54 protein-coding genes and 2 pseudogenes (2 of these 56 running past the window's edge) are annotated in these 56,234 nt (G+C 68.2%); 26 read left to right on the forward strand and 30 right to left on the reverse strand.

Features of this window, described 5'->3' with window-relative positions; all coding sequences use genetic code 11:
- Positions 1-783, forward strand: the 3' portion of a protein-coding gene (locus AWB94_RS00580) for a quinone oxidoreductase family protein (RefSeq protein ID WP_062655227.1). The gene continues 246 nt to the left of window position 1, outside the view; 783 of the gene's 1,029 nt are visible here — the last part of the coding sequence; its start codon lies beyond the left edge, outside the window; it ends in the stop codon at positions 781-783.
- Between the two features lie 54 nt (positions 784-837).
- Here the strand turns inward: AWB94_RS00580 and AWB94_RS00585 are convergent, their stop codons facing one another.
- Positions 838-1,971, reverse strand: coding sequence for an ROK family transcriptional regulator (locus AWB94_RS00585; protein WP_062655228.1), 1,134 nt, complete (start codon positions 1,969-1,971; stop codon positions 838-840).
- A gap of 79 nt (positions 1,972-2,050) precedes the next feature.
- Here AWB94_RS00585 and xylA point away from each other — a divergent pair, with 79 nt between their 5' ends.
- The 6 genes from xylA (at position 2,051) to AWB94_RS00615 (ending at position 7,760) form a co-directional block, all read left to right on the forward strand.
- Positions 2,051-3,274 carry a xylose isomerase gene (gene xylA, locus AWB94_RS00590; protein ID WP_062655229.1) on the forward strand — a complete coding sequence of 408 codons (1,224 nt, stop codon included), beginning with the start codon at positions 2,051-2,053 and terminating at the stop codon, positions 3,272-3,274.
- Between the two features lie 103 nt (positions 3,275-3,377).
- Complete coding sequence (locus tag AWB94_RS00595) at positions 3,378-4,463, forward strand: sugar ABC transporter substrate-binding protein (protein ID WP_062655295.1); 1,086 nt, start codon at positions 3,378-3,380, stop codon at positions 4,461-4,463.
- A 29-nt stretch (positions 4,464-4,492) separates the two neighbouring features.
- Positions 4,493-5,278: an ATP-binding cassette domain-containing protein gene (locus AWB94_RS00600; RefSeq protein WP_062655296.1), complete on the forward strand. Its 786-nt coding sequence runs from the start codon at positions 4,493-4,495 to the stop codon at positions 5,276-5,278.
- 10 nt (positions 5,279-5,288) lie between these two features.
- Positions 5,289-6,554, forward strand: coding sequence for a sugar ABC transporter permease (locus AWB94_RS00605; RefSeq protein WP_062655230.1), 1,266 nt, complete (start codon positions 5,289-5,291; stop codon positions 6,552-6,554).
- A gap of 101 nt (positions 6,555-6,655) precedes the next feature.
- Positions 6,656-7,159 (forward strand): hypothetical protein, encoded by a 504-nt coding sequence (locus AWB94_RS00610; protein ID WP_131805212.1) that lies wholly within the window; start codon positions 6,656-6,658, stop codon positions 7,157-7,159.
- Between the two features lie 7 nt (positions 7,160-7,166).
- A complete protein-coding gene (locus AWB94_RS00615) occupies positions 7,167-7,760 on the forward strand; it encodes an AAA family ATPase (RefSeq protein ID WP_234811554.1) in 594 nt (197 codons plus the stop codon).
- On the opposite strand, the gene AWB94_RS00620 is transcribed toward AWB94_RS00615, so the two are convergent.
- Positions 7,647-8,708, reverse strand: coding sequence for a sodium:calcium antiporter (locus AWB94_RS00620; protein WP_201029492.1), 1,062 nt, complete (start codon positions 8,706-8,708; stop codon positions 7,647-7,649). The two genes, AWB94_RS00615 and AWB94_RS00620, sit on opposite strands and share 114 nt — an antisense overlap.
- Before the next feature lie 171 nt (positions 8,709-8,879).
- On the opposite strand from AWB94_RS00620, the gene abc-f reads away from it, so the two are divergent.
- From abc-f to AWB94_RS00635, 3 genes are all read left to right on the forward strand, one after another.
- Positions 8,880-10,529: a ribosomal protection-like ABC-F family protein gene (abc-f, locus tag AWB94_RS00625; RefSeq protein WP_062655233.1), complete on the forward strand. Its 1,650-nt coding sequence runs from the start codon at positions 8,880-8,882 to the stop codon at positions 10,527-10,529.
- A gap of 114 nt (positions 10,530-10,643) precedes the next feature.
- A complete protein-coding gene (locus tag AWB94_RS00630; protein ID WP_109762007.1) occupies positions 10,644-11,090 on the forward strand; it encodes an MmpS family transport accessory protein in 447 nt (148 codons plus the stop codon).
- Entirely contained in the window at positions 11,087-13,984 is a 2,898-nt protein-coding gene (locus AWB94_RS00635) for an MMPL/RND family transporter (protein WP_062655235.1), read from the forward strand. The genes AWB94_RS00630 and AWB94_RS00635 overlap by 4 nt, the downstream gene beginning before the upstream one ends.
- On the opposite strand, the gene AWB94_RS00640 is transcribed toward AWB94_RS00635, so the two are convergent.
- From AWB94_RS00640 to AWB94_RS00655, 4 genes are all read right to left on the reverse strand, one after another.
- Positions 13,965-14,441, reverse strand: a complete 477-nt coding sequence (locus tag AWB94_RS00640) for a hypothetical protein (protein ID WP_109762009.1) — start codon at positions 14,439-14,441, stop codon at positions 13,965-13,967. The two genes, AWB94_RS00635 and AWB94_RS00640, sit on opposite strands and share 20 nt — an antisense overlap.
- An 82-nt stretch (positions 14,442-14,523) precedes the next feature.
- A complete protein-coding gene (locus AWB94_RS00645) occupies positions 14,524-15,546 on the reverse strand; it encodes a fused (3R)-hydroxyacyl-ACP dehydratase subunits HadA/HadB (RefSeq protein ID WP_062655236.1) in 1,023 nt (340 codons plus the stop codon).
- Positions 15,547-15,642: 96 nt separating this feature from the next.
- Positions 15,643-16,215 (reverse strand): TetR-like C-terminal domain-containing protein, encoded by a 573-nt coding sequence (locus tag AWB94_RS00650; RefSeq protein WP_084395015.1) that lies wholly within the window; start codon positions 16,213-16,215, stop codon positions 15,643-15,645.
- 296 nt (positions 16,216-16,511) lie between these two features.
- Positions 16,512-17,018, reverse strand: coding sequence for a hypothetical protein (locus tag AWB94_RS00655; protein WP_131805213.1), 507 nt, complete (start codon positions 17,016-17,018; stop codon positions 16,512-16,514).
- A gap of 139 nt (positions 17,019-17,157) precedes the next feature.
- Between AWB94_RS00655 and AWB94_RS00660 the strand changes: the two genes are divergently transcribed.
- On the forward strand, positions 17,158-18,858 hold the full coding sequence (locus AWB94_RS00660) for a metallophosphoesterase (protein WP_062655299.1): 1,701 nt from the start codon (positions 17,158-17,160) through the stop codon (positions 18,856-18,858).
- 193 nt (positions 18,859-19,051) lie between these two features.
- Complete coding sequence (locus tag AWB94_RS00665; RefSeq protein ID WP_084395016.1) at positions 19,052-20,164, forward strand: glycoside hydrolase family 6 protein; 1,113 nt, start codon at positions 19,052-19,054, stop codon at positions 20,162-20,164.
- Here the strand turns inward: AWB94_RS00665 and AWB94_RS00670 are convergent.
- From AWB94_RS00670 to AWB94_RS00725, 12 genes are all read right to left on the reverse strand, one after another.
- Complete coding sequence (locus AWB94_RS00670) at positions 20,161-21,291, reverse strand: cellulase family glycosylhydrolase (protein WP_062655238.1); 1,131 nt, start codon at positions 21,289-21,291, stop codon at positions 20,161-20,163. The genes AWB94_RS00665 and AWB94_RS00670 overlap by 4 nt on opposite strands.
- A gap of 506 nt (positions 21,292-21,797) precedes the next feature.
- A complete protein-coding gene (locus AWB94_RS00675; protein WP_062655239.1) occupies positions 21,798-22,031 on the reverse strand; it encodes a hypothetical protein in 234 nt (77 codons plus the stop codon).
- 51 nt (positions 22,032-22,082) lie between these two features.
- Positions 22,083-23,084, reverse strand: coding sequence for a DUF5914 domain-containing Rieske (2Fe-2S) protein (locus AWB94_RS00680; RefSeq protein ID WP_062655240.1), 1,002 nt, complete (start codon positions 23,082-23,084; stop codon positions 22,083-22,085).
- Positions 23,081-24,616: an FAD-dependent oxidoreductase gene (locus tag AWB94_RS00685; protein ID WP_062655241.1), complete on the reverse strand. Its 1,536-nt coding sequence runs from the start codon at positions 24,614-24,616 to the stop codon at positions 23,081-23,083. Before AWB94_RS00685 ends, AWB94_RS00680 begins: the two co-directional genes overlap by 4 nt.
- Positions 24,613-24,936 (reverse strand): lycopene cyclase domain-containing protein, encoded by a 324-nt coding sequence (locus tag AWB94_RS00690; protein ID WP_062655242.1) that lies wholly within the window; start codon positions 24,934-24,936, stop codon positions 24,613-24,615. The genes AWB94_RS00685 and AWB94_RS00690 overlap by 4 nt, the downstream gene beginning before the upstream one ends.
- Positions 24,933-25,283: a lycopene cyclase domain-containing protein gene (locus AWB94_RS00695; RefSeq protein ID WP_062655301.1), complete on the reverse strand. Its 351-nt coding sequence runs from the start codon at positions 25,281-25,283 to the stop codon at positions 24,933-24,935. Before AWB94_RS00695 ends, AWB94_RS00690 begins: the two co-directional genes overlap by 4 nt.
- The gene (locus AWB94_RS00700) at positions 25,280-26,224 is read right to left on the reverse strand and encodes a phytoene/squalene synthase family protein (RefSeq protein WP_062655302.1); all 945 of its coding nucleotides are present in this window, start codon (positions 26,222-26,224) and stop codon (positions 25,280-25,282) included. The genes AWB94_RS00695 and AWB94_RS00700 overlap by 4 nt, the downstream gene beginning before the upstream one ends.
- Positions 26,225-26,240: 16 nt before the next feature.
- Positions 26,241-27,761 carry a phytoene desaturase family protein gene (gene crtI / locus AWB94_RS00705; protein WP_062655243.1) on the reverse strand — a complete coding sequence of 507 codons (1,521 nt, stop codon included), beginning with the start codon at positions 27,759-27,761 and terminating at the stop codon, positions 26,241-26,243.
- Positions 27,761-28,861, reverse strand: coding sequence for a polyprenyl synthetase family protein (locus tag AWB94_RS00710; protein ID WP_062655244.1), 1,101 nt, complete (start codon positions 28,859-28,861; stop codon positions 27,761-27,763). Before AWB94_RS00710 ends, crtI begins: the two co-directional genes overlap by 1 nt.
- A gap of 209 nt (positions 28,862-29,070) precedes the next feature.
- Entirely contained in the window at positions 29,071-29,652 is a 582-nt protein-coding gene (idi, locus tag AWB94_RS00715) for an isopentenyl-diphosphate Delta-isomerase (protein ID WP_234811556.1), read from the reverse strand.
- Entirely contained in the window at positions 29,649-31,004 is a 1,356-nt protein-coding gene (locus tag AWB94_RS00720) for an APC family permease (protein WP_062655245.1), read from the reverse strand. The genes idi and AWB94_RS00720 overlap by 4 nt, the downstream gene beginning before the upstream one ends.
- Positions 31,001-31,474: an SRPBCC family protein gene (locus tag AWB94_RS00725; RefSeq protein WP_062655246.1), complete on the reverse strand. Its 474-nt coding sequence runs from the start codon at positions 31,472-31,474 to the stop codon at positions 31,001-31,003. The genes AWB94_RS00720 and AWB94_RS00725 overlap by 4 nt, the downstream gene beginning before the upstream one ends.
- Positions 31,475-31,628: 154 nt before the next feature.
- On the opposite strand from AWB94_RS00725, the gene AWB94_RS00730 reads away from it, so the two are divergent.
- Positions 31,629-32,312, forward strand: coding sequence for a GAF and ANTAR domain-containing protein (locus AWB94_RS00730; protein WP_062655247.1), 684 nt, complete (start codon positions 31,629-31,631; stop codon positions 32,310-32,312).
- 3 nt (positions 32,313-32,315) lie between these two features.
- Here AWB94_RS00730 and AWB94_RS00735 read toward each other — a convergent pair whose 3' ends face one another.
- Both AWB94_RS00735 and AWB94_RS00740 read right to left on the reverse strand, forming a co-directional pair.
- Positions 32,316-34,457 (reverse strand): MDR family MFS transporter, encoded by a 2,142-nt coding sequence (locus tag AWB94_RS00735; RefSeq protein WP_062655248.1) that lies wholly within the window; start codon positions 34,455-34,457, stop codon positions 32,316-32,318.
- Between the two features lie 110 nt (positions 34,458-34,567).
- Entirely contained in the window at positions 34,568-35,035 is a 468-nt protein-coding gene (locus AWB94_RS00740; RefSeq protein WP_062655249.1) for a hypothetical protein, read from the reverse strand.
- Positions 35,036-35,308: 273 nt separating this feature from the next.
- Here AWB94_RS00740 and AWB94_RS00745 point away from each other — a divergent pair, with 273 nt between their 5' ends.
- Positions 35,309-35,476, forward strand: a complete 168-nt coding sequence (locus tag AWB94_RS00745; RefSeq protein WP_109762020.1) for a hypothetical protein — start codon at positions 35,309-35,311, stop codon at positions 35,474-35,476.
- Between the two features lie 73 nt (positions 35,477-35,549).
- Entirely contained in the window at positions 35,550-36,038 is a 489-nt protein-coding gene (locus tag AWB94_RS00750) for a GNAT family N-acetyltransferase (protein ID WP_062655305.1), read from the forward strand.
- Here AWB94_RS00750 and AWB94_RS00755 read toward each other — a convergent pair.
- The 3 genes from AWB94_RS00755 to AWB94_RS00765 are packed head-to-tail and all read right to left on the reverse strand — an operon-like array spanning position 36,035 to position 38,601.
- Positions 36,035-36,592, reverse strand: a complete 558-nt coding sequence (locus tag AWB94_RS00755; protein ID WP_062655304.1) for a type 1 glutamine amidotransferase domain-containing protein — start codon at positions 36,590-36,592, stop codon at positions 36,035-36,037. The genes AWB94_RS00750 and AWB94_RS00755 overlap by 4 nt on opposite strands.
- Positions 36,593-36,605: 13 nt before the next feature.
- Complete coding sequence (locus AWB94_RS00760; protein WP_062655251.1) at positions 36,606-38,384, reverse strand: thiamine pyrophosphate-requiring protein; 1,779 nt, start codon at positions 38,382-38,384, stop codon at positions 36,606-36,608.
- Between the two features lie 16 nt (positions 38,385-38,400).
- Entirely contained in the window at positions 38,401-38,601 is a 201-nt protein-coding gene (locus tag AWB94_RS00765; RefSeq protein WP_234811557.1) for a DUF2795 domain-containing protein, read from the reverse strand.
- Between the two features lie 297 nt (positions 38,602-38,898).
- Between AWB94_RS00765 and AWB94_RS00770 the strand changes: the two genes are divergently transcribed.
- Entirely contained in the window at positions 38,899-40,332 is a 1,434-nt protein-coding gene (locus AWB94_RS00770; protein ID WP_062655253.1) for a phospholipase D-like domain-containing protein, read from the forward strand.
- A 10-nt stretch (positions 40,333-40,342) separates the two neighbouring features.
- On the opposite strand, the gene AWB94_RS00775 is transcribed toward AWB94_RS00770, so the two are convergent.
- On the reverse strand, positions 40,343-41,323 hold the full coding sequence (locus AWB94_RS00775) for an amidohydrolase family protein (RefSeq protein WP_062655254.1): 981 nt from the start codon (positions 41,321-41,323) through the stop codon (positions 40,343-40,345).
- A 123-nt stretch (positions 41,324-41,446) separates the two neighbouring features.
- On the opposite strand from AWB94_RS00775, the gene AWB94_RS34875 reads away from it, so the two are divergent.
- The 5 genes and pseudogenes from AWB94_RS34875 (at position 41,447) to AWB94_RS00790 (ending at position 44,460) form a co-directional block, all read left to right on the forward strand.
- The gene (locus AWB94_RS34875) at positions 41,447-41,614 is read left to right on the forward strand and encodes a hypothetical protein (RefSeq protein ID WP_165605277.1); all 168 of its coding nucleotides are present in this window, start codon (positions 41,447-41,449) and stop codon (positions 41,612-41,614) included.
- Positions 41,615-41,799: 185 nt separating this feature from the next.
- The gene (locus AWB94_RS00780) at positions 41,800-42,630 is read left to right on the forward strand and encodes an LLM class F420-dependent oxidoreductase (RefSeq protein WP_062655255.1); all 831 of its coding nucleotides are present in this window, start codon (positions 41,800-41,802) and stop codon (positions 42,628-42,630) included.
- A 49-nt stretch (positions 42,631-42,679) separates the two neighbouring features.
- Positions 42,680-43,054: a VOC family protein gene (locus AWB94_RS00785; protein ID WP_062655256.1), complete on the forward strand. Its 375-nt coding sequence runs from the start codon at positions 42,680-42,682 to the stop codon at positions 43,052-43,054.
- 90 nt (positions 43,055-43,144) lie between these two features.
- Positions 43,145-43,261: pseudogene (locus AWB94_RS36010) on the forward strand (YciI family protein); the annotation flags it as partial.
- Positions 43,262-43,328: 67 nt separating this feature from the next.
- A pseudogene (locus AWB94_RS00790) lies at positions 43,329-44,460 on the forward strand (RNA polymerase sigma factor).
- Here AWB94_RS00790 and AWB94_RS00795 read toward each other — a convergent pair.
- Positions 44,423-44,992: a TetR/AcrR family transcriptional regulator gene (locus AWB94_RS00795; protein WP_062655257.1), complete on the reverse strand. Its 570-nt coding sequence runs from the start codon at positions 44,990-44,992 to the stop codon at positions 44,423-44,425. The pseudogene AWB94_RS00790 and the gene AWB94_RS00795 sit on opposite strands and share 38 nt — an antisense overlap.
- 89 nt (positions 44,993-45,081) lie before the next feature.
- On the opposite strand from AWB94_RS00795, the gene AWB94_RS00800 reads away from it, so the two are divergent.
- Genes AWB94_RS00800 through AWB94_RS00810 form a run of 3 tightly spaced genes read left to right on the forward strand, consistent with a single transcriptional unit; the run spans position 45,082 to position 47,883 of the window.
- Entirely contained in the window at positions 45,082-46,113 is a 1,032-nt protein-coding gene (locus AWB94_RS00800) for an aldo/keto reductase (RefSeq protein ID WP_062655306.1), read from the forward strand.
- Between the two features lie 26 nt (positions 46,114-46,139).
- Positions 46,140-46,994 (forward strand): SDR family NAD(P)-dependent oxidoreductase, encoded by an 855-nt coding sequence (locus AWB94_RS00805; RefSeq protein WP_062655258.1) that lies wholly within the window; start codon positions 46,140-46,142, stop codon positions 46,992-46,994.
- 49 nt (positions 46,995-47,043) lie between these two features.
- Positions 47,044-47,883 (forward strand): SDR family oxidoreductase, encoded by an 840-nt coding sequence (locus tag AWB94_RS00810; protein WP_062655259.1) that lies wholly within the window; start codon positions 47,044-47,046, stop codon positions 47,881-47,883.
- Between the two features lies 1 nt (position 47,884).
- On the opposite strand, the gene AWB94_RS00815 is transcribed toward AWB94_RS00810, so the two are convergent.
- The 3 genes from AWB94_RS00815 to AWB94_RS00825 all read right to left on the reverse strand — a co-directional run bounded on the left by AWB94_RS00815 (position 47,885) and on the right by AWB94_RS00825 (position 52,049).
- The gene (locus AWB94_RS00815; protein WP_109762011.1) at positions 47,885-48,682 is read right to left on the reverse strand and encodes a glycoside hydrolase family 16 protein; all 798 of its coding nucleotides are present in this window, start codon (positions 48,680-48,682) and stop codon (positions 47,885-47,887) included.
- 31 nt (positions 48,683-48,713) lie between these two features.
- Entirely contained in the window at positions 48,714-50,705 is a 1,992-nt protein-coding gene (locus AWB94_RS00820; protein WP_062655261.1) for an MFS transporter, read from the reverse strand.
- A 318-nt stretch (positions 50,706-51,023) separates the two neighbouring features.
- Positions 51,024-52,049 (reverse strand): prenyltransferase/squalene oxidase repeat-containing protein, encoded by a 1,026-nt coding sequence (locus AWB94_RS00825; protein ID WP_062655262.1) that lies wholly within the window; start codon positions 52,047-52,049, stop codon positions 51,024-51,026.
- A 67-nt stretch (positions 52,050-52,116) separates the two neighbouring features.
- Here AWB94_RS00825 and AWB94_RS00830 point away from each other — a divergent pair, with 67 nt between their 5' ends.
- A complete protein-coding gene (locus AWB94_RS00830; protein WP_109762012.1) occupies positions 52,117-52,953 on the forward strand; it encodes a cutinase family protein in 837 nt (278 codons plus the stop codon).
- Here AWB94_RS00830 and helR read toward each other — a convergent pair.
- Together helR and AWB94_RS00840 are read right to left on the reverse strand one after the other, a co-directional pair.
- Positions 52,909-55,194 (reverse strand): RNA polymerase recycling motor ATPase HelR, encoded by a 2,286-nt coding sequence (gene helR, locus AWB94_RS00835; protein WP_201029494.1) that lies wholly within the window; start codon positions 55,192-55,194, stop codon positions 52,909-52,911. The genes AWB94_RS00830 and helR overlap by 45 nt on opposite strands.
- Before the next feature lie 114 nt (positions 55,195-55,308).
- Positions 55,309-55,866, reverse strand: coding sequence for a PadR family transcriptional regulator (locus tag AWB94_RS00840; RefSeq protein ID WP_062655263.1), 558 nt, complete (start codon positions 55,864-55,866; stop codon positions 55,309-55,311).
- Between the two features lie 58 nt (positions 55,867-55,924).
- Between AWB94_RS00840 and AWB94_RS00845 the strand changes: the two genes are divergently transcribed.
- Positions 55,925-56,234, forward strand: the 5' portion of a protein-coding gene (locus AWB94_RS00845; protein ID WP_062655264.1) for a nuclear transport factor 2 family protein. It continues 89 nt past the right edge of the window; the window shows 310 of its 399 coding nt (coding positions 1-310); its start codon is at positions 55,925-55,927; its stop codon lies beyond the right edge, outside the window.

A 56,234-nucleotide genomic window follows, 5' to 3' on the forward strand; every position in this document is an offset into this window, starting at 1 on the left:
AGCGCAGCAGTGGGCGACCGGGTATTCGGCTTCCTCTCGGGAGCGGAGCCGGCAGCATACGCACAGTACGTCGTCGCGGCGGCAGAAACGGTGCGTCCACTGCCCCCGGGGCTCGGGTACGCCGAGAGTACTGCGCTACTGGTTCAAGGGCTGACCGCCTATTTCTTGCTTCGTGACGGAGTTCGGCTCGCCTCCGGTGAGTCGGTGTTGATCCTTGCCGCGGCAGGTGGCTTGGGTTCGATGGCCGTGCAGCTCGCCAAGATTCGGGGCGCGCATCCGGTGATCGGTGCGGCCAGCTCGGCGGAGAAGCGAAAGATTGCGTGCGAAATCGGCGCCGACGCATGTGTCGACTACACGCAATCCAACTGGAGTAAAAAGGTGTTGGATGCCACCGGTGGCCGCGGCGTCGACGCCGCGCTGGTGAACGTCGGCGGAAGTGCGTTCACCCAGGCGGTCGCCTCGCTGGCGCCCTTCGGTCGGCTGAGCGCATACGGCGGCGCAGACAAAAGCACTCCGATCATCGATTTCACGGCCGAGTTCGCCGCTGGACGATTGTTCGGTAACCAAACACTGGGATTCTTCAGTCTCTATCCCTACCTGCACGGCGATCAGCACGAGGTCACGGCCGCGCTGGCCGAACTAGCCGACCATGTCGCCTCCGGACGACTCAGAATCCAGCTCGGAGTGCAACTACCCCTATCCCAGGCTGCGAAGGCACACCGGCTCGTCGAGGACCGGCGAACAACGGGCAAGTGCGTGCTGTTGCCGTGGGGCGAAGAGTAGTCCAACTGCGGACGCGGCCGAGCCGACGGACCTCGCCGAGTGTGCCAGCGATGGTCACGTGGCGGGTGACGTCAATCGTCGGTCACCGCTCTGCTCGACCGCAGGCCGGTAATAGCCGGCCGGGTCGGCGAGCAGAGCGGCGAACGCGGCCTCGGCGGCGCCGATCATCAGCGTGTCCGTGCCCAGCGTGCCTGGCACGATGCGGACCTGCTCGTTGGGCACCCGCATGGAATGCCGGGTGATCGCGGTCGCCAGCGCCGCGTCCGCCTGCGCCGGGAAGGACCCCAGGAACCCGCCGAGCACGATGAGGTTCGGATTGAGCAGGTTGATCGCGTTGCCGAGCGCAATGCCGAGGTATTGGGCCTGGTGTGCAGGTGTCTTGGGGCTCGATTCGCTGACCTCGGTTTCCAGGCAGCCGATGCGTCCGCAATGACACGGCCCGGCACCGCCGACGTAGGTGTGGCCCAGCTCGCCGGCGTAGCCCGCCGCGCCCTCGAGCAGTTCACCGGCCACCACGAACCCGGCGCCGATCCCGCTCTTGCCGCCGTTGACGTAGATCATGTGCTGGGCGGCGGGGTGGCCTCCGAAGATGTGCTCGGCGATGGCACCGAGGTTGGCGTCGTTCGCCGCGAAGACAGGTAACCCCGTTGCGGTGCTGAGCATCTGGCCCAGCGCCTCGTCGTGCCAATCGAGGTTGGGGGCCAGCCGCACCACCGAGGTCGGGGCGTGCACCAGGCCGGGCACCGCCACGCCGATCGCGGTGACGCGCTGGGTCCGGTCCAGGCCGCGTTCGATTCGGGTCACCGCCTTGGCGGTGATGGCCACGGTGTCGCGCACGCTGGGCACGCCGTGCGTCGGGTATCTGGTGACGTCGAGAACGGTGCCACCCAGGGCCACCAAACCGACTGTGACCGCGTCGGTTTCGGGGTTCACTGCGATCGCCAGCGTGCCGCTCTGCGGGCGCACCATGGGGCTGGGCCTGCCGACCTGGCTGGCCGGCGCCGCTTGCGACTCCTCGATCAGGCCGGCAGCGGCCAGTTCCTCCACCAGGTCCTTGACCGTCGAGCGGGACAAGCCGGTCCGGCGGGTCAACTCCGACCGGCTCAGGGCGCGAGCGCGGTGCACCAGCGTGAGGACCGCCGACAGGTTCCGGCGCCGGACGTCGTCGGTGTTGGTGCCGATCCCCATCCGAGAACCCTCCCTTGACAGTGGTCTGCGCCACATCTTATGTTCGGCGAAGCAACAAATCCAGTTTCAGGAGCATGCCATGTCGATCCTCGAATCCGCCGCCACCGCAACGCCCGATCTCATGCCCAAACGCTCGGACAAGTTCTCCTTCGGCCTGTGGACCGTCGGCTGGACCGCCAACGACCCGTTCGGGGTGGCCACCCGGCCCGCCCTGGATGTGGTCGAGGCCGTGGAGCGGCTCGCCGAACTGGGTGCATACGGCCTCACCTTCCACGACGACGATCTGTTCCCGTTCGGCAGCAGCGACGACGAGCGCCGGCGCGCCATCACCAGGCTGACCACGGCCCTGCAGGCCAACGACATGGTCGTGCCCATGGTGACCACCAATCTGTTCACCCACCCCGTCTTCAAGGATGGCGGATTCACCAGCAATGATCGCGACGTCCGGCGGTTCGCGCTGCGCAAGGTGCTGCGCAACATCGATCTCGCCGCCGAACTCGGCGCCGAGACGTTCGTCATGTGGGGCGGCCGCGAAGGCAGCGAATACGACAGTGCCAAAGACGTGCAGGCGGCGCTCGAGCGCTACCGCGAAGCGCTGAACCTGTTGTCCGACTACGTCATCGACCAGAAGTACCCGCTCCGGTTCGCCATCGAACCGAAGCCGAACGAGCCACGCGGTGACATCCTGCTGCCGACCGTCGGGCATGCGCTGGCATTCATCAATTCCCTCGCCCACCCGGAACTGGTCGGCGTCAACCCGGAGACCGGTCACGAGCAGATGGCCGGGCTCAACTTCATGCACGGCATCAGCCAGGCGCTGTACGCCGACAAGCTGTTCCACATCGACCTCAACGGCCAGCGCGGTATCAAATTCGACCAAGACCTGGTCTTCGGCCACGGCGACCTGGCCAACGCCTTCGCGCTGGTGGACCTGCTGGAGCACGGCGGCGTGGACGGCGGGCCGAGCTACACCGGACCCCGGCATTTCGACTACAAGCCCAGCCGCACCGAGGACAGTGCGGGGGTGTGGGCCTCGGCGGCGGCCAACATGCGGATGTACCTGCTGCTGAAGCAGCGTGCCGCAGCGTTCCGGGCCGACCCTGAAGTTGCCGAGGCCCGCCGGGCCGCCCGCGTCGACGAGCTGCGGCGCAGCACCCTGGGCGCCGGCGAGACCTATCGGGAGTTGCTGGCCGACCGCTCGGCGTATGAGGACTTCGACGCCGATTCCTATTTCGGGGCCAAAGGTTTCGGTTTCGTCCGGTTGAACCAGTTGGCCATCGAGCACCTGATGGGCGCACGTTGAACACCAATGGCACCAAGCCGCTGGACGTGACGCACGTCACGCTATAAGTTGTCCGGAACAACAAAAGGCCGAGCGATCGGCGGATATGGATGAGGGGCGGTTCATGAAGCGGATCAGCGGGCTGATGTTCGCCGTCGTCGTCGGTGCGGGCCTCACGCTCACCGCGTGCGGCAGCAACGGCGGTGGCGGCGGCAGCGCCGGGGGAGGCGGCGACGCCCAGGGGCAGAAGATCGGCGTCATCCTGCCGGACACCAAGTCGTCGGTCCGCTGGGAGTCGAAGGACCGACCGGCACTGGAGGCCGCCTTCAAGGCCGCCGGCGTGCCGTACTCGATCCAGAACGCCGAGGGATCCGCCGACAACATGGCCACCATCGCCGACGGCATGATCGCCGACGGCGTCACGGTACTCGCCCTGGTCAACCTCGACTCCGACAGCGGCGCCTCCATCCAGCAGAAGGCGGCCAGCCAGGGCGTCAAGACGATCGACTACGACCGGCTGACCCTCGGCGGCTCGGCCGACGTGTACGTCTCGTTCGACAACAACAAGGTGGGGCAGCTGCAGGGCCAGGGCTTGGTCGACTGCCTCGCCGGAAAACCCTCGAATGTGTTGTTCCTCAACGGATCTCCCACTGACAACAACGCCACCCTGTTCACCGGTGGGGCCCACTCGGTGGTCGACAAGGTGCCGTCGATCAAGGTGGTGGCCGAGCAGGCGGTGCCGGATTGGGACAACGACAAGGCGGTCACCATCTTCGAGCAGATGTACACGGCCGCCGACGGCAAGGTCGACGGCGTGTACGCGGCCAATGACGGACTCGCCGGATCGGTGATCTCGATCCTGGAGAAGAACGGCCGGGCCGGGCAGGTGCCGGTCACCGGCCAGGACGCGACCGTCGAAGGACTGCAGAACATCCTCGCGGGAACCCAGTGCATGAGCGTCTACAAATCCGCGAAGGAAGAGGCCGGCGCACTCGCGGAGGCGGCGATCGCCCTGGCCAAGGGCGAACAACCCAAGACCAACAGCACATCCCGTGACGACAAGGGCAACCGCGACGTGCCGGCGGTGTTGTTGACCCCGAAATCCATCACCAAGGACACCGTGAAGGTGGTCTTCGACGACGGTGGCCAGGCCAAGACCGATGTCTGCACCGGGCAGTTCGCGGCGGCGTGCAGCGCCGCGGGGCTGTAGGGACATCCGGAAAGGGCGGGGAAGAAATCGTGTCGGCCACGAATCCACCCATCCTCGAGTTGCGGGGCGTCAACAAGAGTTTCGGCGTCGTGCATGTGCTGCATGACGTGGACTTCGGCGTGTATCCCGGTGAGGTCACGGCACTGGTCGGGGACAACGGCGCCGGCAAGTCCACGCTGGTGAAGGCCATCGCGGGGATCTACCCGCTGGACACCGGAACCTATGTGTTCCAGGGAGATCCGGTCACGGTGCACGGACCCAACGATGTGTCGGCGCTCGGTGTCGAGGTGGTCTACCAGGATCTGGCGCTGTGCGACAACCTCGATATCGTGTCGAACATGTTCCTCGGGCGTGAGCTCAAGCGCCACGGTGCACTCGACGAAGCGAAGATGGAATCCCTTGCCCGCGAAGCGCTCGCGTCACTTTCGGTGCGCACGGTCAAGTCGGTGCGCCAGCCGGTGTCCAGCCTGTCCGGCGGCCAGCGGCAAACGGTGGCCATCGCGAAGTCGGTGTTGTGGAACGCCAAGGTGGTGTTGCTCGACGAGCCCACCGCCGCGCTCGGCGTGGCACAGACCCGGCAGGTGCTCGACCTGGTGCGCCGGCTTGCCGATCAGGGGGTGGGCGTGGTGTTCATCTCGCACAACTTGAACGACGTATTCGAGGTGGCCGACCGGATCTGCGCGCTGTACCTCGGGCGGGTGGCCGCCGAGGTCAAAGCCGCCGAGGTCAGCCACAGCCAGGTGGTCGAGCTGATCACCGCGGGTCGTTCCGGCAGCCTGGGCCTGGCCCCGGCCGAGGCCGCTCAGTCGATATGAGGACCGCCGTATGACAACTCTCAATCCGAAACTGGCCGACGCCGACTTCGCCGCCGACGCCCGCGCCGACGAAACGTTCGGCGACGCCGTACGCAGTTACCTGCGCCGGGTCCGCGGCGGCGACATGGGATCGCTGCCCGCGGTGCTCGGCCTGATCGTGCTGTTCGTCGTGTTCGGGATCGCCAACGAGCGCTTCACCTCGGCACTGAACCTGGCCAACCTGGTCACCCAGGCCGGGTCGATCTGTGTGCTGGCCATGGGCCTGGTGTTCGTCCTGCTGCTCGGTGATATCGACCTGTCCGCCGGCGTGGCGGGCGGCGTGTCGGCGTGTGCGATGGGTCTGACCATCGTCAACCATGGCTGGCCGTGGTGGGCCGGGGTGCTCGTGGGCCTGCTGTGCGGCGCGGTGATCGGCCTCGCGATCGGCCTGCTACGCGCCAAGCTCGGCATCCCGTCGTTCGTCGTGACGCTGGCCTTCTTCCTCGGCCTGCAGGGGGTGACCCTCAAGCTCATCGGGGAGGGCGGCTCGATCCGGGTGGACGACCCCGTCATCCGCGGTATCACCATCGACAACATGTCGGTCACCGCCGGATGGCTGTTCGCGTTGCTCATCGTCGCCGGGTTCACCGGCCTGGAGTTGTACCGGCACCGCACCAAGGTCACCCTCGGCCTGGTGCACCCCCCGATCGGTGTGGTGATCGCCCGCATCGCCGGGGTGGCGGCGGTGTCGCTCGGGGTGGCCTATGTGCTCAACCTCAACCGCAGCGTGAACCCGAATGTGGAGATCCGCGGTATCCCGTACGTCCTGCCGATCGTCGGGGCACTGCTGATTGCGCTCAGCGTGATCCTCAACCGGACCTCCTACGGAAGGCACATCTACGCGGTGGGTGGCAACGCCGAGGCGGCGCGCCGAGCCGGGATCAACGTCGCCCGCATCAGGATGTCGGTGTTCGTGGTGTGCTCCTCGCTCGCGGCGCTCAGCGGCATCATCGCCGCGTCCTACGGCGGTAAGGTCTCGGCCTCTTCGGGCGCGGGGAACGTGCTGTTGTACGCCGTGGGCGCGGCCGTGATCGGCGGGACCAGCCTGTTCGGTGGCAGGGGGCGGGCGCTGGATGCCGTCATCGGCGGGGTGGTGGTGGCCACCATCGCCAATGGGTTGGGCCTGCTCAACCAGTCGTCGTACATCAACTTCTTGGTCACCGGCGGGGTGCTGCTCCTGGCGGCCAGTGTCGACGCGATCTCGCGGCGGCGACGGTCGGCGACGGGCCTGGCCTGATGCCCGGACAGCGCGCGACGGGTCGCCGTCGGCCCGTCCGTTCGGATAGCTGCGGCTTGTTCGGCCTGCATTCGCCGGCGATCCCAACTACTCTGCCCGCCATGAGGTCGGTCCTTGCGTCCTGTGCAGCGGCGGCCGTGGCGGCGATGTGTACGGCATGCGGCGTGTACGGTACCGCCGGTTCCGCCGCGCCCAGCCTCGCTGCCTATCCCGCCGAAACCGCGGGCGGCGCCTCGGTCACGCTCGGCGCGGCCACCGTTGCCGCCCAGAGCATCGTCGACAGCTTCACTGCCGGTGACTTCGGGACGGTGTGGGAGCGGATGACCGCGGACGTCCGCGCCGGCATCTCGCAGGACGACTTCGTGACCTTCTACGAGACCTGCAAGAAGCCCGGTCCACGCCTCAACGTGTCGGGCCTGCAGATGGAGGACGACGGGCAGGCCGTCGTCCGGATGAACGGCCAGGGTGTGCAGGGCGTGCGCTTCATGGTCTACGAGCAGGGCGTGTGGAACATGCGAGCCACCAAAGATTTCGCCGCGCACCTGGGCCAGCCACTGCATCAGATCATCGCCGAGGAGAAGGCCGCCGGGCTCTGCGACACGTGAGGTTCCCGTGACAAGACACCCCGCAGTCCTGGTGACCGGGATGTCGGGAGTGGGGAAGACGACGGCGCTCGACGAATTGCGCCGCCGCGGGTTCACCGCCGTTGACACCGACGATGACGATTGGATTCACGTCGTGGCCGGCGAGCCGCTCTGGCGTGAACCCTTGATCGACGGGCTGCTGGCACGGGACCGCGATGCCCCGCTGTTCGTCCAGGGCACGGTCGCCAACCAGGTCGACTTCTACCACCGATTCGACGCGATCGTGTTGCTCAGCGCGCCGACCGCGGTGATCTTCGACCGACTTTCCGAACGCACCAACAACCCGTTCGGCAAGACCGAAGCGGAACGTCGCCGCATCGCCGCGGACATCGCCGAGATCGAGCCGCTGCTGCGGCAGTCGGCCACGCACGTTGTCGACACCGACCGGCCGCGCGGTGCGGTGGCCGACCTCCTGGCGGCGATCGCGGCGGAGGTGACGCGTCGACGCTCAGCTGCCGTGCGCGATGGCGAACAGGCCGGCGACGCCGATGGCGTACACGACGAGGACGGTCAGCGAGTCGACGCCCATCCGGGCGATGCGCCGGTTCGGGCGGAACAGTAGCCCCGTCGCGTAGATCAGCGTGAGCACCATGGCCAGCGCCGTCAGGTAGATGTCGGTGTGCTGGGCTTGCGGTAGCACCGCGTGCCCCGAGATCACGGTGGCCATCAAGAAGAGCACGGGCAGAAAGGCGTTGCCGCCGAAGATGTCCGAGACGGCCAGCTGGTAGTCACCGATGCGCACCGACGCCAGGCCGGTCGACAACTCCGGGAGGGAGGTTGCGGCCGCCAGCACGGTGGCGCCGAACAGCACACCGGACAGGCCGATATGGTCGGCGATCGCGTCACCGCTGCGTTCCAGCACGACACCGGCCACCAGGGTGACCGCGGCGGCGACCGCGAAGATTCCCGCCGACTTCGCCGTGCTGATGTTCTGCTTGCGCACGCGCTCGGTGGTGCTCTGACCGCGCGGATGTTCCTGGCCGTCGGGCGGTTGCCCGGACTCGTGCCACGGCAACGACCGCCCGGCGCGCCGCAACAGCAGCAGGCCCACCACCCAGGTCAGGGCGATCAGTAGCGGGGCCGGGGTGACCCGCAGCGCGATCAGGGATGGCGGCAGTTGGGTGCCCGCGATCACGATGGCCAGCACCGCCACCACCAGCACCGCCTCCAACACCAGCACCAGCGACGCGGCGCGATAGGTCAGGGGTCGCTTCCCGCGAACCCCGAAGGCATCCAGCGCGACCAGCACCACGGTTTGAATGGCTATGCCGCCCAGGATGTTTCCCACCGCCACGCCCAGATTGCCGGACAGTGACGCGCTGGCCACGATGGCGATCTCGGGCAGGTTGGTCGCGATCGCCAGCAGGATCAGCCCGCCCAGTGCGGATCCGAGGTCGAAGCGCGCCGACAGCACGTCGGTCTGATTCGACAGTGAGAATCCGGCCGCCCACACCGCCGCTGCGGCGGCGGCGAAGGCGAGCACAAGCCCCCACATCGGCCATCCAGACACCCCGACCTCCCTCCGCGCCGTGGCAGGGCCCGGCGAACCACCGGTGGCTACCCGGGCGCGCGGCCGGCTACACGCGGTGGCCGCGACCTACCCGACGATCGGCACGAGCGCGGATATCGCTGCGCCAGTGCCCGCAGATTCGGACATTCGCCGCCCTGCGACGATAGGGCCATGACCGCAACGCTCGTCGCGAAGGGCTTGGCCGGTGGGTTCGCGCATCGCACCCTGTTCGAGGATCTGGACCTGACCGTGGCGCCGGGCGATGTGATCGGGGTGGTCGGCGCGAACGGCGCCGGCAAGAGCACCCTGCTGCGGATCCTGGCCGGTGATCTCCAGCCGCTGGCCGGCACCGTCAGCGTCGCGCCGACCGACGCCTTCGTCGGCTGGCTGCCTCAGCAGCACGAGCGGGTCCTTGGCGAAACCGTTGCCGGATATATCGGGCGCCGGACGGGGTGCACCGCCGCGACGGCGGCGATGGAGGCGACGGCGGCGGTGCTCGACGAATCTGCCGCGAGCGCGGATGCATACGCAGCCGCCCTGGAGCACTGGCTGGCTACCGGTGCGGCCGACCTGGACGACCGGATACCCGCGGTATTGGCCGACTTGGGACTCGATTCGGCTGTGCTGCAACCAGACTCGACGCCGATGACGGCGCTGTCCGGCGGACAGGCTGCCCGCGTCGGACTGGCCGCACTGTTGTTGTCCAGGTTCGACATCGTGCTGCTCGACGAGCCGACGAATGATCTGGATCTCGACGGCCTGGCCCGGCTGGAGCGTTTCGTCGGGGATCTGCGGGCCGGTGTGGTACTCGTCAGCCACGACCGAGAGTTCTTGGCCCGCACCGTAACCCGGGTTGCGGAACTGGATCTGGCCCAGCACACCACCACCGTCTACGGTGGTGGCTACCAGAGTTATCTGGAAGAGCGCGAGGTGAACCGGCGGCACCGGCGCGAGGAGTACGAGGAATTCGCCGAGCGTAAAGCGGACCTGGTGAGCCGCGCGCGGATCCAGCGGGAATGGTCGAGCCAGGGTGTCCGCAATGCCATGCGCAAGGCACCCGACAACGACAAGAACCGGCGCCGGGCGCAAACCGAGTCCAGTGAGAAACAGGCGCAGAAGGTCCGCCAGATGGAGAGCCGGATCGCCCGCCTCGAGGAGGTCGAGGAGCCGCGCAAGGAGTGGACGCTGCAGTTCACCATCGGATCCGCACCGAGGTCCAGTTCGGTGGTGGCGACCCTCGACAATGCGGTTGTGCGGCAAGGGGATTTCGTGCTGGGCCCGGTGTCGCTGCACGTCGGTGCCGGTGACCGGATCGGCATCACCGGCCCGAACGGGGCCGGCAAGTCGACGCTGTTGAGCGTCTTGCTGGGCCGGCGGCAGCCCGACGGGGGCCGCGCGAGTCTGGGCGCCAGCGTGGCCATCGGGCAGATCGACCAGGCGCGGGCGGAGTTCGCCGGCGCGCAGCGGCTGGTGGACAGTTTCGAACAACGGATGCCGGCCTGGTCCACCGCCGACGTGCGGACCCTGCTGGCGAAATTCGGGCTCGTGGCCGACCACGTGGAGCGGCCGGCCGCGGACCTGTCACCGGGGGAACGGACCCGGGCGGGTCTGGCGCTGCTGCAGGCCCGCGGGACCAATGTGCTGGTGCTCGACGAGCCGACCAACCATCTCGACCTGCCCGCCATCGAACAACTCGAGCAGGCACTGGAAAGCTACGACGGCACCCTGCTGTTGGTGACCCATGATCGGCGGATGTTGCAGAACATCCGCCTGGATCGGTCCTGGCATGTCGACGGGGGCCGGGTCACCGAACTCAGCTAGATCGCGCGCTGGTGTTGTGATGCCCGGCACGGTGTCGTACCGTCAACCTAGTTGATTAGCCGTCCTAAAAGCCGCCACCGTCAGTCCCTGACACTGCACATGAAAGGGTCACGGATGCAACGGGTTTCGTTCAGCAGAAAGCTGGGAAAACGCTGGATGTATCTGGTGGCGGTGCTGGTGGTCGCGGTGGCCGGTTTCGCCGTGTTCCGCCTGCACGGCATCTTCGCCTCGCACGACGTCACGTCCACGCCGAGCGGCTCGGACAACGACATCGTGCCGTTCAACCCCAAACACGTGGTCATCGAGGTGTTCGGCCCGCCGGGCACCGTCGCCACCATCACCTACCTGGACGTGAACGCCCAACCGCAGCGCGCCGACAACGTCACCCTGCCCTGGGCCTACGACACGACAACCACGCAGCCGGCCGTCTTCGTCAACGTCACCGCCCAGGGTGACAGCGACTCCATCGGCTGCCGCATCAAGATCGATGACGCCGTGAAGGACGAGAGAACGGTCAACACCCTGAACGCCCTCACCTACTGCCTGGACAAATCCGGATGACCCCCCGTAACCGCGTTCCCGACTTCATCCGGCGGTACTCGGTGCTGATCGCCTTCTTCTGGCTCGGTCTGGCCGTCGTCACCAACGTCTTCGTGCCGCAGCTGGAGACGGTCGCCGAAGCGCACAACGTGTCCCTGAGCCCGCAGGACGCGCCGTCGCTGCAAGCCAGCAAGCAGATCGGCAAGGTGTTCCAGGAGTTCGACTCCGACAGCTCGGCGATGATCGTGCTGGAGGGTGACCAGCCGCTGGGCGCCGACGCCCATCACTACTACGACGGCCTGGTGCAGAAGCTGTCGCAGGACACCAAGCACGTCGAACACATCGACAACTTCTGGGGCGACCCGCTGACGGCGGCCGGCTCGCAGAGTTCCGACGGCAAGGCCGCGCTGGTGCAGGTGTACCTGGCCGGCAACCAGGGCGAGTCGCTGGCCAACGAGTCGGTGGACGCGGTCCGCGACATCGTCGACCACACGCCGCCCCCGCCCGGCCTCAAGGTCTATGTCACCGGTGCGGCGCCGCTGGTCACCGACCAGTTCGAGGTCGGCAGGCAGGGCACCCTGAAGACCACCCTGATCACCATCGGGGTGATCGCGGTGATGCTCTTCGCGCTGTACCGCCGCCTGAGCACGGTGTTCTTCGTGATCTTCACGGTGATGATCGAGTTGACCGCCTCCCGTGGGGTGGTTGCGGTGCTGGCCAACGCCGGCATCATCGAGCTGTCCACGTACTCCACCAACCTGTTGACCCTGCTGGTGATCGCCGCCGGCACCGACTATGCGATCTTCCTGCTCGGCCGGTTCCACGAAGCCCGTTATGCCGGCGAGGATCGGGTGGCCGCGTTCGCCACGATGTACCACGGCACCGCGCACATCATCCTCGGCTCCGGACTGACCATCGCCGGTGCGGTGATGTGCCTGACCTTCACCCGGCTGCCGTACTTCCAGAGCCTGGGCATTCCCGCCGGCACCGGCGTGCTGGTGGCCGTGGTGGCCGCACTGACCCTGGCCCCGGCGCTGATCTGCATCGGCAGGCATTTCGGTCTCTTCGAGCCCGCGCGCCGGCTGCAGACCCAGGGCTGGCGGCGGATCGGCACGGCGATCGTGCGCTGGCCCGGTCCCATCCTGGTGGCCACCGTGGCCATCGCCCTCATCGGCCTGATCGCCCTGCCCAACTACAAGACCAGCTATGACGCCAGGGGCTACATGCCGGCCGGCGCCCCGGCCAATGTCGGCTACGCCGCCGCGGAACGACACTTCTCGCAGGCAAGGCTCAACCCGGAACTGCTGATGGTCCAGGCCGACCACGACCTGCGCAATTCCACCGACATGATCCTGCTGGAGCGCGTCGCCAAGGCCGTCTTCCACACCGACGGCATCGCGCAGGTGCAGTCGATCACCCGGCCGCTGGGCACCCCACTGGACCACACCTCCATCCCGTTCCAGATCAGTGCGAGCAGCGCCTCTCAGATCAACAACCTGCCGTTCCAGCAGGCGCGGGGGTCGGATCTGCTCAAACAGGTTGACGTGATCAACAATTCGATCGACGTGCTGCGCCAGCAGTATGCGCTGCAACAACAATCGGGCGCCGTCACCGACGAGCAGGCCAAGGCGTTCGCACAGACCGTCGCGACGGCCAATGATCTGCGCGACAAGATCGCCAACTTCGACGACTTCTTCCGCCCACTGCGCAACTACTTCTACTGGGAACCGCACTGCTTCGACATCCCGGCCTGTGCGGCCATCCGGTCGGTGTTCGACGCTCTCGACGGTATCGACGCACTGACCGACCAACTGGGCAATGTCGCCGGCAGTATCGCGAAACTGGATGCGTTGCAACCGAAGTTGCTGGCGCTGATCCCGCCGCAGATCCAGAGTCAGGAGACCAACCGCGATCTCACGCTGACCAACTACGCGACGACCTCGGGGATCAACGACCAGACCCAGGCGGCCTTGCAGAACTCCACCGCGCTGGGCCAGGCCTACGACGCGTCCAAGACCGATGACTCCTTCTATCTGCCGCCCGAGGCGTTCTCCAATCCCGAATTCGTGCGGGGCATGAAACTGTTCATGTCTCCGGACGGCAAGGCGGCCCGGATGATCATCACCCACGAGGGCGATCCCGCGACACCGGAAGGCATTTCGCATATCGACGCGATCCGGCACGCCGCCCAGGAAGCGGTGAAGGGTACGCCGCTGGCCGGGTCCAAGATCTTCATCGCGGGCACCGCGGCCACCTACAAGGACATCGCCGACGGCGCCAAGTACGACCTGATGATCGCCGGGATCGCGGCGCTGTCGCTGATCCTGCTGGTGATGATGTTCATCACCCGGAGCATCATCGCGGCGTTCGTCATCGTGGGCACGGTGGCACTGTCGCTGGGCGCCTCGTTCGGGTTGTCGGTGCTGATCTGGCAGGACATCTTCGGGGTCGAACTGTTCTGGATCGTGTTGGCGCTGGCGGTGATCCTGCTACTGGCGGTGGGATCGGACTACAACCTGCTGCTGATCTCCCGCTTCAAGGAGGAGATCGGGGCCGGCCTGAACACCGGCATCGTCCGGGCCATGGCCGGGTCGGGTGCGGTGGTGACGGCCGCCGGCCTGGTCTTCGCGGCGACCATGGCCTCGTTCATCTTCGCCGATCTGCGGATCCTCGGTCAGATCGGCACGACCATCGCCTTGGGGCTGCTGTTCGACACCCTGATCGTGCGGTCGTTCATGACGCCGGCCATCGCGGCGCTGCTCGGTCGGTGGTTCTGGTGGCCGCTGCGGGTGCGGCCCCGGCCCGCCAGCCAGATGCTGCAGCCCTACGGTTCACGGGCATCGGTGCGCCAGCTGTTGCTGTGGGAGGACGGGGACGCGGCAGCGCCGCAGCACGTCAGGCCGTCTGCGGACTGAGTCGATGGGTGGCGGTGTCGGCGTCGTCCACGATCTCGATATCGGCCAGCTTGCTTTGGTGCCGCGCCACCCGGCGCAGTTGCCCGACGATGTTCATCGAGCTGAGCATCGGGATGCCGCCGATGAACGTCCGGAACGACGGGTTGCCGCCGTGCACGTGCAGCTCATAGAGGCAACCGACCACGTAGAAGAACCCGCAGCTGAACAGGACGGCGGGAATGGCGTACGCCAGCGGTGAGCGAGCGTCTTCGACCAGTTCGGTCGCATACTCGAACTCGGCCGGCGTCATCGGCTCGCGGCGGCGCAGTTTGGCCAGGATCGCCTTGTGGGCACCCACCTGCTCGCCGAGTGCGGCCGGCGTGCGGTTCTCCAACCGGCGGACGTAGACGTATACGCAGCCGACCAGACCCAGCGCCAGCAGTCCGTCGAGGATCGTCAGATCACCCCAGAGATTCACGGTCGCCCCTCGCACTCACCGAACCATTATCTGATCTAAGTATCTGCGTCGGTGCCGCGTGACACAAGGCCGGCGGCGGGGCTCAGCTGAACCGGATGTTCATGGTGGCCAGCCCGAAGATCTTGCGGCCCTGTGACTTGGCGCCCACCAGCACGACGCCGGTGCGGGTCTGGGGATCCAGCGACTTGATCTTGCCGCTGTACTCGATATCGGCGCCGCCGTCGGCCGGAACCACCGCGGGCTGGGACAGCCGCACGGCGTAGCGGCTCACCGAGCCGGGGTCGTCCGTCCACGAGGACGCGAACGACGCGCCCAGCCCCATGGTCAGCATGCCGTGGGCGATCACGTCGGGCTGGCCGGCCAGCTTGGCGATGTTCTCGTCCCAGTGCAGCGGGTTCGCGTCGCCGGCCACACCGGCGTAGTTCACCAGGTCCCCGCGGGAGAGGCGGGTGTGGTGCACCGGCAATTCGTCGCCGACCGTCAGATCGTCGAACGACGGTGACGTGGGCGCGGCGGTGGGTTCGGCGATCCGGGTTTCGACCGCCGGGCGCAGGGTCTTCTCGTAGGCGCCCGATTCCTCGGCGCCGAGCATGTTGATGCCGTGCATCATCACGCCCTGTACGGCGGGCCGGATCGCCGGATCGACCTCTTCGCCGGTCACCCCGACGACGGTGGTGTGCAGGGTGTGCACCACCTCGCCGGCGGTGTCGGTGAAGGTGTTGGTGACGGTGATCAGATCGCGTCCGGCGACGCGGCGCACGGAGGTGAGTTCGATGTCGATACGCAGCTCGTCACCCTCCACGATCGGACGGTGCTGCTCGAAGACCTCCTCGGTCTGCAGATACATGTCGTAACCCACCACGACCTGCTCGAACATGCGCTGATTGCACGCCATGGCCGGACCCGACGTGAAGGTCAGCGGCGCGATCAGGCCCGGGTAGCCCAGCTTCTTGGCGGCGTCGACGTTCCAGTGCGCGGGGTGGTGATCCTGCACCGCACGGGCGAACTCGCGGATCTTCTCGCGGCCCACCAGATAGGTGTCTTCCATCTGGTAGTAGTGGCCCACCCGGGAATCGAGGGTCGACGTATCTGCTGCTGCGGTCATGGCTGGGCTCAACTTCTCTATCTGCGCGTTCGCTGAGGCTGTCCACAGCACACTAACGCGCGCACACCGCAGCAATCCAAACCGAGGATCGCGCGGTCAGGCCCGAATCGCCTGCCACACCAGATCGGCGACCTGCCGGCAGTACGGATCGTCGATCGCTTCGCCCGTGAAAAGGGCGCGCATGTTGATCGGGGCCAGCAGCATTTCCAGGGCTACCGCGGCGTCGACCCCGGCGCGCAACTCGCCACGCTCGCGGGCCCGGCTGAACACCACACTCAACCGCTGGGCCCGCACCCGCCACAGGGTGCGCCGAATCTCGATGCCGTCGAGGAACGGTTCGCCGATCAGGTGTGAACCCTGAATCTGATGACCCTGGTCGGACGAGACATAGGCGGCCATGCCCGCGGCGAGGGCGTACAGGTCCTCTCGCAGGGACCCGGTGTCCGGTGCAACGGCTTGCCGCCCGGCACCGTCCAGCAGGACATCGATGATGAGGGTGGCTTCATCGGCCCAGAACTGCAGGATGTCGTGCACCGGCAACCCATTCCGGTCCGCCAGGGCCACGATGCTGAACCGGTCGATACCCCACTGCGTCAACTCTTCACGGGCTGCGGCATGCACACGGTCACGGAACTCCGGCGTGGGTCCCGCCTTGTCGATCGTGCTCAAAAACAACCTCCCCCGAGAATTCCACCCAGTCTAGCGTTCAAGATCGGTGGTCCTCGGCGCTCCGCGAGTCGGTGCCCGCAGCAACGCCCCGGCAGGGGTTCCACAGCCCGGAGCCTGCGCCTGACGCCGCACAGCTCCGACTCAGCGAGTGGTCGCCGGCCGCAAAAGCGTTGCCCCGATGCGGTATCGGGCCGATCCTTGAAGCCGTTCGCGGAGGGTGGGTCGAAAGCGGGCGCCGGCGCTGGCGGCCGGCGGTGAACCTGCGCAGGGCAGCGGCATCCGGTGCGCCGGTGCTGTCACCGACGTTCGGCGCTGCGCAGGATGGCGCGGGCCGCCTCGAAGGACCGGGCAGCCCCCTTGACCTCGGCGCCGAACTGGATGAATTCGCCGGTGCTGGAGCGGAAACTCAAGGTCGGGCAGCGGGTGGTCAACTCGTTGAGTTGGCCGGTCATCTGACGCAGCGCGGTGGTCAACGCCTGATCCGGGGTGGGCAGGCTGGTGCGGATCTGCTGATTGGCGATCGTCAGGTCCCGGCAGATGGTGTGGATACCGTCGAAGTCGGCCCGGTTGATCGCCATCGCGAGCCGGCCCGACGCGGTGCCCAGCGTCTTGAACGCCTCGTAATGCTGCTTGCGCCAGGCGTTGATGCGTTCGGCGCTGCCGAGGCCCAGCACGGCCGGCGCCGGAGCATCCAGGGTGGCCGGTGCGGGCGCAGCCGGACCCGGGCCACACCCCGGGGCGCCGAGGGCCAGCAGCACGATCAGCGCGACCCGGTGGAAGCGTTTCAACGGACGAGCTCGCATACCTTCAGGTGAGGGGCAGGGAGGGGTTAGCCCGGGACTCTAGCGCACACCCGCCTCCGCTCGGGTGTTCATCGGGTGTTCGGTTGTGGTTCGCCCGCCCCGGTAGCCACGGGGCGCGGATGTGGGTGACCATCCAGTGATGGACCCCTTGATGGACAAAGCCAAGGATGTCCCGGACACCGGCATACCGCCGGCCGCGGCGGCCCGCATGACGATGGCCGAGCGTTACGACTGGCACCGGGATTATCTGCGCAGGCGGCCGGTGTCCCGGCGCGCCTTCCTCGGCGGTGCGGCCGCCGCCACGGCGGTTGCCGCGCTCGGGGCTTCGCCGTTCGGGCAGCGGGCCTACGCGCTGGACGCACCGTTGACGGTCGCCAACCGGCGGGTCGGCTACGGCGCCGACGCGGCCACCCAGCTGCGCATGTCGGCGCAGCTGTCCCGAAATCCCAAGGGTGGCAAGGTATTCCTGGACCACGGTCCGACGCCGGACCTGGGTGCGACGGTGCAAGCCGAGGTGCGCAACCTGGTGACGCAGATCCCGGACGGGCGCGGCGGCGTACTGGCCGCCGAGCAGTTCTATGTGCACGTACCGGTCGACGGACTACCGCCGGCGGCGGCGCACCACTACCGCTGGCGAACCGATGACGGCTTCGCCAGCGATGTGCGGATCGCGACGACGGCGATGCCGCGCTCGCGGGCGGCCACAGATCCGTTCCGGTTCACCATGATCGGGGATCAGGGCACCGACCAGACCCCGGCGCTGCCGCCGGGGCTGGCCAGGGGTGACTACGACGACAGCTACTACAAGCCGGACAACGATCCCGACGTCCCGCACACCGCCAACGTGCTGAACCAGATCATCGCCGCGCGACCGGATTTCCACGTACTGGCAGGCGATATCGCCTACGCCGACCCGTCCGGGATGGGCAAGCCGGCGGCCTTTGTCGGTCCCGGCGGCACGCCGCCCACCGGCTTCGACAAGTTCAATCCCTTCGTGTGGGACGTCTACCTGGGGTCCATCGAACCGAGCGCGTCGAGCACACCGTGGATGTTCGCCACCGGTAACCACGACATGGAGGCCGCCTACGGTACTCACGGCTACGGCGGCCATCTGGCCCGCCTCGACTTCCCCGGCAACGGCCCGGCGAACTGCCCATCGGTGTATTCGTTCAGCTACGGCAACGTCGCGGTGCTCTCCCTGGACGCCAACGACGTGACCTACGAGATCACCGCCAACACCGGATACTCCGGCGGCGCGCAGACCGGCTGGGCCGAGCGGACGTTGGCCGGCTACCGCGCCGATCCGGCGATCGACTTCATCGTGTGCTTCTTCCACCACTGCGCCTACTCGACCACCGACGCGCACGCCAGCGACGGCGGAGTCCGGGCGGCGTGGTGCGCCCTGTTCGACCGGTACCGGGTCGACCTGGTGCTGCAGGGCCACAACCACGTCTTCGAACGCACCGACCCCATCCGGGCCGGCGCCCCGACCAGGGCGGCCCTGGACAACGATGTGGTCTACCCGGAAACCGACGGGACGGTGTACTACACCGTCGGCTGCGGGGGCCGGCCACGCTATGGATTCCAGCCGGGTGAACTGGAGAGTTACCGAGGCAACGTACTGGCCGACACCAGCGTGCCCAACAGCTACGTCTGGACCGCCGGCGGCGCGAAACAGCCAGAAGCCGTGGGCTGGTCGCGGGTACGGTTCCGCAACTATGCCTTCCTGCGCGTCGACGTCCGACCCGGCGTGCTGGTGAGCGAAATGGACGTGACGGCCGTCGACGAGTACGGCCGCGAGTTCGACAGGCTCACGTACCGGCGACCGGTTCGAGCGTGACGGTGTCCGTCGGCCGCGGTGGTGTCCGGGGCAGGAAGTTCTCGGTCCAGCGCCGACGCGCGGCGTCGTTTGCCGGCGAACGGGTCCGCAGTTCCGGCATCGCTGTTCGTCTCCCGGCACGTCGGCGTGTCGTCCGCGGCAGGGCCGTCCGGACCAAGTGTTGCTGTGTCGAGTGCGTCGGCATCGAACCGCCATGCAGTGCCGGTGTGCGGTGACCGCGGGTGGTTTGCAGCTCCGCTGGGCAGCTCCATCGCGGTTGGCGCGAAGTGACCAGCCACACTATTTTTCTGGCGTGAAGTCCTCAGCTGCCGGCGCCGTCGCGCGGTGGATCTCCCCGTTCGTGGCGGCCGCGGTGGTCGCCGGTGTCGGTTGCTCGGTCATCCCGACCGCACCGGAGCCGGCCCCGGCGATCCGGTTGGCCGATGACTCGAACCCGCTCGCCGGCCGGCCGTTCTATGTCGACCCGATCTCCAAGGCGATGCGGGCCGCGCAGGCCGCCAACCCGCCGAGTGCCGAACTGACGGCCATCGCCAACACCCCGCAGGCGTACTGGCTCGATCAGGCGTTCTCCGCCGCGACGGTCGGTGGCACGGTGGCCAAGCTCGCCGGCGACGCCCAGGCGGCCGGTGCCACGCCGGTGCTGGCGCTGTACGCCATCCCGCACCGGGACTGTGGGAGCTACGCCGCGGGCGGTTTCTCGTCCGGTGCCGACTACCGGCAGTGGATCGACGGGATCGCCGCCGGGCTGGGTGCCATGCCGGCCGCGATCATCCTGGAGCCCGATGCGCTGGCGATGGCCGACTGCCTGTCTGCCGACCAGCGCCAGGAACGCTTCGACCTGATCAGCTATGCCGTGGACACGCTGACCCGTGACCCGGCCGCCGCCGTCTACATCGACGCGGGCCACTCCCGGTGGGTGAGTGCGGACACCATGGCGGCCCGGCTCAACCAGGTGGGCGTGGCCAAGGCTCGGGGTTTCAGCCTGAACACGACCAACTACTTCACCACCGACGAAGAGATCGGTTACGGCGAAGCGATTTCCGGTCAGACGGGCGGCGCGCACTACGTGATCGACACGTCGCGCAACGGTGCGGGGCCGGCGGCCGGCGAGTATTACTGGTGCAATCCCGACGGCCGGGCGCTGGGTACCCCGCCGACCACCGACACCGCCGGACCGCACGCCGACGCCTACCTGTGGGTGAAACGCGTCGGCGAATCCGACGGGTCGTGTGGCCGTGGTGAACCGTCGGCGGGCACGTTCGTCAGCCAGTACGCCATCGACCTTGCGCGTGCGACGGTCCGTTAGCCGCTGGTTTTCGAGATGACGGCGCCGCCGACCGGGTGTGCGGCAATCCAATTGGCGATGGCCGTGGCCGCCGGCTTGGCAGTCCAAGCCTGGTTGAACACGCCCCACGGGGTTTCGTTGGGCCGGTCCACCAGGCAGTAGATGAACATCGGCCCGACACCGGGCAACGTCGACCAGGTGGTCGCGAAATCCGTTATCCAGGCGGCCTGGGTCTGCGCGTTCACCGCCGATGTCGGGACGCCGTATTCCGTGGTCCAGATCAGCTTGGTGGTGTCACCGGCGGCATTCATCAACGCCCGCAACGACTTCAACTGTTGGTAGGGCGTATTCGCGTACGGCGCACCGGCCGAGAAACTGCTGGAGAAGTTGTACGGGTGGAAAGACAGCGCGTCGAAGTAACCCTGCGCGCCTGCCGAATACATCTGGGTCAGGTAGTTGACCGGGTTGATCGTCCAGGTGCCGAAGGTCAGGCCGGCCCCCAGGACGCCGCCGATCACCGGGGCGGACGGCTCGACCTGCTTGACGGCGGTATAGGCGGCCTTGAGCAACGCGGTGTAGCCCGCGACGTTCGGCTGCGGCGACCATCCGGTGTTGCCGTTGGGCTCATTCCAGATCTCGTAGGCGGCGATCCGGGGCGCACTGCTGCGCGAGCCGTACCGCTGGGCCACCTGCGTCATGAACCTGGCGTAGTCGTTGGGGTCGTCCGGTGCCGCGTTGGGCAGCCAGAAGCCATAGGCCCTGGACGCCCAGGTCGGGGTGCTGGTCACCGCGCCGACCACCGCCAGCCCTTGTGCCGCAGCGGCATCCAGAATCCTGTCGGCGTCCACCCAGTTGTACCGGCCCTTCTGCGGTTCCATCGCCCGCCAGGGCAGGAACACCCTGATCTGCTTGACGCCCATGGCCGTGAAGTTCTGCATGGCGGTGGCCAGATCGGTGGCATTCATGAAGTACAGGTTGGATTCGGCCATGCCCATCGCCGAGGCCGAGGTGTCGATGGTCAGCGGGGCCAGGGCTGCGGCGCGGGGTTGCGGTGCGATGCCGTTGAGCGCCGCCGCCACCAGGGCAACGGCCATCAGTAATCGGTTGACGGGGCGGACATTGACGGGGCGGACACGGATGGCGGGCATGACAGCCTTTCTGGCAGGCCAAGCGGTTGCGCATCATTAATGCAGATCAACCGCGCTCTTGCACAGCGCTGTTCGACCTGCGTTCCGGGTGCCGCGCGGCGCCCCGCGGCGTGGGCGGCGGGCGGGTAGGGATGTCCTGGCCGCTCGCCGGACGGGATGCCAGCAACGACGGGCGACGTCGCCGCTCGTGGCGCCCGGACGATGCCGTCTCGGTCGTCGGGCCGCGCATAAGCTCCATACGCTGGTCTTTTTGTTTGCAAATGGGTGCGTCGCACCGAAATTTGCTGTGAGGTCAAAATGCGCTCACCGGCTGCCAGGTAACACCCAGGGTGAGAAGCGATTATTGCCAGCATTCGGGCGTCGGGCCTGGCCCGCCGGTGATGTGCTGCGCCGGTGCCGCAATACCGTCACCAAATCGAAACGCCGCCGAGCGTAATCCGAGATGTGCCGGCCATGGATGGCGTTGCGGGACAGCTGGTGTCGCGGACCCGATCTCGGACTCGGGCTCAGTCCAGGGGTGACTCGACGCGCGAACTGTCCAAGCTGTCCATGGCGAAGCACACCAGGCTGGCGATGAACCCACCCAACCCGGCGACGGCGAGTAGCACCGCAGTGCCGGTCCGCCCGTCGAGGCCGAGCGCGAACGCGGCGGTGATCGTGATGAGTGCCGCGAAGTTCAGCAGGAGCCCGACGGTGGCGGGCGCTTCCTGCGGCGTGTCGGTGGTGATGGGGCTGGGCATGGCAGTCCACGTACCCCGACCGCGGTTGAGACAAACGTGGTCACGTCGCGATCACCTGGCCGACCGCAGTTGGTACAGCCGTTCGGCGTAGGCGAGGTCATCACGCCACAGCCGAGCGGCGGCCATCCGCATGAGCGGGCGGAGCAGCGGGGCGACGGCCTTCGACCTGCCGAAGTGCTTGCGATCCGAGTGGGCGATCACCGCTTCCAGCACCGCGGTCCTGGGCCGGCCGTCCAGGCCAATGCCCAGCGGGGTGGCGTGGGTTTCCACGACACTGCCGACCCCCTCGCCGTCGACGATGTGCATCACCACGGTGCGCGGCTCCGGGGTGGTGAACTCCGCGACCACGGGCACCCCCAGCCGACCGACCTTGAAAGTGACGTCGACGACGAAGCGGTCATCCTCGGGGCGCAGATCGTCGGTGGCTGCGGGAGCGTGGCGCACCCGCAGCGCGGTGAACGAGTAGGGGTGAAACCAGGCGCCGTGCCAGGGATCCAGTCGGTTGGCCACGATGTCATCCGGTTCGCAGACACCTTCCACGGCGGCCACCGCCGCCAACCGGGGCTCCGGCGGGCGCACCGGCAGAATGGGTGCCTCGGTCGGGGTCTCGCCGCCGACCGCGTCCAGGCGCACCCAACTCAGCACGCCGTCGTCGAAGGTCGGTAGTGGCCGCCAGGTCCCGTGCCGACGACCGTCCAGGCGCAGCCCGTGCCACGGGCAGATCAAGGCCCCGCACTCGACCGGTGACCGGGCGAGGTCGGCGCCGAGATGAGGGCAGGCGCGCGGACCTGCCAGCAGCGCACCGTCCTGACCGCGCCATGCCACGATCGGCACCCCCGCCACGCGGGTGCCCAGCGGCGTGGTGCCGATGCGTGAGCTGTCGGCGAACGCGAACCAGTTGCCGCTGGGTCGGCTCACGGTCCGGCGCAGTGCCGCCTGGATCACCGCCGGGTTGGCGTCGCCGTAGGTGGGCCGCTGTGCCGACCATGCGGTGGGGGCAAGCGTGGTGAACGGCGAGATGTGTCCGGCCCAGCGCCGCAGCGCCCCGGTCATCGGTGCCGCTCCTGGGTACGGGCGGCCAACAGCCGCAGTCCGCGCGAGCGCCCGCGGGTGGGCACCGTGTACAGATCGTGGCCGGCCAATCCGAAGCCGGCCAGCAGGCCGTTGGCGGCCAGCCATCCGGTGGTGGCGGCGCGTTCCATCAGCGCTACCGGCACATCGGCCCGAATACCGTCGCCGGCCAGCATGATTCGTGGATCGGGGGTGGTCACGGTGGGCCGCCCGGCGAAATCACCGGGTGCGAACCGGGGACAATCCTGGCGGCGCAGCAGGCGTTCGTCGACGATGCCGGCATGCATCGTTTCCGGGTAGAGCTGGTGCATCCGCGCCAGCAGCGCGGCCCGAACCTGGGCGTCGGATTCGGTCACCGAGTACGCGTGCAATTCGACCACTGATCCTCCCGTACGCCTGGCCCACTGCGCGGCTTCGCGTTCGTAGCGCTCCAGAACGCTGATGTTGTCCAGCGGTGGCCGGCCGCCGGTTCCCACGAAGGCGGCGCGGTCGCGACGTACCGGTCGATCGAGCCACAACCGCAGCACGACGAATGCCGGTGCGGTGCCGAGGGCGGCGACCTGCCCGCGCCAACCCTCGTCGCCGAGCGTCGGCGACGACGCGATGAGGCGTTGCAAGCCGGTGACATCGGTTGCCAGCACTGCCGCGTCGGCCTCGATGTCCGGCGCGCCGGCGGCCCGTACCCGAACACCGGTGTCGGTGCGGTCCACCGCTTCGACCGCGGCGCCCAGGTGAAAGCGCACTCCGAGGTCGGAAAGATAGTCGTGCAGCGGATTCCACAGCGCGACATCGAAATTGGCATTAGCCACGTCGAAGACCAGGCCTTCGGACGAGCCGAGGAAGTAGATGTGGAACATGGTCACCAGTTCGGCGGCGGACAGCGCGTCGGGCCGGGCGAAGAAACTGCGGGCGAACACCTCGAAGGCCAGATGGCGTGCGGCGTCCGGAAAATTGATATCCCGCAGGAAGGTGGCCGCGTCGAGATGGTCCAACCGGTCATAGGTGGACGGCACCCCGACCGTCACCAGCGGCGCGGCCGCCTTGGCATCCAGTCGCATCAGATCGCGCATCCGGAACGTCGGACTGCGCAGCGCGAACGCCAGCGCGTTGAACGGCGGCGTGCGCGGCAACCCGCGGAAGGTGTCCCGGCGCCCGTCACCGTCGACCAGGGGATAGTCCGCAATCGGCGAGAGCGCTCGCAGGTGCGGGTCGGCGCGGCGCAACAGGGCCCGCAGGTTGTAGTACTGCCGGAAGAAGGCGTGGAAACCCCGGTTCATCCCGGCGCGGCTACCGTCGGCCAGGGACTCCGGCCAGCCGGCCACCCGGCCGCCCAGCCGGTCGGCAGCCTCGACGAGGTGGACACCGACACCGCGCTCGGCCAGGCCCGTCGCCGCCGCAAGTCCGGCGATACCGCCGCCGACGACGGCGACGGTCGGAACCCGGGACAGGCCGGCGGTGTCGGGCAACCCGGCACCGCCCGGCAGTCGTTCCCGCCGTGGATCCGGCGCCGTCACCGGGACTCCTCGGCGCGGGCCCGTTGCCGCTCCCACAACAGCAGTACGCCGGTCACCAGCGCATAACCGAACAGGAAGTCCTCGACCGGGATGTCGACGGGGAACCGGACACCGCTGGTGTGCCGGTCGTCGTAGATCACGATGGGCGCCGAGAGCTTGGTCAGCCAGCCGTCCACCGGAATCTGGAAGCCCAGCACGATCACCATCGATATCCAGTAGCTGGCACGGCGGAACAGCCCGGTGCGCAACACCTTCCATTCGAGCACCACCACGATGGCGACGGCCAGCACCGCGGGTAGCGTGTAGCCGAGGCCGGTCATCGGTCGGACTCCACCCGCCGCCTGCTCAGCCACGACAGGATGGTGTCCACCGCCGAGTAGGTCAGCAGCCCGCACATCGGGATGACCACGAAGAACAACACCTCCTCCAGCGGAAGGGCGCCGGGCAGCACCACACCGAGCAGGTAGCGCGGGTTGTAGTGCCACACGCCGGCGGCCACCGCGACCGCGTCCCAGATCAAGAAGACCGCCGCGACCGGCAGGATCGCCGTGAGCAGCCGGCGGGGCTGCCGGTACACCCCGCGGCCGAACAGCTCCAGGGGCGCGGTGATGAGCACACACGCGGCCAACACCAGCAGGTACTGCCAGTGGTCGAGTGCGGTGCTCATCGGCGCCGTACCGCGGTTCGCGCCCACCAGGCGCCGGCCAGACCACGCAATGCGACCACCGCCCGTCGGGGTTTGCCGACGCTCGCCCGGGTGCCGAAGATCTCGAAGTCGAGTTCTTCGATGCGGGACAAGATTTCGGAATACAGCGTGAGTGCGGCCTGCACACACGGACGGGATATCGGCCCCAGCATGGCGATACCGGGCTCCGCCTCGCGGTACACCCGGCGGGCCCGCGCATGCTGGTCCACCAAGGCCCGCCGCACGCGGGGGTCGCTGCGTCCGTTGCGGTGGCACCACAGCAGCAGATCACGGTCGACACCGTGGACGGCCAGTTCGTCGGCAGGCAGGTACACCCTGCCCCTGGCCAGATCTTCGTCCACGTCGCGGAGAAAGTTGGTGAGCTGGAACGCTTTTCCCAACGCCGCGGCATGCGGTGCGGCCTCCTCGCGGGCCACCGTGGTGCCGAGGATGGGCAACATCTGCAGCCCGATCACCTCCGCCGAGCCGTGCATGTACCGCTCCAACGCGGCGCGGTCCGGATAACCGGTGACCGTCAGGTCCATCCGCATGGAGGCCAGGAAGTCGTCGAACAGATCCCAGCCGATGCCGTATCGGTGTGCGGTGTGTACGACGGCCGTCAGGACCGGGTCACCGAGGGGGGAGGCGCCACCGGTCAGGCAGTCGAACAACCGGTCCGACAACGACCGCAGCTGCTCGGCCCGCAGGTCACCGTCGCGTCCGTCGAAGGCGTCGAGGATGTCGTCGGCGTAGCGGGCGAACCCGTACAAGGCGTGAACCGCGGGTCGCTGCTGCGGCGCGAGCAGCCGAGTGGCCAGGAAGAAGGTCTTTCCGTCTCTGGCATTGACGGCCCGGCAGTGGGCGTAGGCGGCGCGGAGGTCCGTTCCCTCGAGGCCGGCTGCATCGAGTTCGCCGTTGATCATCATCGAACCCCGCTCATCATCGAATCCCGCTCATCGTGCTGTCGTCCCTCGGCGCGGACGACGCGGTCACGCCGGTGATCCGGTCGGCGGCCAGTCGGCCGGAGATCACCGCGGTGGGGACACCGACCCCGGGAACGGTCGACGAGCCGGCGAGTACGACGTTCTCTATCCCGCGCACCGTGTTGGCCGGTCGGAACGGTCCGGTCTGGCCGAAGGTGTGTGCCAGCGCGAACGGTGTGCCCGCGAGCATGCCGCGCCGCGCCCAGTCGGCGGGGCTGACGACATCCAGGATCTCGGCGTCCGCACCGAGCCCGGGCACCCGAGACCGAACGGTGTCGAGCATGTGCTCGACGTACGCCGACGACGTGGCATCCCAATCGATCCGTCCCACTTGGGTATTCGGCGCCGGCGCCAACACGTACAGCAGGTCTCGGCCCGGCGGTGCCAGGGTGGGGTCGCTCGCCGTCGGACGGGTGACCAACAGTGAGGGATCGCCCATCACCCGGCCCTGGTTGATGATCTCGTCGAACGTCCGCTGCCATGCGTCGCCGAACACGATCGTGTGATGGCCCGCGACGGCTGTCCCGGCGCGGCACCCGACGTGGGCGACCACCGCCGACGGCGCGGGCCGCAATGCCGTCAGTCGCCGCGGACTGCGGCCCAGCAGGTGGTAGGTGGTGGGTAGTTCGGTGGTCAGCACCACGGCATCGGCGGGCACCCGGGTGCCGTCTTCGGTGAGCACCGCGGTGACGCGGGACCCGCTGCGTTCCAGGCGATCGACCTCGGCGCCGTAACGGAATTCGACACCGGCGGCCGCCGCGGCTGCCGCCATCGCGTCGGGGATCGCCCGCATTCCGCCACGGGGGAAGTAGACCCCGGCCACGGTGTCCATGTAGGCGATCACCGCGTAGGCGGCCAGCGCGCTGTGTGGCGGCACGCCGGCGTAGAGCGCCTGGAAGGTGAAGACCCGCAGCAGCCGCTCGTCCTTCAGATAACGGCGGATCATGCGCTCCCACCGCCGGAAACCGCCGAGTGCGGCGAGCCGGGCCAACTGCGGTGTCAACAGGGACAGCGGGGAGTCGAAGTTGGCCGAGATGAAGCCGTCGAACTCCGCCTTGTACAACGCCGTCAGCCAGGCCCGCATCCGCACATAGCCCGCGGCTTCGGTCGGCCCGGCGAACCGCTCGATCTCGGCGGCCATCGCCTCCGGTTCGGTGTGCACCGCCAGCTCGCTGCCGTCGGCGAAGCGCGCCTGGTAGGCCGGATGCAAGGGCGCGAGGTCCACCCGCGCCGGCAGCGAATCACCTACCGCCCCAAGGGCTTCATCGATGATCTCGGGCATCGTCAAGACGGTCGGCCCGGTGTCGAGCGAATACCCGGCGATATCCCCACGGCCCATCCGTCCGCCCGGCGCCGGGTCCCGCTCCAGCACCGTGACCCGTCGGCCGCGGCCGGCCAGGTGCAGCGCCGCCGACAACCCGGACAATCCGGCGCCGACGATGACGACGTGATCGGTGCGACCCTTCACAGAACGCATCAGGCAAGCCTTTCCGTGCAGAACGTGGCCATGTCGATGAGGGCGGAACGTGAGTCATGCGGGATGTCCGGACGGTCCAGGCGGCTCAGCGCGTCCTCCAGCCGTTCGGCGATGAGGTTCTCGATCCAGGCCAGCGCGCCGCTGGCGTGGATGAGCGTGCGCCACCGGTCGATGTCACCGGGCTCCAGCCGGCCAGTGGTCATCAGTTCGGTCAGTTCCCGGCGCACCGCCGGCTCGGCGAGCAGGTGGGCAGCCACCACCACACTGGTGGCCTTGCGGTCGGCCAGGTCGGTATGCGTCGGCTTGCCGGTCTCGGTGACGCTGCCCGCCACCCCGAGCACGTCGTCGCGTAGCTGGAAGGCCTCGCCGATGGCGCCGCCGTAGGCGCCGAGGGCCTCGACGACGGCGGGCCCGCAGCCGGCCATCGCCGCGCCGAGCTCGAGCGGTCTGCGCACGGTGTAGTTGCCGGACTTGCGCCGGAGCACGTCGAGCACATCGTCCAGCGACGGCAAGGTGCAGGAGTCGTTGACCAGGTCGGCGAACTGCCCGACCGCCAGTTCGGTGCGCATCATGTCGTAACGCGGCCAGACTCGGGCCAGCACGCCGTGGTCGAGACCGCTGGTCCGCAACATCTGCTCGGCCCACACCAGACACAGATCACCGAGCAGCACCGCGGCCGATTCGCCGAACCGGTCGGACTCACCACCCAGTCCGCGCTCGCGGTGCCAACGACCGAATGCCACGTGGGCGGCGGGGTGCCCGCGGCGCAGCTGCGCCGAATCCATGACGTCGTCCTGCAGCAGGGCGAAGGCGTGCAGCAGCTCAAGACTGGCGCAGGCCCGAACCGCGGGAGCCGATGGTGCCCAGCCGGCGGTCCCGCAGGTCCAGCCCAGATACATGAAGGTGCTCCGAACGAACTTGCCACCGTGGGTCAGGGTGCGCAGGACATCGCCGGCGATGTCGACATGCGCGCCCCGCAGCTGGTCGGTGCAATGCCCGGACAGGAAGTCCGACAGTTCGTCGCGCAGCTGCGCGCACAACGGCGCGCGCCAAGCACATGACGAATCTCCGGCCGTGGGCCCGGGCCGGGTGTCGACCATGGTGGGGTGCCTGTACTCAGCCAATGAGCTCCTCGTATCCGTGGTGCGTCCAGGGATTCGGCGCGCATCCCCGCAAGGACGGGTGAACGCACGCCGATGTGTCCGGGATCACAACGTCGCCGGATGAGCGATTCATGTCTGGCCCCCTGCCCCTGCGGTCGACATCCGGGATCGCACGGCGTCGCCTCGTGTGGAGTACCCGCTCGGGGTCAGCGAAACGCCACCAGATGCAGGGAGTCCAGGAGGGGGATCTGGGCGGCCGCCCACGGGCTGATGGCCCACGGCAGCCGGGCGGCGGCGCGCAGCTCGTCCCACTGGACCCAGACGTGCTCCATGACCTCGGCGGGGTCCGGTCGTACCGGACCGGCCACCCGGCCGAAGTAGACCGGACATATCTCGTTCTCCACGACACCGTCCGCGGCGGTGGCTCGGTACCGGAAATCGGGTAGTACACAACTCAATTCGTCGATATCCAGGCGCAACTCCTCGCGCACCCGGCGCCGCACCGCCGCCTCGGTGCCCTCGCCGGGTGCCGGATGCCCGCAACACGAGTTGGTCCAGACGCCGGGGAAGGTCTTCTTGTGCAGCGCACGCCTGGTCAGCAGCACCGCTCCGGCGTCGTCGAACAGATAACAGGAGAAGGCCAGGTGCAGGGGCGTGTTGGTGTGGTGTACCTGCTCTTTGGGAGCGGTGCCGATCGGATGGCCGTCCTCACCGAGAAGCACCACCAGTTCTTGCACGTGATCGCCCTCCGCCGTGTCCTTGCCGTTGCGCACCGAGGGATTCGTCACCGGCGCTCCGGTGGATGGGTCGGCCCGGTGAGACCGAGTCGTGCGTGGCCGAGCAGGAACAGCGCCGCACCGACCGCCAACAGCATCCCGGCGAACAGCCACACCTGGGCGCTCTGCCGGCACATCAACAACACACAGGAGGCCACCCCGAGCACGGGAACCGGCGTCCACACCCGGAAGTGCTCGTGTGCCACGGTGTCCCGCCGCAGCACCAGCACCGCGACGTTGGTGCTGATGAAGACGAACAACAACAGCAGGACCACCGTTTCGGCCAGGGTGGACAGCGTTCCGATGATGGTGAGCAGGATGGCCACCGCGGTGGTGGACAGGATCGCCACCCACGGCGTGCGGCGTTCGGGCAGCACCCGGGTCAGGACGGCCGGCAGCAGGCCGTGCTCGCCCATCCCAAAGGCCAGCCTGCTGGCCATGATCATGGTCAACAGGGCGCCGTTGGCGACGGCCACCAGGGCGATCGCGCTGAACACCCGGTCCGGGACACCCAGCCCGGACGCCGCCACGACGTCGAGCAGCGGGCCGGTCGATCCGGCCAGCCGGTCGGGGGCGAGCACGGCCGCGGCGGCGATACCCACCAGCACATACACCACCCCGGCGGTGATCAGCGCGCCGAAGAGTGCCGACGGATACACCTTGGCCGGATTACGGATCTCCTCGGCGACATTCGCCGACGTCTCGAACCCGACGAAGGAGTAGTAGGCGATGATCGCCCCGCTGAGGATGGCCAGCGCCGGCGTGGTTCCTTCGGGGAACTGGGTCAGCCGGCCGGGGTCGCCGCGACCGCCGCCGAGTACCACCGCCCCGGCGACGACCACGATGAGCAGACCACTGAGTTCCACCACCGTCATTGCGACGTTGCTCTTGACCGATTCGCTGATGCCACGGGCGTTGAGCGCGGCGATCAGCAGCAGGAACATGATGGCGGCCGGCACGCTCGGCACGTCGATGAAGGTGCGCAGGTAATCCCCGGCGAAGGCCAGCGCCAGGCCGGCGGCACTGGTCACCCCGGCCGCGAGCATGCAGAAGCCGACGAGGAACGACACCAGCGGCCGCCCGAAGGCCCGTTCGGCGAACACGGCGGCGCCGCCGGCCTTCGGATACTTGGTGACCAGTTCGGCATAGGAGCCGGCGGTCAGCAAGGCCAGCACGAGTGCGCCCAGCAGCGGGGCCCACAGCGCCCCGCCGACCTTCTCCGACAGCACGCCCATCAACGCGTACACCCCGGCACCCAGCACATCACCGAGGATGAACAGGAACAGCAGCGGGCCGGTGATGCTGCGCCGCAGCTTGGTGGCGGGCAGTGCCTGCCCGGGTTCCTCGGCGGTCTCGGGTGTCATCCGGCATCGTCGGGTGTGCGGCGTTCGGCGAGGGCGGCCAGGCGCCGGATGCATTCCCGGTTGCGCGGGACGACGGCCAGCAGCGCCAACCGGTGCGGCACCCATCCCATGGGTGCCCCCACCGGGGTCTCGGCCATCTCGATGCGACAACCGTCGTCGATATCGAAGAGTCGCAGCGTGATTCGTGCCTTGCCCAGGGGGCGGCCCTTGGCCAGCAAGACCAGTTCCTCCAGCGGCCGGCACTCCTGCACCACCGTGATGTCGTCGAGCAACAGCGGCCACACCCCGATGGAGTGCTCGATGGTGCTGCCGACGGCCGGCCAACTCGGGTCGACCGCCCGCATCCGGCTGTTGCCCACCACCCACTGCGAATAGGTCCAGCCGTCGGCGACGACCTCCCACACCCGACTGCGGGTGGCCGAGGTATCGCGCTTGACGGTCAGCACGCTGTCAACTTCCTCTGCAGGCATGGCAGGCACCCTTTCTCGAGCGAGCACCGAAGGGCTCGACGTTCGGCCGGTCGGCGACCGCACCGCATCATCGGCCACCACCAGGGCATAGCCGTCACCACCGCCGGCCAAACGCCTCGTTTCGTTCCGCGTGCCCCGGGGCACCCTTTGGGACATGTCCGACTTGCACGGCCGAGCGCTGGCTGCCCGTATGGGTGAGCTGGCTCGCGCCGTCGCGGTCCCGACCAGCACCGACGAGATCCTTTCCCACGTCACCAGCGCGGCGGTGGAGTTGATCCCGGGTGTGGACACCGCCGGCATCTTGTTGATAGCGCCGGGCGGAAAGTTCGAATCGCATGCCACCACCTCGGACCTGCCGCACGAACTGGATCAGCTGCAGCGGTTGTTCGACGAAGGACCATGCCTGGCCGCGGCGGTGGAGGACATCATGGTGCGCACCGATGATTTCCGCACCGAGACCCGCTGGCCGGCGTACTCGGCGGCCGCCGTGAAGATCGGGGTGCTCAGCGGGATGTCGTTTCGGCTCTACACCGCCGATCGCACCGCCGGTGCGCTCAACCTGTTCGGGTTCGAGCCTCAGGCGTGGGACGAAGATGCCCGCACGACCGGTAGTGTGCTGGCCGCGCACGCCGCCGCGGCGATCCTGGCGCACCGTCAAGGCGAGCAGTTGCAGTCGGCGTTGGCCAGCAGAGACCGCATCGGTCAGGCCAAGGGCATCATCATGGAGCGCTACAACGTCGACGATGTGCGGGCTTTCGACATGATCCGGCGGCTGTCGCAGGAGAGCAACGCTCGGGTGGTGGACATTGCCGAACGCGTGATCGCCAGTCGCGGTTGATGTTCAGCCCCGGGCGCGGAACGGCCGGGTGGGCGGCTCTGCCGGGGCGTTCCGGGCAGACCTCGTCGGAGCCCCAGGCGGGCGGTGGCCGGCGCCGAGCTTGAGCGGGCGGGTTTCGTCTGCCGCGGCGTCGCGCTCCAGCAGCACGCCGCGGGCGATCCGGTCCAGTGCCCCCTGTACCTGCATCCGATCCGGCCGGCCCTGGAATTCCGATGAGCGAGCCAGGGTTTCGGTGATCCAACCGGATATCAGGTCGCGGGCGGTGTTGATCTCTGCGGCGCCCGCCGGGGTGAGGGTGAACGCATCCCCGGCACGGGTGGCGTAACCGGTGGCGACCAGACGGCCGAAGGTGGGTTCAAGGATCTGGCGCGGCACCCGTCGCTCGTCGGCGATGTCGAGCAGATTCGCGGTCCCGGTCACCGCGGCGTGCCGGTAGATCTGGATCAGCGCCCACAGCGCCGCGGTGTCCACGTGACTGCGCGGCGAATGCGCCAGGGCCTCCAGGTCGACACCCTGGCTGCGGTGCAGTAACCGGCCGATGGCGACTTCGAGAAGTTTTTCGGGCGGTTCGATGGTCGGCATGCCGAACCCCTCCCCCAGGTCGGTGCTGCCGCTGGCAGCCGTATCGCGTAGTGGCACCTGTTTGAGGAACAGCGCCAGGACGAACCCGACGAGGGCGACCGGCGCCGCGTACAGGAACACCCGGCTGAGCGAATCGGCGTAGGCGTCGATGATCGGTGCGGCGAGATCGTGCGGAAGCTGGTGCAGCACTTGGGGTGCGGTGGCGGCCTGCGGCGGTGCGCCACTGCGGGCCATGGCCGCCGGCAGCTTGTCGTCCAGGAAGTTGGCGAACATGGAGCCGAAGATCGCGGCTCCGAACGAGCTGCCGATGGTCCGGAAGAAGGTGACGCCCGAGGTCGCCACGCCGAGATCGGTGAAGTCGACGGTGTTCTGCACGACCAGGATGAGCACCTGCATGCTCAGCCCGATCCCGATGCCCAGCACCAGTAGGTACAGCGATTGCACCGGCGCCGAGGTGTCGGGGCCCATCCGGGACAGCAAGACGAATCCCAGTGCCATGATCGCGGTTCCGGCGATGGGGAAGATCTTGTACCGCCCGGTCCGGCCGACGATCACGCCGCTGCCCAGCGACGTCACGAGCAGGCCGGCGACCATGGGAAGTGTCCGCAAGCCGGACATGGTGGCTGACACACCGTCGACGAACTGCATGTAGGTCGGCAGGAAGGTGAGGGCCCCCAGCATCGCGAACCCGACCACGAAGGAGAGCACACAGCACACCGTGAAGACCGGATTGGCGAAGAGCCGGATGGGCAGAATCGGCTCGGCGGCCCGGCGTTCGGCGGCGACGAACGCGACCAGCGCCGCCGTCGAGCCGACGAAGAGAGCGATGACGGTCGGCGACCCCCAGGCGTAGGTGGTGCCACCCCAACTGGTCGCCAACGTCAACCCGGCCGCACCGATACCGATGAGCACGATGCCCGCGTAGTCCAAGACCGGCCGCGCGGTGCGGTTCAGTTCGGGAATCGCCACGGCGGCGATCGCGATGACCACGACGGCGACCGGGACGTTCACCCAGAACGCCCAGCGCCACGTCAGATGATCGGTGAACAGGCCGCCGAGCAGCGGCCCGACGACGGTGGTGACACCGAACACCGCGCCCAGGGCGCCCTGATAGCGACCGCGATCGCGCAGCGGGATGACCTCGCCGATGACCGCGACCGCCGTCACCGTGATGGCGCCACCGCCGAGGCCCTGCAGCGCCCGGGACGCGACCAGCATTCCCATCGACTGCGCCAGACTGCAGAGCACCGAGCCGGCCAGGAACAGCAGCACGGCGACCTGGAACACCTTCTTGCGGCCGAAGATGTCGCCCAGTTTGCCGACCACCGCGGTGACGATGGTGGAGGCCAGCAGGTAACTGGTGACGACCCAGGCCTGGTGGCCGGCACCACCGAGGTCGGCGACGACGGTGGGCAGCGCCGTGGCGACGATGGTCTGGTCGAGGGCGGCCAGCAGCATCCCCAGCACGACCGCTAGGAAGATGAGGTTGCGCTGCCTGCCGTCAGCCGCCGCGGTGGCCGACGGCTGATCGGCGGCCGGCCGGGGCGCGGTGGTAACGGACATGGCGGTGGCTCCCTCTGCCGGGCGGATCGGTGGTTCTCGCTTGCGTCCCCCGATCCATACCCGGGGGCGTGCCCACTGATACCGGCCGCGCGCGGGTTACGCCTCGCCGATCACCCGGCGTGACTGGAGGTGGCCTGCGGCGCGGGCGTGCGGGGGGCCTGGTCGGCTGTGCTGGAGCGGCGCAGGCGACGTCGGTCGCGCGCGATGCGGCGGCTCAGGATGCGCTGGTCCCTGGCGCTCACATTGCGGTTCTTGTGGGCCAGCAGCTCAAGCTGCGCCCAGCTCAGACCGTCGAGGTCGCCGTCGGCGTCGTGGGTGGCCACCACGATGCACCCGCGCAACAGGGGGACCGTCTTCGCGTCGAAAGATGTTGTTGCCAAGAGTAATTCGGTAGCACGGCGGTTGACGCTGCGCTGGCACCGGCGCGACGTCGGGCTGAACCAGAAGTCGAATTGCCGATCGGCGCTGGTCAGACTCTGCAGGCCCTGGTCATGGACGAGTTGGGTGATATCGGCCTGGGTGTAGGCACGGGTTTCATATACGGCGCCATTGACGCTGAAGTACAGGACGGTGTTCATTGTGATGACCCATTCGGCTCTTTCTCGTGGACGGGTGCACCGATCTCCGGTGCTGTTACCAAAGATACCCGTGTGACAATTGAGGTAAACGACGATAACGATCCGGATAATTCCCGGTGCCACTGCGCCGTTTGCTGACAGTGCGGCCGCCACTGGGCTCCGAGCATCGTTTCCTGCCAACCGGCGGTCAATTGCTGCCATCGGAATTACCGGGCTGACCAGTGCGTTATGGGTGTCAGAAGTCAGCAGAGCACCAGCCAGAAGGGCACTCAAATGAAGAAGTTCGGTTTTGCCAGCATCATCGCCTCCGGATTCGCCGCCGCCGTCGTGGCCTTGGCCGCCCCCGCACAGGCCGATATCACCCACCACGAGTGGGTGCACGATATCCAGCAGCACGCCACCACCGGTCAGGTGACGTCGGTCTTCGGCAACGGCCGTTGATCGGATCAGACCTGGCGCACAGGGGCACCCCTACCGGGTGCCCCTGTGCGCATGTGTGGCCTTGTATAACGGCATCGTGAAACAAGCCGGGACCGTCGAATTCATCGCCGTGGCGCAGAGCGACCCACTGGCGCAGCCCTTGCTGGACGAGCTCGCCCGCGAGTACACCGCGCGCTACGGGGACCTCAGCGGTACCGAATACGCCGATATGCGGGCCTACCCGGCGCAGGAGTTCGACCCACCCAACGGTGTGCTCATCGTCGGGGTGTCCGACGGGATCCCGGTTGCCGGGGGAGCGTTTCGACGCCACGACGCCCACACGGCAGAACTCAAACGGATCTGGACCTCGTCGGCGCACCGCGGACGCGGCTACGGCAAGCTGGTGGTCGCCGAGCTGGAGCGCATCGCCCGCGAGCGCGGCTATCGGAAGGTGTGCCTGACCACCGGACCGCGCCAGCCGGAAGCCGTGGGCCTCTACCTGTCCACCGGATACCGGCCGCTTTACGATCCGTCGCTACCGGCCGAGGAAATCGGCGCCCACGTCTTCGAGAAGGTGCTCTAGGTGTGTGCCTTCACCGCGGCGAACTGATCGGTGATCGCCTGGCAGAACGCCGGCAGGTCCTCCGGTGAGCGGCTGGTGATCAGGTTGCCGTCGATGCAGACCGACTGATCGACGACGGTCGCCCCGGCATTGCGCAGGTCGGTGCGGATGCTCGGGTACGAGGTCAGGGTCCGATCCCGGACGACGCCGGCTTCCACCAACGTCCACGGTCCGTGGCAGATCGCTGCGACCGGCTTGCCCGACCGCACGAAATCCCTGACGAAGGCCACGGCCGCCGAATCCAGGCGCAACTTGTCCGGGTTGACGGTGCCGCCGGGCAGGATCAGCGCGTCGTAGTCGTCGACGGCCGCGTCGGCCACGGTGCCGTCCACCGGGAATGTCCCGGCCGGCTCCAGATCGTGGTTGCGGGCTTGGATCTCACCGGGTTTCACCGACAACAGGTCGGCTCGGCCGCCGGCATCCGTGACAGCGGCGCGTGGCACCTCCAGTTCCACCTTCTCGACACCGTCGGCGGCGAGGATGGCGATCTTGCGGCCTTGCAGTTCGTTGGGCATCACATACTCCATATCAGTGGGTGTACCGGTTGGCGCTCTCCTGCCGGACGCGCTGTTGTGCACACGCCCCATCGGTTTCCCGTTCCAGGGCCGAGATAATCCGACCTTCGGTAGCCTTCGGCAGCTGCGGCGGCAACATCGGAGTCGACGCGTCGACCACCGCCTCCAACACGAAGGGCCGGTCGGCGGCGAATGCCTGCTGCCATGCCGAGGACACCTGGGCCGATTCGGTGACCCGTGCACTGGCCAGGCCCAGCAGTTCGGCGTAACCGGCATACGGAAACGACGGAACACGTTGGGAGGCTGGGAATCTCGGATTGCCCTCCATCTCGCGCTGTTCCCAGGACACTTCGGCCAGGTCGCCGTTGTGCAACACCAGGATCACGAAGCGCGGATCCATCCAATCGCGCCAGCGGTCGGCCACGGAGATCAGGTCGAGAAGTCCGCTCATCTGCATGGCGCCATCACCGACCAGCGCTGCCACCGGACGGTCCGGTGCGTCGAGCTTGGCTGCCAGTCCGTAGGGCATGGCACACCCCATCGACGCGAGATAACCCGACACATGCGCCGGAACGCCGGGCGGCAGGCGCAGATGCCGCGCGTACCAATACGTCACCGACCCGACGTCCACCGCGAGTCTGGCGTTGCGCGGCAGATGCCGAGACAAGGTGCGGATCACCAACTCCGGGTTGGCATGCGGTGTCGGTGCGCTGGCGCGTTGCCACGCCGTGTCCTGCCAGGCGCGTTTCCACCGCACCACCGCGTCATGCCAGCCGCGGTCGGGCTTGCGGGTGAGTCGCGGCGTCAGGGCCGCCAGCGTGTCCCGAGCGCTCCCCACCACCGGCACCTCGACCGGATACTTCGATCCGATCACGCGGGGCTGGATGTCGATCTGCACCGCGCGGGCTTGATCCGGCGCGGGATAGAACTCGGTCCACGGGTCGTTGGATCCGATGACGACGAGAGTGTCGCAGTTCGCCATCAGCTGGGCACTGGCATCGGTGCCCAGATGCCCCATCACGCCGGTGTGCCACGGGGCGTCCTCGTCCAGCACGGGTTTTCCGAGCAGGGAGCACGCAACGCCGGCTCCCGCAGTGTCCACCAGCGCGGCGATCTCGGCTTCCGCCCCGGCCGCACCCCGGCCGACCAGCACGGCCACCCTCTCGCCCGCGTCGATGACTTCGGCGGCCCGGCGCAACTCGTCGTCGGTGGGGCGGGCGAGCCGGGCGTGTCCGGTGACGGGTGCCGACGCCACGATGCCGTGACTGTGCTGCGGCTCCTCGGGCATCTGTGCCTGCTGCACGTCGTGCGGCACGATGAGACAGGTCGGGGTGGAGGTGGCGGCCGCGGTACGCAGAGCGTTGTCCACCGCCATCAGGGCTTGCTCGGGCGCGAACACGGTCTGCACGTACTGGCCGCAGACATCCTTGAACAGCACGTGCAGGTCCACCTCCTGCAGGTAGCCGCTGCCCAGTGCAGTGGAGATCACTTGCCCGACGATTGCTACCACGGGCCTGCGGTCCAGCTTGGCGTCGTACAGGCCGGCCAGCAGGTGGATGGCGCCGGGGCCTTGGGTGGCGATGCAAACACCCACTCCGCCACTGAATTTCGCATGTCCGCATGCCGCGAACGCGGCGAGTTCTTCGTGCCTGGTGGAGACGAACTCGGGATCGCTCCTGCGTTGCAGCGCCCCGAGGATCGGGTTGACGCCGTCGCCGGCGTAGCCGTAGATCCGTTTCACTCCCCACTCGCGCAGACGCCCGACGATCGCGTCGCATACCAGCTCGGCCATCGGTGCAGCCTGGCCGTCAGCCGGTGGAGCCGCCGAGCGCGCCCTCGTCGCCCAGGGCCTGCATCACCGCGCTCGGTCCGTCGAAACTGTCCTTCGCCAATCCCTTGAGGCTTTGCACCAATTCGTCGCCGGCGCCGTGCTGTTCGGCGTGCCGGGCCAGGTCCTCCGCCGAGCCGGGATAGTCGAAGCCGGACAGGCATTTCTGTACTTCGGTCACTTGTAGTCCCATGCCGCCCGGACTACCCGGCACGGTGCGGTCGAAACCTGGGGCACTCACCCCGGGTGCGGGTGTCGATGAGGCACAGCAGCCCGAACAGCGGAGGCTAGCCGGGGTCAGACAGTCCGCCGGCGGGGTGACCCGTGCCGAAAGACGTCCACGACCGTCGACAGCGCTCGTGTAAGCACGATCACCACCTGTTGCCCGCGCAGGTAGACGAGCGTGTACCCGGGCGATGAGCAGCCAAACGCAGCGCACCGATCGGCGCCGGCGCCGGCGGTGTGATAGACAGCGGCTGTGCGCGACGATCCCGTCCTCGTGCCGGGCCGGACCTGCTGGCAGACCGAACACGCCGACCATGTCGCCTTCGTCGTCGACGGCGCGGACTACCTTCGGCACGTCAAGGCCTCGATGCTGCGTGCGCGGCATCGGATCATCTTGGTCGGCTGGGATTTCGACGGCCGGACCACACTCGAACCCGCGGCGCCCACCCTGCCCGGGCCGAACCAGCTGGCGGCGCTTCTGTATTGGCTGCTGTGGAAACGGCCCGGTCTGCAGATCTACGTGCTGAAATCCAACCTCCGGCTGCTGCCGGTCTTCGACGACCTGTGGTACGGGTTGACGCCGGTCACGGTGCTGAACAGGCTCAGCGGCAGGCGAATTCGCTTCGCCGTCGACGGCGCGCACCCCACCGGCGCCGTGCACCATCAGAAGATCGTGGTGATCGACGACGCGGTAGCCTTCTGTGGCGGCATCGATCTGACGCTGGGCCGATGGGACACGCCGGAACATTTGGACGACAACAGGTTTCGTAGCGACTATGGACCCCGGCACGAGGTGGCCGCCGCCGTGGACGGTCACGCCGCCCGTGCTCTCGGCGAGGTCGCTCGAGACCGGTGGGCGGCCGCCACCGGTCAGACGCTGCCCGCGCTGGACGTGGCGCACGTGGCCTGGCCACGGGGGCTGGAGCCCGACGTGCGCGACGTCGAAGTGGGTATCGCGCGCACCAGCCCCGACCTGCCCGGTCGCGAGGAGGTGCGCGAGGTGGAGGCCCTGAATCTGGCCGCGATCGCCGCCGCACGGCACACCATCTACCTGGAGAACCAGTATCTGGCGTCGCGCACCGTGGCCGAGGCGCTGGCCGGACGCCTGCGCGAACCGGACGGTCCGGAAGTCGTCATCGTGCTACCGCGCCGGTCCGAGAGTCGACTGGAGCAACAGGCGATGGACAGCGCGCGCAAGCTGCTGCTCGACGAACTGTGGGCGGCCGACGAACACGGTCGGTTCGGGGTGTACTGGCCGGTGACCGCGGGCGGGCAGCCGGTGTACATCCACTCGAAAGTCATGGTCATCGACGACCGGTTGCTGCGTATCGGGTCCTCCAATCTGAACAACCGGTCGATGGGTTTCGACAGTGAGTGCGACGTGGCCGTCGAGGCCGCCGGCCCCGGCGACCCGCTCCGGCGGACCATCACGGCTTTCCGGGACCGGCTGATCGCCGAACACCTGGGCGTCGACGTCGCCGATTTCGGCAGGGCCCTGCACGGCGCGACGTTTCTCGAAGCGGTCGAGGCGCTCATCGGCGCGGGCCGGACGTTGCGCCGGTTCACCGCCGAGACCGTCGCCGACGAGGCCAGCCCGTTGGCGGAGAACGAGCTGATGGATCCCGACCACGTACCGCGGTCGCTGGCCGCCAGCCTGCGCCGGTTCCTGACCGGCCTGGGTAACTGACCGCGGCCGATCAGCCGGCCGGATCCGGTATCCGGTCACCGAACAGGCGCACGGCGTTCTCGTACCCGACCTTGCGGCGGTCGGCTGCGCTCATCGGATACGCCGACAGGAACTCGGCGCCGGCGCGATTGTCGTCCATCGGATAGTCCACCGAGAACATCACCCGGTCGGCACCCAGCACCGCGAGCGTGCAGGCCAGCGCCGGTGGTGAGAAGTTGCCGCTCGTGGTGACGAAGAAATTGTCGCGCAGGTACTCCGACGGCAGCTTGGCCAGCGTACCGCCCGAACCGCCCAGGCCGTAATAGCGGTCGGTGCGAAAAGCTGTGAAGGGCAACATCTCTCCGAGATGGCCGAGGATCATCTGCAACCCGGGGTGTCGGTCGAACAACCCGGAGTAGATCAGCCGCAACGCGTGGGTGCCTGCCTCGACGGCGAACCCCCACGACGCCAGGTGCAGGCCCTGATCGGTGTACGGGGCGAACCAGGCGTCCATCACAGCCGGGTGTGGGGTGGTCGGGTGCAGGTAGATCGGTGCCCGCAACGCCTCGGCCTCGGCGAACAGCGGCTCGTAGGCGGGGTCGTCGAGATAGCGGCCGTGGGTGTGGCCGTTGATCAGGGCGCCCACGAAGCCGAGGTCGACGACCGCGCGCCGCAGCTCGGCGGCGGCCGCCGCCGGATCCTGGGTGGCCAGCGTCGCGAAGGCACCGAACCGGCGCGGGTATCGGCGCACCGTCTCGGCCAGGTCGTCGTTCGAGCGCCGGGCATGGTCCACCGCCAGGGCGCTGTCCTGGTACTCCTGCACGCCCGGGTCGAACAGCGACAGGATCTGAAAGTCGATACCCGCGGCGTCCATCTGCTCCAGCCGCAACGCCCCCCGGTCGTAGAGCCGGTCATAGCCGAGCCGGTTGTGTGACCGTAACCACGTCGCCACCACATTGCCGTCGCTGGCGGGTTCCCAGGCGAAGTGTTCCTCCAGTGCGATCAGGTGCATACCGGCGACGATACGTCCGGAACTGCCAATCGACGGTCAATTTCTGCCACCGGAATTAACCGGGGTCCAGGCAGCGTTATGCAGGCCAGGAACCGTAAGAGGCTCGTATGAAAGGGCTTGGAAATGAAGAAGTTTGGATTCACCGGAGTCATCGCCACCGCGTTCGCCGCGATGGTTGTCGCGCTCGCCGCTCCCGCGCAGGCCGACATCGCCCATCACGAGTGGGTGCACGACAACCAGCAGCGTGCCACCACCGGTGCGGTGACCTCGATAGTGGGCAACGGTCGGTAGGGCCGCCGTCGATCGAGCGGACGAAAGAGAAAAGGGGCACCCCGTTGCGGGTGCCCCTTTGTCGTCAGCGGATCGACGCCGCTCACCGCCACCCCCTACCGGGAATAGCACCGGATGGGCCATAGTTGGGCCAAATGGTCGGGTACCGGGCCGCGACGACAACGACGACAGCTGGGGGACGGCGCATGAAATTCGGCATCTCGACGTTCGTGAACGACGACACCATCGACACGGTGACACTGGCACGGGCGATCGAGGAGCGCGGTTTCGAGGCGCTGGCGATCGCCGAGCACACGCACATCCCGGTCAGCCGGGAATCCGCCTACCCGCTCGGCGGTGACTTGCCGCGCATCTACTACCGCACCCTGGACCCGTTCGTCACGCTCGCCGCCGCCGCGGCCGTGACCTCCAAGATCGAGCTGATCACCGGCATCGCCCTGCTCATCCAGCGCGATCCGATCATCACCGCGAAGGAAGCCGCCAGCATCGACCTGATCTCCGGAGGCCGCTTCGTCCTCGGTGTCGGCGCCGGCTGGAACATCGAAGAATTGCGCCACCACGGCACCGATCCGAAAACCCGCGGAGCGCTGCTCGACGAGCGGATCGAGGCGATCAAGGCGCTGTGGACCGACGAACCGGCCGAATACCACGGCAAGTACGTCGACTTCGACGCGTCGTATCTGCGGCCCAAGCCGGTGCAGACCCCGTACCCGCCCGTCCTCATCGGCGGCGACTCCGACGCGACGGTCAAGCGAGTGATCAGACACCGCGCAGGCTGGATCTCGAACCCACTGCCCGTCGAGCGGCTGACCCGGCGCGTCGAGCAGCTCCGCGCGGGTGCCGACCACGATGTGCCGTTGAGCACCTTCGGTGTGCCGATGGACCTCGACTACTGGGGCGCCCTACAGGACCTCGGCTTCGGTCAGGCCAACCTGCTGCTGCCCACCAAATCCCGCGACGACTCACTGCGCCTGCTCGACGACTACGCCGCCCGGGTGGCGCAGTTCCGGGCCTGACCGAGGCCGCCATGGCGCGCCACATCTGAGGAACTGACGGGGGACAGTCGTGAGCATTCGGTTGGGCGCGGTGGCCCTCGACTGCCCCGACCCGGCGGCACTCGGCGACTTCTATCGTGCAGTGCTGGGCTTGAAGGTGGTGCTGTCCACGCCCGATCTCGTTGCCCTGGAAGGGCCGGGAGTGCTGCTGAGCTTCGAACGGGTCGATGACCATCGACCCCCCACCTGGCCCGCCGGTCCGGTGCCCAAACAGCTGCACCTGGACCTGGCGGTGGACAACCTCGATCTCGAGGAGAGCCGGATCCTGGCGCTGGGTGCCACGAGGGCCGAGGTGCAGCCCAACCCGGACAAATGGCGAGTGCTGATCGACCCGGCGGGGCACCCGTTCTGCATCACGGTGATGTTCCGGCCGGCGGCGGTCTGATTTCTTTTCCGCATGATGTCGAAACCCGCGTGATGGCGCCGTCCCCGTAGTGAGCGACCGCTAGGGTCGCACACCTGAAGGGAGACACTCATGGCCAAGTACCTGCTGCTGAAGCACTACCGCGGGGCACCGACGGCGGTCAACGACGTGCCGATGGATCGGTGGGAGCCGGCCGAGGTCGAGGCCCGGCGCCGGTGGGCAGCCGATCCGTGAATGGCTGGAGCTGCGACCGCTGCTGAACCACAGCCCGTGCGTCGCGGAGTAGCCGTCGCGCATGGTGGACGCCGCCCAACTGCGTGAGCTGATCCCCGGCGTGCTGGCCGCGCTGGTGCGCCGAGGAGCGGATTTCGGCACCGCCGAGGACGCGGTGCAGGAAGCACCGATCCGGGCCCTGCAGACCTGGCCGGCGCAACCTCCGGCCGACCCGGAAGGCCTGGCTGATCACCACCGTGTGGCGCCGATTCGTCGACCTCGCCCGCTCCGACACCGCCCGGGTTCGGCGTTAACTACTTGTCGCAGAACAACCTTCGCCCGGACCGGTCATCGACGTGGATGACACCCTGGCGCTGTATTTTCTGTGCGCGCATCCGCGGCTGTCGGCCGCTTCGGCGGTCGCGCTCACCCTGCGGGCGGTGGGCGGACTGACCACCCGGCAGATCGCCCAGGCCTACCTGGTCCCGGAACCGACCATGGCACAACGCATCAGCCGCGCCAAGCGCAGCGTCAGCGCTACCCGGCTGGACCGGCCCGGCGACCTGCACACGGTACTCAAGGTGGTCTACCTGGTATTCAACGAGGGCTACAGCGGGGAGGTGGATCTGGCCGATGAGGCCATCCGGCTGGCCAGGCAGTTGGTCGCCGCGGCACCCGACGAGGAGGCCGTCGGGTTGCTGGCCCTGTTCCTGCTGCATCACGCCAGACGTCCGGCGCGCACCCGGCCCGACGGCGTCCTGGTGCCGCTGGCCGAACAGGACCGCACGCTGTGGCGGCGGGACCTGATCACCGAAGGCATCGATCTCCTGCAGGTCGCCCTGGCGCGGGATCGCTTGGGCGAGTACCAGGCTCAGGCCGCCATCGCCGCCCTGCACGCCGACGCCGAGACCGCCGAGGAGACCGATTGGGTGCAGATCGTCGAGTGGTACGACGAATTGGTGCACCTCACCGACAGCCCGGTGGTGCGGCTGAATCGGGCCGTGGCATTGGGCGAGGCCGACGGGCCGCGTGCCGGGCTGGCGGCACTGGCGGTGTTGGATCCCACGCTGCCGAGGCGCACCGCGGCGGCGGCGCATCTGCACGATCGGGCCGGTGAAACGGCAACGGCCGCCGCCCTTTACGTGCAAGCGGACAACGTGGCCGAACGTGATCACCTCACGATCCGGGCGGCCGCGCTGCGCCGGCAGGGCTGAACCCGCGCATGATGGTGTCGAGGTGGCGTTGCCATCGCTGCCGCCCGCGGTGGGCCGGGTCGATTCGTTCCGATTGGATGACGCCGCGCAGCGCCCACACCGCGATGGTGATGTCGTCGGGGGTCAGGTCGGCGCGGACCGCACCGGCGCGCTGAGCTCGGACGAGCAGATCCGTCGACCGTCGTCGCAGCTCTTCCACGAGTGCACGCGGGGCGAGATCACCCCACACCGGCGCGGACAATCCGGCCTTCTCGGCCAGTTCGACGCCGACGGTGCGCAGAAACAACTCCACGCCCTGCTCCGGTGCGGCTGCGGCTGCGGTGTCGGCGGCCTCGATGAGCCGCTGGAAAAATCCGGCCAGCACCTCCTGGACCAGCCCCTCCTTGTTGGCGAACCGGCGGTAGAGGGTCGCCGGACCCACCCCGGCGGCGCGGGCGATGTCGTCGAGGGTGGCGGTGGGTCCGTGTTCGGCGAATACCTGCTCGGCCGCCTTGACGAGCTTGTCACGGTTGTCGGTGGCGTCGCGTCGCACGTGACCTCCTGAAACCCCAGCCGGGAATACTTCCCGGGCCAACATGTTCCATACTATGTGATAGTCAAACTCTCATTTAGGTGGTGGTGATGGACCACTCGGCACGCGTGCGGCTGGGGCATTCGGATCTGACGGTGCGGCCTGTCGGGCTGGGCTGTATGGGTATGTCGCAGTTCTACGGTGACTCCGACGACCAGGAATCGGTGGAGACCATCCGTGCGGCGATCGACCTAGGGGTCGACTTCCTGGACACCTCGGACGTGTACGGCGGCTCCGATATCGGCACCGCCTCGAACAGCCGCGGCTTCGGTCACAACGAGCGGCTCATCGGATCCGCGTTACGGGGCAGGCGGGACCGCGTGGTGCTGGCCACCAAATTCGGCGCCAAGATCAACGACACCCGGGACGGGATCGTCATCGACGGTCGGCCGGAGTACGTCGCCGCGGCGTGTGAGGCCAGTCTGCGCAGACTGGACACCGACGTGATCGACCTGTACTACTGCCACCGGTGGGACCACAACGTGCCCATCGAGGACACCGTCGGCGCGATGGCCGAACTGGTGCGGGCCGGCAAGGTCCGTGCGCTCGGCCTCAGCGAGGTCGGCCCCGAACTGATCCGGCGGGCACACGCCGTACATCCGATCACCGCGCTGCAGAGCGAGTATTCGCTGTGGGAACGCGATCTGGAGACCGCGATCACGGCCACACTGCGCGAACTCGGGATCACCCTGGTGCCGTACTGCCCACTGGGCAGGTCTGCGCTGACCGGAGCGCTCAAGCCGGGAACGAATTTTCATCCCGACGACTTCCGTCACTCGAACCCGCGGTTCTCGGCCGACAACCTGGCTGCCAATCTCGAGCCGGTTGGGGCGCTGGCCCGGATGGCCGATGAGAAGGGCTGCACCCCTGGCCAATTGGCGCTGGCCTGGTTGCTGGCCCAACCTCTGGATGTGGTGCCGATTCCCGGCAGCCGGCGCATCGCCCACGTGCGGGAGAACTTCGCTGCCACGTCGGTGGCGCTCAGCACTGACGAGATTGCCTATCTGAGTGCGGTTTTCGCGCCCGGTCGGGTGGTGGGAGAGCGGTACTCACCCGCCCACGCGGCCACCGTCGCCCGCTGATAAAGCACCGAGAACAGGAGAGAAACATGAGCAAGGTCTGGTTCATCACGGGATCGTCGCGCGGCTTCGGCCGTGAGCTCGCGCGCGCCGCACTGGAAGCCGGCGACAGTGTCGCCGCAACGGCGCGCCGGCCCGATCAACTCGACGAGTTGTCCCACGCGTACGGCGACCGCATCGCGGCGCTGCCGCTGGACGTCACCGACGCGGACGGTGTGCGTGCCGCGATCGCCGCTGCCAGGCAGCGGTTCGGCCGCATCGACGTGGTGGTCAACAACGCGGGCTACGCCAACGTCGCTCCCATCGAGACCGGCGACGAAGCGGATTTCCGCACCCAGTTCGAAACCAACTTCTGGGGTGTCTACCACGTGTCCAGGGCTGCCATCCCGGTGTTACGCGCCCAGGGCGGCGGGCTGATCATCCAGTTCTCCTCGATGGGCGGTCGCGTCGGGGGATCGGCGGGTATCGCCTCCTACCAAGCCGCGAAATTCGCCATCGACGGTTTTTCCCGGGTGTTGCAGACCGAGACCGCGCCGTTCGGGATCCGGGTGCTCGTGGTCGAGCCGAGCGGATTCGCCACGGACTGGGCCGGGGCGTCGATGGAGATCGGCGACATCCCCGCGGACTATGTCGAGACCGTCGGGGCGATGAACACGGTCCGCAAGAGCCCCGCCGTCACCGCCGGCGATCCGGCCCGCGCCGCGGCGATCCTGGTGCAGCTGTCCCGGCGGGACGACCTGCCCTACCACCTGCCGTTGGGAGTGAACGCCGTGGAGGGCTCGATCCGCCACGATGAGACGCTGCTCGCCGAGGATCGTAAGTGGGCGGCGGTGGGCCGCTCCGCGGATTTTGCCGAACCGTATCCGGTCGACTTCCCCGCGTGACAGAGAAGGTGATATGTGTAAAACGCCGGAATGCATATATCGTCCAACTATGAGCGCGGTGACAATCATCACGGGCGGTGCCGGGGGCATGGGTCTGGCCACGGCCAGGATTGTGGGCAAGGGCCACGCCGTGGTCCTTGCCGACAACAGGCCCGACCGGCTCGCCGCCGCCGTCGACGTGCTGTCCGGTAGCGGGGTGGCGGCCACCGCGGTCAACTGCGATGTGACCGACCGAGCCGCGGTCGAGACACTGTTCGCGACCGCGGCCGGTATCGGCCCCGTCGCCGCGGTGATCCACGCGGCCGGGGTCAGCCCGAGCATGGGCGACGCGGACTACGTCATGCGGACCAATGTGCTGGGCACCGTCAACGTCAACGAGACCTTCTTCGGCACCGCGACCAACGGCGCGGCGATCGTGAACGTGGCCTCGATGGCCGCGCATCTGCTGCCCGACGAGGTCATCCCCACCGACAAGTTTCCCCTGGCACTGACCGACCGGGCCGCCTTCACCACCGGCATGCGTGCCGCGTACGGCGCCCTGCCCGAGCAGGCCCGCCCCGGGATGTCGTATGGGATCAGCAAGAGCTTCGTGAAGTGGTACAGCTGGGCGCAGGCCGAGCGATTCACCGGCCGGGGACTGCGCATCGTCTCGGTATCACCCGGCGCGGTGGACACCGAGATGGGCCGGCTGGAGGAGCAGGCCGGAGCCGGCGCGCTGATGGCGGATGCTGCCGTACCGCGGTGGGGCACACCGGAGGAGATGGCCGAACTGTTCGCATTCTGCGTCAGTGACCGGGCCGGTTACCTGACCGGAACCGACATCCTCAACGACGGCGGCGTGGTCGCCTCGATGCGGGAGCGGGGCCGGCTGGCGACCGCGACGGCGTGACTCACCAGACCTTGACGTAGTCCACCAGCATGTCCGCCGGGTAACTGCCCGGGCCGGGGTCGCCGCCGCCGGATCCGGCCACGGCCAGATCCAGGACCGGAAATAGTTGGTAGCCGGGCTGATTGAACTGCCAATCCGGCAGGGCGTGGGCCGGCACGTTGAAATAGGGCTGCGCGCCGTCGGTGTAGTCCTTCCAGAACCGCATGCCCGCGTCGTCCCACTGCACTCGCCAGGTGTGCCACCCGCTGTCCACCGTGATGCCCTGGCTGACGTGCTCGCCCCCGTTGAGCTTGGCGTGCACCGCGGTACCCGCGGCCCACTTGCCGTTGCCGTACCACTCCATGATGTCGACCTCGCCACCGATGGTGGGGTCGTTGTTGGCGAGATACCAGGCCGGCCAGCAGCCCGGGGTCAGGCAATTAAGTTTGATCCGGGCTTCCCAGTTGTGCCCGATACCGCCGCGCCACTTGCCGAACAGCTTGCCGCTGTAGAAGGTGTCGCCATCCTTCGCTGCGCGGAAGACCAGATTCGACTTGCCGTCGATGAAGACGTTGCGGCGGTCGTCGCGGTATTGACCCACGTTGCCGGGCAGTTCCCAGAACGTCGGATCTTCCATCGACTCACGGGCAAGGGCCACTTCCCATTTGGACGCGTCCGGTGCCGAACCGGCGGGTCCGTCGAAATCGTCGACGAACAGGTAGCCACCGGCGGGCGGTGCCGCCGGCGGCGGTGCCGACGGCGCGGCATGGGCTGTCGGCACGGCGGTCGACAGCGCACCGATGCCGGTCAGTACCAACATGTCTCGCCGGTTCAACATCGCGGTTCGCCTCTCAGTTGTTCGCGGACGCCAACGCGGCGGGCTGCGTCACCTGCGGCACGATCAACACCGGCGTGTCGGTGTGTGCCACCACGGCCGCCGCGACACTGCCCTGCAGGTGGCCCAGCAGCCCGTTGCGACGGTGCGGCCCGAGCACGATGAGGCTGGCCCGCGTTTCGGTGGCCGTCGTGACGATGCCCTGCCAGGTGGGCGACGCCTCGACGGCCTTACTGCACACCGCAAATCCTGCCTCGGCGGCCAGCTGCGCGCCATAGGCCGCGGTTTGTTCGGCGGATCGGCGCACGTCGGCGGCGTTGTCGGCGTCCAGAGCCCGGCCGTCGGCGGGGGTGAATCCCACCTCGACCGGCTGCCACACGCAGACGACCAGTGCCCGTCGGCCCGGCGGTACCTGCGCGGCCGCCGCCGATATCGCGGCGGCAGCACGCTGCGATCCGTCGTAGGCGATGAGGATCGGGCCGGGCGTGCCCGGATCGGCCGGCGCCTGCGCACCCCCGGTCGTGGGAACCGGTGCCTGGGCGGGTTCCGGTGCGGACAGTCCCGGACGCAGGCGGGCCAGCAGCGGTGGGGAGTACCAGGCGGGGGACTCGCCATCGAGGAACAGATCGAGGTCGGGTTGTTGTGGGCGGGCGCCGCTGAGCGCGTAGACCGCCACCCCGAAGACGGCGCCGGCGATGGCGAGCCCGAATCCGATCCACAACGCGATACCGGTACCGGTCACCAGGTCACCCGCGGTGGTGGCGGCGAAGTGCGCGAAGATCGGCGCCACCATGAACGCCGCCACCGCACGCAGCAGCTCGATGATGGCGAAGACCCGTTGCAAGCTGTTGGACTGCAAGGAGAAACCGGCGACGAACAGGGCCGGTGCCACCGTGGCGCCGAGGGCCAGGCCGGTCAGCGCCGCGCCGAGGAGAGCCAGCGGCTGGTTGGCGGGCAGGGCCAGACGGAACACCAGGATGCCGGCGGCGAGCAGCGCCATGCCGATCAGCGGCAGGTAGTGCATCGCGCGCCGGGAGATCACCGCGCCGAACACCACCGCCATCACCACCGCGCCGCCCAGCTCGGGCAGATACAACAGGCCGACCTGGACGGGGTTGTAGCTCAACAGGAAGACATTCGCCGTCAGCGCGGTCGCGGCCACCGACGCCGCGGCGGCGAACAGGGCGACCCCGACGCCGGCAACCGGGATCGCGCTGGTGAGCATGGTGCGGATGGTCAGTAGCGGCCGCCGTGCCCGGAACTGGTAGACGATCAGCACGACGATGAGCGCCAGGCCACCGAGCATCGGGCCGGTCACCGCGAGGTCGCCGAAACCGTGGCTGGTGAGCTGCGCGGCCCCGACGAAGGCCGCGGTGCAGCCCGCGGCGGCCAGCACGATTGCCCACCCGTCGCGGGGCGCCTCCCGGTCGGCGGGCGGCGCGTCGTCGAAGGTGAGAGCGGCCAGGATGAGCGCCGTCAGCGCGATGGCCGCGACGACCCAGAACAGCGGCCGCCACCGGTGGGATTCGGCCTGTAGACCACCGACGAAGGGGCCGAGTGCGACGGCCCCGAACACGCACATGTTCATGATGACGGCCGTGATGCGCAGCTTCTCCCTGGGGAAACCGATGGTCAACGGCGGTGCGGCGGCGATGAGCAGCATGCTCGTGGCCAGGCCTTGCAGCACGTGGCCGCCGATGAACATGCCGGCGTTCTGGGCGGCCGCGGCCAGTACCGATCCGATGACCAGCAACACGGCGTAGGCGAGCAGCATCCGGCGTTGCGGAAGGTGCTGGGCGAACTGGACGGCCAGCACGGTGCCGACGGCGTACGCCGCATTGCCGAGCCCGGCGGACAGGCTCATCTGCTGGGCCGTCATGTGCAGCTGCTCGGAGATGATCGGCACCAGCGGGTCGAGGGCCGCCGACAGTGCGAGGTAAGGGATCAGTGCGAGGGTGACCATGGCGGCCACGGCCGGATACCGTCCGGCCAGCGGTCCCTGCCGCATCAGCGCAGCCCGATCCTGTGAGTTTGCTGGCAATTTTGCACGACAAACCGCCGGCTGGTCATCCGGATTGGGTCGGCCACGTGTTGCTGCAACTCCTTCGAAAGGGTATTTGTTCCCACAGCGGTGACCGGATCGCCGCAACGCGCAAGCGCGCGTTCTATTGCATACGACGAGAGCCGAATTCACCGGGAAGGCGGTCGCGGCGACGTCTTCGTCAGCCGCGCAGACGTTCCAATGCTATCCGGATACGCGCCCGCCGGCCGACTCAGGGCGCCCCGCGGGTGCCGAGCAAACGGGTTGTTCGTTCACAAACACTAATTAGCTGCGGTTATCGCTGTCGTCCCACCAGCTGAGCACCCTGGTTCCGATGAGCGTCAGCCATTTCGAGGGTTCACCGGCGGGCACGTCGATGTCGAACCACACCCGCCCCGGCAGTCGGGTGCCTTGCAACCAGGTGCCGTCGGACCGTCGGGCACTACGGATGAGCGCCATCGCATCGGCCAGGCGTCGGTCGGGCGGCACCCCGTCGTGCGCGGCCGCCTCACGAAAATAATCGGCCGCGTTGAGCACGCTGTAGCGCCAGCGGAACGGATAGGCGAACTGATTCACCCATGGGGCGACCGGTTGCCCGGTCGACAGCCGGCGGAACAGGGCCCGGCGCAGCAGGTACTCCTGTCCTGCCACGCGGGCGGCTCGGACGGTGTCATCGGTGCCCACCGACATCTCGAACGCGAGCAGACCCTTGAGCGCGTTCAGCGTGGAGTGCAGCGACGAGCGGGTCGAACCCTCCACCCAGTCACAGTTCCAGCCGCCGTCGGGTAGGCGGTGCTCCAGGAACCAGTCGACGAGGCCGGAAACGTCGGCACCGAGCCACACCCCGTTGGCCAGCGTCCACGCGTTGATGCAGCAGTCCACCTCGCCACCCCAGTAGGGCAGGTCGTCGTACTCCCAACGGCAGTTCGCGGCCAGCAATTCGGCGGTGCGTCGGGCCCGCAGCACCGCCGGGTCCAGGCCCCATTCACGCAGTGCATTCAGCGACCAGGTGGTGGCGGTCCACGGCTGGCCCTCGGTGTTTTCCTCCCCGTCGCTTCGCTCGCCGTCGGTATTTTCCCCGTCGCTTCGCTCGCGCTCGGTATTAAAACCAGCCGGAAAGAACGCCCCGCCGGCCCACTGCCCGTCCGGGTCCTGCAACGCCAGCAGGCGGGCGCCGAAGCCTTCGGTCGCGACGCGGCTCCTGGTCGCCTCCCAGGTGGTCGGCGGCTGCCCGCCCAGGTCTCGTTCGACCTGCCAACGCAGCGCGGGATCGGAGTCGGCCAGCCAGGTGATCAGCGCATTCGCCCCCATGCGGCAACGGTAGCCACTCACCGCGTGCCGCACGTCACGTAACGGCACAACCGCTGGTGACGATCAAATGATCGTGATTCGTCGGGTGGTGACAGTGATTGCGGGCGTGCTCCTCGCATCGGGTATCAGCGGTCTGTCCGCCGGTGCGGCTTCGGCAGCACCGGGATGCGCGGACTATCACTGGATCGGCGCGGCCGGCTCCGGTCAGCGCGACGGTGCCGGATTGACCGCCAACGGCGGCATGGGCGACGTGGTCTACCAGTCCTATCTACAGATGCGTGCCGCTCTGGCCGACAGCGGGCACACCATCACCGCCGAGGCCGTGCAATACCCGGCCGCGCCCGTGCCCGCCGACGGCGGCATTCGCGGCTGGATGAACTTCATGGACAGTGTGCACGACGGCACCGATGCCGCCGCCGACCAACTCCAGGCATTCAGCGCACAGTGTCCAGCCACCAAGGTGATCCTCGCCGGATATTCGCAGGGCGCCATGGTGATTCACCGCAATTTGCACGACCTGGCCGACGACCCGCAGGTGGTGGCCGCGCTGCTCGTTGCCGACGGCGACCGGTTGCCGGTGGACACCACCATCAACATGGGGTCGACGGCGCTGGCGCCGGGTGTCGGAAAGGGTGTGGCGCAGGAACATTCGTTCCTGGCCGGAACCGACACCTCGATGCTGCCCGCGGCCATCGGTGCGCGGACCGTCAGTGTCTGCGATATCGGTGACCCGGTGTGTGACTCCGTTCCCGACCAGGACCCGATGTCCCCTGCGGGTATCGCCATTCACACCGGTTATGCACCGGCCGGCAGCGGCCCGCACGCGTGGGGTGCTCCGCTGTACAACCTGGTGCTGGCCTCAGCCGCCGACGCCGGCTACCAGCCCGCGCAGAGCCTGCGGTAGCTCCCCGGTGTGCAGCACACCGAGGCGCTGGGTGGCCCGGGTCAGCGCGACGTAGAGATCGGCCGCGCCACGGTCGCCCGCGGTAGCTGCTCCCGTCGCTTCGCTCGCCCCGGTGTTTGTTCCCGTCGCTTCGCTCGCCCCGGTGTCTACTCCCGTCGCTTCGCTCGCCCCGGTGAGAATCCTCGCCGGCTCGACCACCAACACCGCGTCGAACTCCAGCCCCTTGGTCTCCGCCGCGGTCACGGTGCCCGGCATCCCAGGCGGCCCGATCACCACGCTGGTACCCGGCAGTCGATCCTCTTCGGCCACGAATTGTGCGATTGCCGATGATAGTTCGTCTTCTGTGACTCGCCGCGCCCAGGGCAGGAAGCCCGACGCCCGCACCGACTCCGGTGGGGTCGCCTCGGGCGCGAACTCCGCCAGCAGGTCGGCGGCCACGGTCATGATCTCCGAGGGGGTTCGGTAGTTGACCGACAGGGCGCGGTACAACCAGCGGTCCGGGACGTACGGCGTCAGCATCTGCTCCCAGGAGCGGGCTCCGGCCGCCGAACGGCGTTGTGCCAGGTCGCCGACGATGGTGAAAGAGCGCGAGGGGCAGCGTCGCATCAGCACCCGCCAATCCATCTCAGACAGTTCCTGCGCCTCGTCGACCACCACGTGGCGGTAGGTCCAATCCCGGTCGGCGGCAGCTCGTTCCACGAGATCGCGGGTGTCGCGTTCGGCGAAGCGGTCGGCCAGGTCCTCCGCGCGCAGGACGTCCTGGGCCAGCAGGCGGTCCTCGTCGTCCATCAGCTCCTCGCGGGCGACCATCAGGTCGAGCACGCCCTTGGCGTAGGCCTCCTGCTTCTTGCGCTCACGTTCGGCGGCGCGGTCGGCGGCCTTGTCCCGGCCGAGCAGGTCGACCAGTTCGTCGAGCAAGGGTACGTCCGATACCGTCCACGCCGCGCCGTCGGCACGCCACAGCGATGGGTCCGCGCCGGCCGTCTGCAACCGCTCATGTGACGAATAGAGCTGCGCCAGCACCGTTTCCGGGGTGAGCCGGGGCCACAGTTGCTCGATGGCGGCATGGAACGCGGCGTTTTCGGACAGCTCCTCGAGCAGGTCGGAGCGCATCTGTTCCCAGGCGTTCTTGTCCGACCGGGACAGCCAGCCGCGGCCGATGCGCCCGATCGCCCGCTCGGTGAGAACGTAGGTGACGATGTCGACGAACACCGCCCGGGCCTGATTGTGTGGCTGCCCGCTGCCGCGGGCCTCCTCGCGAGCCCACTGCGCGGTCTCGGCATCGATGCGCACCGTGACATCGGCGAGCTCGATGGTCAGCGGATCGTCGGGCAACCGCTGATGGTCGGCTACCGCCGCCGCCAGCACGTCGAGCATGCCCAGTGAGCCCTTGGCCCGGGCGACCGCGGGCGCGTCCTCGGCCGTCACCCGCAGCCCCGGCACCAGCTCACCGGTGGTCGCGAAGACGACATCGGTCTCCCCCAGGGAGGGCAGCACCCGGCCGATGTGGTTGAGGAACGCCGGGCTGGGGCCCACCACCAGGGCGCCGTGCCGCTCGATCTGCTGGCGCCGGGTGTAGAGCAGGTAGGCCACCCGGTGCAGTGCCACCACCGTCTTACCGGTGCCGGGGCCGCCTTCGATCACCAGCACACCGGGGTGATCCAGCCGGATGATCTCGTCCTGCTCGGCCTGGATCGTCGCGACGATGTCGCGCATACCCTCCCCGCGCGGGGCGTTGACCGCGGCCAGCAGGGCGGCGTCCTCGCCGGTGGCCGCGTCGGGCCTGCCGAGGCTCTCGTCGGTGAAGCCGGCCAACCGGCGGCCCAGGGTGCGGAACTGGCGCCGTCGGCGCATGCCTTCCGGATTGGCGGCGGTCGCGGTGTAGAAGGCGCGGGACGCCGGAGCCCGCCAGTCCAGCAGCACGGGTTCGTACCCGTTGTCCGGGTCGAACAGGCCCAGGCGCCCGATGTACAGCGCCTCGCCGTCCTCGGCATCCAACCGGCCGAAGCACAGGCCGCCGTCGGCGACGTCCAGCCGGTTCATCTCCTTGGCCAGGGCGCGCACCTCGACATCGCGTTGCAGCAGGGTGGCGCCGTCCTGGGCATCGATATCCCCGCGCAGCGCGGCGTCATAGCGCCGTTTGGCGGCCGCGCGCTCGTCGTCCAACCGGGTGTACAGGCGGTCCACATAGCGCCGTTCGGACCGCAGTTCGTCCTCGTAGCCGCCTTGTGTCGTGGTCACACTTCCGGTAGTCACAGTTCACCCCAACGCATTCGACCCCTCGGGAGTTCCGCTTTCGGAGGTGCCGTCCACGCCATCATCGAACAGGTCGCGATGCCGCGCGAGATGTATCGGCTATGACCCCAACCGCCGGTCGAGTACCGACAGCGTGCGGTGTGCCCAGCGGATGTTCTCCTCCTCGAACGCGATACCGCGTAGCAAGGTGAGATACGGGCCCACCCGGTTGCCGGTGGCCAGGTAATCGTCCTCGTCCTGCCCGCCCAGCAACCGCACCCGCATCCGTTCGTAGCGTTCGAGTTTGGTCTCCGACCACCGCAGCTGTTCGGCCACCAGGCCGCGGACGGCTTCCGGATCGCCACCGTCGACGGCGTTGACCTTGATCAGCAACTCGTCGCGGATGGTCGACGGTTTGGGCGGAGCGGCGGTGAAGGCCGCAATGGCGGCATGGCCGGCGGCGGTCAGCGAGAAGAGCCGCTTGTTCGGCCGGCGCTCCTGCTGTACCACCCGGGCCTCGATGAGCCCATCGGCGGCGAGTCTGTCCAGTTCGCGGTACAGCTGCTGCGGTGTGGCCGTCCAGAAGTTGGCTACCGAGGCGTCGAAGGATTTGGCCAGGTCGTAGCCCGACGATTCACCGTCGAGTAGGGCGGCCAGCACCGCGTCGCGTAGCGCCACGGCATGTACTGTACTGTCATCGACACCTATTCAACAAAGTGACTATGCGAGGTGTCGGATGCATCCCTTCCGCCAGGCCGTCGAGGCTCGCGATCCCGAGGCAATGGCCGCCCAGCTGGCCGATGACGTCGTGTTCACCAGCCCGGTGGCGTTCAAGCCGTACCCGGGCAAGCCGATCACCGCCGCCATCCTGCGCGGGGTGCTGCGGGTGTTCGAGGACTTCCGCTACATCCGCGAGATCAACGACGGCGCCGACCACGCGCTGGTCTTCGAGGCCACCGTCTCCGGCAAGCGCATCACCGGATGCGATTTCATCCACACCAATGCCGACGGGCTGATCGACGACTTCATGGTGATGGTGCGTCCGC

It is taken from the genome of Mycolicibacterium canariasense (assembly GCF_002101555.1).
Taxonomy (GTDB): Bacteria; Actinomycetota; Actinomycetes; order Mycobacteriales; family Mycobacteriaceae; genus Mycobacterium; species Mycobacterium canariasense.

What these genes read in the sequence shown, in the direction of transcription:
- AWB94_RS00695 (WP_062655301.1), bottom strand. Translation starts at nt 25,283, where the DNA reads ATGAGCACCGCACTCGACCACTGGCAGTACCTGCTGGTGTTGGCCGCG.
- AWB94_RS00635 (WP_062655235.1), top strand. Translation starts at nt 11,087, where the DNA reads ATGACCCCCCGTAACCGCGTTCCCGACTTCATCCGGCGGTACTCGGTG.
- AWB94_RS00710 (WP_062655244.1), bottom strand. Translation starts at nt 28,861, where the DNA reads ATGGTCGACACCCGGCCCGGGCCCACGGCCGGAGATTCGTCATGTGCT.
- AWB94_RS00775 (WP_062655254.1), bottom strand. Translation starts at nt 41,323, where the DNA reads ATGCACCTGATCGCACTGGAGGAACACTTCGCCTGGGAACCCGCCAGC.
- xylA (WP_062655229.1), top strand. Translation starts at nt 2,051, where the DNA reads ATGTCGATCCTCGAATCCGCCGCCACCGCAACGCCCGATCTCATGCCC.
- AWB94_RS00585 (WP_062655228.1), bottom strand. Translation starts at nt 1,971, where the DNA reads ATGGGGATCGGCACCAACACCGACGACGTCCGGCGCCGGAACCTGTCG.
- AWB94_RS00610 (WP_131805212.1), top strand. Translation starts at nt 6,656, where the DNA reads ATGAGGTCGGTCCTTGCGTCCTGTGCAGCGGCGGCCGTGGCGGCGATG.
- AWB94_RS00755 (WP_062655304.1), bottom strand. Translation starts at nt 36,592, where the DNA reads ATGCCCAACGAACTGCAAGGCCGCAAGATCGCCATCCTCGCCGCCGAC.
- AWB94_RS00605 (WP_062655230.1), top strand. Translation starts at nt 5,289, where the DNA reads ATGACAACTCTCAATCCGAAACTGGCCGACGCCGACTTCGCCGCCGAC.
- AWB94_RS00660 (WP_062655299.1), top strand. Translation starts at nt 17,158, where the DNA reads ATGGACCCCTTGATGGACAAAGCCAAGGATGTCCCGGACACCGGCATA.
- AWB94_RS00780 (WP_062655255.1), top strand. Translation starts at nt 41,800, where the DNA reads ATGAAATTCGGCATCTCGACGTTCGTGAACGACGACACCATCGACACG.
- AWB94_RS00675 (WP_062655239.1), bottom strand. Translation starts at nt 22,031, where the DNA reads ATGCCCAGCCCCATCACCACCGACACGCCGCAGGAAGCGCCCGCCACC.
- AWB94_RS00735 (WP_062655248.1), bottom strand. Translation starts at nt 34,457, where the DNA reads ATGTCCGTTACCACCGCGCCCCGGCCGGCCGCCGATCAGCCGTCGGCC.
- AWB94_RS00760 (WP_062655251.1), bottom strand. Translation starts at nt 38,384, where the DNA reads ATGGCCGAGCTGGTATGCGACGCGATCGTCGGGCGTCTGCGCGAGTGG.
- AWB94_RS00670 (WP_062655238.1), bottom strand. Translation starts at nt 21,291, where the DNA reads ATGCCCGCCATCCGTGTCCGCCCCGTCAATGTCCGCCCCGTCAACCGA.
- AWB94_RS00655 (WP_131805213.1), bottom strand. Translation starts at nt 17,018, where the DNA reads ATGCGAGCTCGTCCGTTGAAACGCTTCCACCGGGTCGCGCTGATCGTG.
- AWB94_RS00800 (WP_062655306.1), top strand. Translation starts at nt 45,082, where the DNA reads ATGGACCACTCGGCACGCGTGCGGCTGGGGCATTCGGATCTGACGGTG.
- AWB94_RS00805 (WP_062655258.1), top strand. Translation starts at nt 46,140, where the DNA reads ATGAGCAAGGTCTGGTTCATCACGGGATCGTCGCGCGGCTTCGGCCGT.
- AWB94_RS00730 (WP_062655247.1), top strand. Translation starts at nt 31,629, where the DNA reads ATGTCCGACTTGCACGGCCGAGCGCTGGCTGCCCGTATGGGTGAGCTG.
- AWB94_RS00595 (WP_062655295.1), top strand. Translation starts at nt 3,378, where the DNA reads ATGAAGCGGATCAGCGGGCTGATGTTCGCCGTCGTCGTCGGTGCGGGC.
- AWB94_RS00815 (WP_109762011.1), bottom strand. Translation starts at nt 48,682, where the DNA reads ATGTTGGTACTGACCGGCATCGGTGCGCTGTCGACCGCCGTGCCGACA.
- AWB94_RS00810 (WP_062655259.1), top strand. Translation starts at nt 47,044, where the DNA reads ATGAGCGCGGTGACAATCATCACGGGCGGTGCCGGGGGCATGGGTCTG.
- AWB94_RS00740 (WP_062655249.1), bottom strand. Translation starts at nt 35,035, where the DNA reads ATGAACACCGTCCTGTACTTCAGCGTCAATGGCGCCGTATATGAAACC.
- AWB94_RS00820 (WP_062655261.1), bottom strand. Translation starts at nt 50,705, where the DNA reads ATGCGGCAGGGACCGCTGGCCGGACGGTATCCGGCCGTGGCCGCCATG.
- AWB94_RS00630 (WP_109762007.1), top strand. Translation starts at nt 10,644, where the DNA reads ATGCAACGGGTTTCGTTCAGCAGAAAGCTGGGAAAACGCTGGATGTAT.
- AWB94_RS34875 (WP_165605277.1), top strand. Translation starts at nt 41,447, where the DNA reads ATGAAGAAGTTTGGATTCACCGGAGTCATCGCCACCGCGTTCGCCGCG.
- AWB94_RS00665 (WP_084395016.1), top strand. Translation starts at nt 19,052, where the DNA reads ATGCAGTGCCGGTGTGCGGTGACCGCGGGTGGTTTGCAGCTCCGCTGG.
- AWB94_RS00745 (WP_109762020.1), top strand. Translation starts at nt 35,309, where the DNA reads ATGAAGAAGTTCGGTTTTGCCAGCATCATCGCCTCCGGATTCGCCGCC.
- AWB94_RS00830 (WP_109762012.1), top strand. Translation starts at nt 52,117, where the DNA reads ATGATCGTGATTCGTCGGGTGGTGACAGTGATTGCGGGCGTGCTCCTC.
- AWB94_RS00720 (WP_062655245.1), bottom strand. Translation starts at nt 31,004, where the DNA reads ATGACACCCGAGACCGCCGAGGAACCCGGGCAGGCACTGCCCGCCACC.
- AWB94_RS00680 (WP_062655240.1), bottom strand. Translation starts at nt 23,084, where the DNA reads ATGACCGGGGCGCTGCGGCGCTGGGCCGGACACATCTCGCCGTTCACC.
- AWB94_RS00725 (WP_062655246.1), bottom strand. Translation starts at nt 31,474, where the DNA reads ATGCCTGCAGAGGAAGTTGACAGCGTGCTGACCGTCAAGCGCGATACC.
- abc-f (WP_062655233.1), top strand. Translation starts at nt 8,880, where the DNA reads ATGACCGCAACGCTCGTCGCGAAGGGCTTGGCCGGTGGGTTCGCGCAT.
- AWB94_RS00690 (WP_062655242.1), bottom strand. Translation starts at nt 24,936, where the DNA reads ATGACCGGCCTCGGCTACACGCTACCCGCGGTGCTGGCCGTCGCCATC.
- AWB94_RS00700 (WP_062655302.1), bottom strand. Translation starts at nt 26,224, where the DNA reads ATGATCAACGGCGAACTCGATGCAGCCGGCCTCGAGGGAACGGACCTC.
- AWB94_RS00825 (WP_062655262.1), bottom strand. Translation starts at nt 52,049, where the DNA reads ATGGGGGCGAATGCGCTGATCACCTGGCTGGCCGACTCCGATCCCGCG.
- crtI (WP_062655243.1), bottom strand. Translation starts at nt 27,761, where the DNA reads ATGCGTTCTGTGAAGGGTCGCACCGATCACGTCGTCATCGTCGGCGCC.
- AWB94_RS00645 (WP_062655236.1), bottom strand. Translation starts at nt 15,546, where the DNA reads ATGACCGCAGCAGCAGATACGTCGACCCTCGATTCCCGGGTGGGCCAC.